Origin of the sequence: Microbacterium sp. SA39, assembly GCF_000967865.1 — a bacterium.
Classification (GTDB): domain Bacteria; phylum Actinomycetota; class Actinomycetes; order Actinomycetales; family Microbacteriaceae; genus Microbacterium.
The window spans coordinates 55,280-111,439 of record NZ_JXRU01000033.1 but is presented as its reverse complement, the minus strand read 5'-3'; the positions used below and the strand labels follow the sequence as shown (position 1 = coordinate 111,439).

The 56,160-nt window shown below is 68.6% G+C and carries 55 protein-coding genes (1 of these 55 running past the window's edge); 26 read left to right on the top strand and 29 right to left on the bottom strand.

Translation table 11 applies throughout. The annotated features are described in order from the left end of the window. Positions 1–37: 37 nt before the first annotated feature. From RS85_RS09400 to chvE, 9 genes are all read right to left on the bottom strand, one after another. On the bottom strand, positions 38–1,108 hold the full coding sequence (locus RS85_RS09400; RefSeq protein WP_046013186.1) for a M4 family metallopeptidase: 1,071 nt from the start codon (positions 1,106–1,108) through the stop codon (positions 38–40). A gap of 82 nt (positions 1,109–1,190) precedes the next feature. After that, positions 1,191–1,634 carry a hypothetical protein gene (locus RS85_RS09395; RefSeq protein WP_046013185.1) on the bottom strand — a complete coding sequence of 148 codons (444 nt, stop codon included), beginning with the start codon at positions 1,632–1,634 and terminating at the stop codon, positions 1,191–1,193. 22 nt (positions 1,635–1,656) lie between these two features. Next, the gene (locus tag RS85_RS09390) at positions 1,657–2,001 is read right to left on the bottom strand and encodes a UBP-type zinc finger domain-containing protein (protein WP_046013184.1); all 345 of its coding nucleotides are present in this window, start codon (positions 1,999–2,001) and stop codon (positions 1,657–1,659) included. A gap of 11 nt (positions 2,002–2,012) precedes the next feature. Further along, positions 2,013–3,668: an FAD-dependent oxidoreductase gene (locus RS85_RS09385; protein ID WP_235282393.1), complete on the bottom strand. Its 1,656-nt coding sequence runs from the start codon at positions 3,666–3,668 to the stop codon at positions 2,013–2,015. A 77-nt stretch (positions 3,669–3,745) separates the two neighbouring features. Continuing rightward, the gene (locus tag RS85_RS09380) at positions 3,746–4,516 is read right to left on the bottom strand and encodes an ATP-binding cassette domain-containing protein (RefSeq protein ID WP_046013183.1); all 771 of its coding nucleotides are present in this window, start codon (positions 4,514–4,516) and stop codon (positions 3,746–3,748) included. Beyond that, complete coding sequence (locus RS85_RS09375; protein ID WP_046013182.1) at positions 4,513–5,691, bottom strand: ROK family transcriptional regulator; 1,179 nt, start codon at positions 5,689–5,691, stop codon at positions 4,513–4,515. The genes RS85_RS09380 and RS85_RS09375 overlap by 4 nt, the downstream gene beginning before the upstream one ends. 37 nt (positions 5,692–5,728) lie before the next feature. Next, positions 5,729–6,907, bottom strand: coding sequence for a multiple monosaccharide ABC transporter permease (gene mmsB, locus RS85_RS09370; RefSeq protein WP_046013181.1), 1,179 nt, complete (start codon positions 6,905–6,907; stop codon positions 5,729–5,731). Further along, positions 6,904–8,445 (bottom strand): multiple monosaccharide ABC transporter ATP-binding protein, encoded by a 1,542-nt coding sequence (mmsA, locus tag RS85_RS09365; RefSeq protein WP_046013180.1) that lies wholly within the window; start codon positions 8,443–8,445, stop codon positions 6,904–6,906. The genes mmsB and mmsA overlap by 4 nt, the downstream gene beginning before the upstream one ends. 68 nt (positions 8,446–8,513) lie before the next feature. Beyond that, the gene (gene chvE, locus RS85_RS09360; RefSeq protein WP_046013276.1) at positions 8,514–9,668 is read right to left on the bottom strand and encodes a multiple monosaccharide ABC transporter substrate-binding protein; all 1,155 of its coding nucleotides are present in this window, start codon (positions 9,666–9,668) and stop codon (positions 8,514–8,516) included. A gap of 434 nt (positions 9,669–10,102) precedes the next feature. Here chvE and RS85_RS09355 point away from each other — a divergent pair, with 434 nt between their 5' ends. Next, positions 10,103–11,713 carry an SDR family NAD(P)-dependent oxidoreductase gene (locus tag RS85_RS09355; protein ID WP_235282392.1) on the top strand — a complete coding sequence of 537 codons (1,611 nt, stop codon included), beginning with the start codon at positions 10,103–10,105 and terminating at the stop codon, positions 11,711–11,713. 145 nt (positions 11,714–11,858) lie between these two features. Here the strand turns inward: RS85_RS09355 and RS85_RS09350 are convergent, their stop codons facing one another. Then, entirely contained in the window at positions 11,859–12,197 is a 339-nt protein-coding gene (locus tag RS85_RS09350; protein ID WP_046013179.1) for a winged helix-turn-helix transcriptional regulator, read from the bottom strand. A 75-nt stretch (positions 12,198–12,272) separates the two neighbouring features. Between RS85_RS09350 and RS85_RS09345 the strand changes: the two genes are divergently transcribed. Further along, on the top strand, positions 12,273–12,929 hold the full coding sequence (locus RS85_RS09345; RefSeq protein ID WP_046013178.1) for an FMN-dependent NADH-azoreductase: 657 nt from the start codon (positions 12,273–12,275) through the stop codon (positions 12,927–12,929). 290 nt (positions 12,930–13,219) lie between these two features. Here RS85_RS09345 and RS85_RS09340 read toward each other — a convergent pair whose 3' ends face one another. Both RS85_RS09340 and RS85_RS09335 read right to left on the bottom strand, forming a co-directional pair. After that, a complete protein-coding gene (locus RS85_RS09340) occupies positions 13,220–14,284 on the bottom strand; it encodes a sensor histidine kinase (RefSeq protein WP_046013177.1) in 1,065 nt (354 codons plus the stop codon). Positions 14,285–14,294: 10 nt separating this feature from the next. After that, a complete protein-coding gene (locus RS85_RS09335; RefSeq protein ID WP_046013176.1) occupies positions 14,295–14,966 on the bottom strand; it encodes a response regulator transcription factor in 672 nt (223 codons plus the stop codon). 117 nt (positions 14,967–15,083) lie between these two features. On the opposite strand from RS85_RS09335, the gene RS85_RS09330 reads away from it, so the two are divergent. The 6 genes from RS85_RS09330 to RS85_RS09305 all read left to right on the top strand — a co-directional run bounded on the left by RS85_RS09330 (position 15,084) and on the right by RS85_RS09305 (position 19,122). After that, entirely contained in the window at positions 15,084–15,749 is a 666-nt protein-coding gene (locus RS85_RS09330; protein ID WP_046013175.1) for a M15 family metallopeptidase, read from the top strand. Continuing rightward, the gene (gene alr, locus RS85_RS09325; RefSeq protein ID WP_046013174.1) at positions 15,746–16,870 is read left to right on the top strand and encodes an alanine racemase; all 1,125 of its coding nucleotides are present in this window, start codon (positions 15,746–15,748) and stop codon (positions 16,868–16,870) included. Before RS85_RS09330 ends, alr begins: the two co-directional genes overlap by 4 nt. After that, positions 16,870–17,832, top strand: a complete 963-nt coding sequence (locus RS85_RS09320; protein ID WP_046013173.1) for a D-alanine--D-alanine ligase family protein — start codon at positions 16,870–16,872, stop codon at positions 17,830–17,832. Before alr ends, RS85_RS09320 begins: the two co-directional genes overlap by 1 nt. A 20-nt stretch (positions 17,833–17,852) precedes the next feature. Next, positions 17,853–18,137, top strand: coding sequence for an ArsR/SmtB family transcription factor (locus RS85_RS09315; protein ID WP_046013172.1), 285 nt, complete (start codon positions 17,853–17,855; stop codon positions 18,135–18,137). Positions 18,138–18,257: 120 nt separating this feature from the next. Further along, positions 18,258–18,413, top strand: a complete 156-nt coding sequence (locus RS85_RS09310) for a hypothetical protein (RefSeq protein WP_046013274.1) — start codon at positions 18,258–18,260, stop codon at positions 18,411–18,413. Positions 18,414–18,492: 79 nt separating this feature from the next. Continuing rightward, positions 18,493–19,122 carry a GNAT family N-acetyltransferase gene (locus tag RS85_RS09305; RefSeq protein ID WP_082087563.1) on the top strand — a complete coding sequence of 210 codons (630 nt, stop codon included), beginning with the start codon at positions 18,493–18,495 and terminating at the stop codon, positions 19,120–19,122. On the opposite strand, the gene RS85_RS09300 is transcribed toward RS85_RS09305, so the two are convergent. After that, a complete protein-coding gene (locus RS85_RS09300; protein ID WP_046013171.1) occupies positions 19,053–19,751 on the bottom strand; it encodes a helix-turn-helix transcriptional regulator in 699 nt (232 codons plus the stop codon). The two genes, RS85_RS09305 and RS85_RS09300, sit on opposite strands and share 70 nt — an antisense overlap. Before the next feature lie 83 nt (positions 19,752–19,834). Here RS85_RS09300 and RS85_RS09295 point away from each other — a divergent pair, with 83 nt between their 5' ends. Then, positions 19,835–20,704 carry an NAD(P)H-binding protein gene (locus tag RS85_RS09295; protein ID WP_046013170.1) on the top strand — a complete coding sequence of 290 codons (870 nt, stop codon included), beginning with the start codon at positions 19,835–19,837 and terminating at the stop codon, positions 20,702–20,704. Between the two features lie 13 nt (positions 20,705–20,717). Here RS85_RS09295 and RS85_RS09290 read toward each other — a convergent pair whose 3' ends face one another. From RS85_RS09290 to RS85_RS09280, 3 genes are all read right to left on the bottom strand, one after another. Next, positions 20,718–23,267 carry a DEAD/DEAH box helicase gene (locus RS85_RS09290; protein ID WP_046013169.1) on the bottom strand — a complete coding sequence of 850 codons (2,550 nt, stop codon included), beginning with the start codon at positions 23,265–23,267 and terminating at the stop codon, positions 20,718–20,720. Positions 23,268–23,427: 160 nt separating this feature from the next. Continuing rightward, positions 23,428–24,141, bottom strand: a complete 714-nt coding sequence (deoD, locus tag RS85_RS09285) for a purine-nucleoside phosphorylase (protein ID WP_046013168.1) — start codon at positions 24,139–24,141, stop codon at positions 23,428–23,430. Between the two features lie 112 nt (positions 24,142–24,253). Further along, complete coding sequence (locus tag RS85_RS09280; protein ID WP_046013167.1) at positions 24,254–25,291, bottom strand: FUSC family protein; 1,038 nt, start codon at positions 25,289–25,291, stop codon at positions 24,254–24,256. A 265-nt stretch (positions 25,292–25,556) separates the two neighbouring features. Here RS85_RS09280 and RS85_RS09275 point away from each other — a divergent pair, with 265 nt between their 5' ends. From RS85_RS09275 to RS85_RS09235, 9 genes are all read left to right on the top strand, one after another. After that, positions 25,557–26,012 (top strand): SRPBCC family protein, encoded by a 456-nt coding sequence (locus RS85_RS09275; RefSeq protein WP_046013166.1) that lies wholly within the window; start codon positions 25,557–25,559, stop codon positions 26,010–26,012. A gap of 177 nt (positions 26,013–26,189) precedes the next feature. Next, positions 26,190–26,921, top strand: coding sequence for an AAA family ATPase (locus RS85_RS19870; protein WP_200894814.1), 732 nt, complete (start codon positions 26,190–26,192; stop codon positions 26,919–26,921). Positions 26,922–27,797: 876 nt separating this feature from the next. Continuing rightward, positions 27,798–28,241, top strand: a complete 444-nt coding sequence (locus RS85_RS20185; RefSeq protein WP_046013164.1) for a helix-turn-helix transcriptional regulator — start codon at positions 27,798–27,800, stop codon at positions 28,239–28,241. Between the two features lie 76 nt (positions 28,242–28,317). Next, positions 28,318–28,521, top strand: a complete 204-nt coding sequence (locus tag RS85_RS09260) for a cold-shock protein (protein WP_017831237.1) — start codon at positions 28,318–28,320, stop codon at positions 28,519–28,521. Between the two features lie 362 nt (positions 28,522–28,883). Beyond that, positions 28,884–29,909 carry an iron-siderophore ABC transporter substrate-binding protein gene (locus tag RS85_RS09255; RefSeq protein WP_046013163.1) on the top strand — a complete coding sequence of 342 codons (1,026 nt, stop codon included), beginning with the start codon at positions 28,884–28,886 and terminating at the stop codon, positions 29,907–29,909. Positions 29,910–29,941: 32 nt separating this feature from the next. After that, positions 29,942–30,985: a FecCD family ABC transporter permease gene (locus tag RS85_RS09250; RefSeq protein WP_046013162.1), complete on the top strand. Its 1,044-nt coding sequence runs from the start codon at positions 29,942–29,944 to the stop codon at positions 30,983–30,985. A 2-nt stretch (positions 30,986–30,987) separates the two neighbouring features. Further along, positions 30,988–32,055, top strand: coding sequence for a FecCD family ABC transporter permease (locus tag RS85_RS09245; RefSeq protein ID WP_046013161.1), 1,068 nt, complete (start codon positions 30,988–30,990; stop codon positions 32,053–32,055). After that, a complete protein-coding gene (locus tag RS85_RS09240) occupies positions 32,052–32,852 on the top strand; it encodes an ABC transporter ATP-binding protein (protein ID WP_046013160.1) in 801 nt (266 codons plus the stop codon). The genes RS85_RS09245 and RS85_RS09240 overlap by 4 nt, the downstream gene beginning before the upstream one ends. Continuing rightward, positions 32,842–33,801 carry a siderophore-interacting protein gene (locus tag RS85_RS09235; RefSeq protein ID WP_046013159.1) on the top strand — a complete coding sequence of 320 codons (960 nt, stop codon included), beginning with the start codon at positions 32,842–32,844 and terminating at the stop codon, positions 33,799–33,801. The genes RS85_RS09240 and RS85_RS09235 overlap by 11 nt, the downstream gene beginning before the upstream one ends. A 115-nt stretch (positions 33,802–33,916) precedes the next feature. Here RS85_RS09235 and RS85_RS09230 read toward each other — a convergent pair whose 3' ends face one another. Then, entirely contained in the window at positions 33,917–34,759 is an 843-nt protein-coding gene (locus RS85_RS09230; RefSeq protein ID WP_046013158.1) for an alpha/beta fold hydrolase, read from the bottom strand. A 97-nt stretch (positions 34,760–34,856) separates the two neighbouring features. Between RS85_RS09230 and RS85_RS09225 the strand changes: the two genes are divergently transcribed. Then, on the top strand, positions 34,857–35,423 hold the full coding sequence (locus RS85_RS09225) for a TetR/AcrR family transcriptional regulator (protein ID WP_046013157.1): 567 nt from the start codon (positions 34,857–34,859) through the stop codon (positions 35,421–35,423). A 49-nt stretch (positions 35,424–35,472) separates the two neighbouring features. Further along, a complete protein-coding gene (locus tag RS85_RS09220; RefSeq protein WP_046013156.1) occupies positions 35,473–36,267 on the top strand; it encodes a tryptophan-rich sensory protein in 795 nt (264 codons plus the stop codon). Between the two features lie 298 nt (positions 36,268–36,565). On the opposite strand, the gene RS85_RS09215 is transcribed toward RS85_RS09220, so the two are convergent. The 11 genes from RS85_RS09215 to RS85_RS09165 all read right to left on the bottom strand — a co-directional run bounded on the left by RS85_RS09215 (position 36,566) and on the right by RS85_RS09165 (position 49,947). Then, a complete protein-coding gene (locus RS85_RS09215) occupies positions 36,566–37,237 on the bottom strand; it encodes a response regulator (RefSeq protein WP_046013155.1) in 672 nt (223 codons plus the stop codon). Further along, positions 37,234–39,798, bottom strand: coding sequence for an ATP-binding protein (locus RS85_RS09210; RefSeq protein ID WP_046013154.1), 2,565 nt, complete (start codon positions 39,796–39,798; stop codon positions 37,234–37,236). Before RS85_RS09210 ends, RS85_RS09215 begins: the two co-directional genes overlap by 4 nt. Further along, on the bottom strand, positions 39,795–40,397 hold the full coding sequence (kdpC, locus tag RS85_RS09205) for a potassium-transporting ATPase subunit KdpC (protein ID WP_046013153.1): 603 nt from the start codon (positions 40,395–40,397) through the stop codon (positions 39,795–39,797). The genes RS85_RS09210 and kdpC overlap by 4 nt, the downstream gene beginning before the upstream one ends. A 21-nt stretch (positions 40,398–40,418) precedes the next feature. Continuing rightward, positions 40,419–42,737: a potassium-transporting ATPase subunit KdpB gene (kdpB, locus tag RS85_RS09200; protein ID WP_235282391.1), complete on the bottom strand. Its 2,319-nt coding sequence runs from the start codon at positions 42,735–42,737 to the stop codon at positions 40,419–40,421. 1 nt (position 42,738) lies between these two features. Continuing rightward, entirely contained in the window at positions 42,739–44,418 is a 1,680-nt protein-coding gene (kdpA, locus tag RS85_RS09195; protein ID WP_046013151.1) for a potassium-transporting ATPase subunit KdpA, read from the bottom strand. Further along, on the bottom strand, positions 44,418–44,507 hold the full coding sequence (locus RS85_RS09190) for a potassium-transporting ATPase subunit F (RefSeq protein WP_046013150.1): 90 nt from the start codon (positions 44,505–44,507) through the stop codon (positions 44,418–44,420). The genes kdpA and RS85_RS09190 overlap by 1 nt, the downstream gene beginning before the upstream one ends. A gap of 293 nt (positions 44,508–44,800) precedes the next feature. Beyond that, positions 44,801–45,073 (bottom strand): hypothetical protein, encoded by a 273-nt coding sequence (locus RS85_RS19700; RefSeq protein ID WP_046013149.1) that lies wholly within the window; start codon positions 45,071–45,073, stop codon positions 44,801–44,803. A gap of 69 nt (positions 45,074–45,142) precedes the next feature. Further along, on the bottom strand, positions 45,143–45,850 hold the full coding sequence (locus RS85_RS09180; protein WP_046013148.1) for a ThuA domain-containing protein: 708 nt from the start codon (positions 45,848–45,850) through the stop codon (positions 45,143–45,145). A gap of 49 nt (positions 45,851–45,899) precedes the next feature. Continuing rightward, positions 45,900–47,975, bottom strand: a complete 2,076-nt coding sequence (locus RS85_RS09175; protein ID WP_235282390.1) for an APC family permease — start codon at positions 47,973–47,975, stop codon at positions 45,900–45,902. Positions 47,976–48,072: 97 nt separating this feature from the next. After that, positions 48,073–49,281 carry a sensor histidine kinase gene (locus tag RS85_RS09170; RefSeq protein ID WP_046013146.1) on the bottom strand — a complete coding sequence of 403 codons (1,209 nt, stop codon included), beginning with the start codon at positions 49,279–49,281 and terminating at the stop codon, positions 48,073–48,075. Next, complete coding sequence (locus RS85_RS09165) at positions 49,282–49,947, bottom strand: response regulator transcription factor (RefSeq protein ID WP_046013145.1); 666 nt, start codon at positions 49,945–49,947, stop codon at positions 49,282–49,284. A 143-nt stretch (positions 49,948–50,090) separates the two neighbouring features. Here RS85_RS09165 and RS85_RS18980 point away from each other — a divergent pair, with 143 nt between their 5' ends. From RS85_RS18980 to RS85_RS09140, 5 genes are all read left to right on the top strand, one after another. Then, positions 50,091–50,621: a hypothetical protein gene (locus RS85_RS18980; protein ID WP_052703505.1), complete on the top strand. Its 531-nt coding sequence runs from the start codon at positions 50,091–50,093 to the stop codon at positions 50,619–50,621. Beyond that, positions 50,618–51,781 carry an efflux RND transporter periplasmic adaptor subunit gene (locus tag RS85_RS09155; RefSeq protein WP_052703504.1) on the top strand — a complete coding sequence of 388 codons (1,164 nt, stop codon included), beginning with the start codon at positions 50,618–50,620 and terminating at the stop codon, positions 51,779–51,781. Before RS85_RS18980 ends, RS85_RS09155 begins: the two co-directional genes overlap by 4 nt. Next, positions 51,778–52,503, top strand: a complete 726-nt coding sequence (locus RS85_RS09150; protein WP_046013144.1) for an ABC transporter ATP-binding protein — start codon at positions 51,778–51,780, stop codon at positions 52,501–52,503. The genes RS85_RS09155 and RS85_RS09150 overlap by 4 nt, the downstream gene beginning before the upstream one ends. Then, positions 52,500–53,690, top strand: coding sequence for an ABC transporter permease (locus RS85_RS09145; protein WP_046013143.1), 1,191 nt, complete (start codon positions 52,500–52,502; stop codon positions 53,688–53,690). Before RS85_RS09150 ends, RS85_RS09145 begins: the two co-directional genes overlap by 4 nt. 281 nt (positions 53,691–53,971) lie before the next feature. Then, on the top strand, positions 53,972–54,670 hold the full coding sequence (locus RS85_RS09140) for a GTP pyrophosphokinase (protein WP_046013142.1): 699 nt from the start codon (positions 53,972–53,974) through the stop codon (positions 54,668–54,670). A 31-nt stretch (positions 54,671–54,701) separates the two neighbouring features. On the opposite strand, the gene RS85_RS09135 is transcribed toward RS85_RS09140, so the two are convergent. Then, entirely contained in the window at positions 54,702–55,802 is a 1,101-nt protein-coding gene (locus RS85_RS09135) for a Fic family protein (protein WP_235282389.1), read from the bottom strand. A 226-nt stretch (positions 55,803–56,028) separates the two neighbouring features. On the opposite strand from RS85_RS09135, the gene RS85_RS09130 reads away from it, so the two are divergent. Beyond that, a protein-coding gene (locus tag RS85_RS09130) for an FdhF/YdeP family oxidoreductase (RefSeq protein ID WP_046013140.1) crosses the window boundary here: on the top strand, positions 56,029–56,160 show its start. Its footprint extends 2,304 nt past the window's final position; 132 of the gene's 2,436 nt are visible here — the first part of the coding sequence; the start codon lies at positions 56,029–56,031; its stop codon lies beyond the right edge, outside the window.

The window sequence follows — 56,160 nt, the reverse complement described above, 5'->3', positions numbered from 1 at the left end:
ATACAACGTCAGCCCGGCACAGGAGGGCCTCCTGGCGTCAGTCGGTGGAGGGGACCCGCTCGCTCTCGTAGACACCCACGGTGGTCCACGCGCGTCGAGCGGCTGCGGCCGTCTCGTCGTCGATCTCGGCGGCGGCTGCGAGGGTGGCGTCGGCGAATACGGTGAAGGTCGCGGTGCTCGAGAGCCCGCCGGTGAGCGTGCGGTACCAGACCGTGCCGGCGCGCTCCCAGGCGTTGCCGCCGAGCTCGATGGCGAACAGCGCGAACGCGCGGTTGGGGATGCCGGAGTTGATGTGCACCCCGCCGTTGTCTTCCGTCGTCCGGACGAAGTCGCTCATGTGGGCCGGCTGCGGATCCTTGCCCAGCTCGTCGTCGTCGTAGGCCGTGCCCGGTTCGATCATCGAGCGAAGCGCCTTGCCCTCGACGGCATCCGTGAAGATCTCGGCGCCGATGAGCCAGGTCGCCTGGTCGGCGGTCTGGCCGAGGGAGTACTGCTCGGTCAGAGCCCCGAAGACGTCGGCGATCGACTCGTTCAGTGCGCCGGGCTGACCCTGGTACTCGAGATTCGCGGTGTGCTGGATGACGCCATGCGCGAGCTCGTGCCCGATGACCGTGATGGAGCCGGTGAAGTCCTGGAACACCTCGCCGTCTCCGTCGCCGAAGACCATGCGCTCGCCGTCCCAGAACGCGTTGTCGTAATCGACGCCGTAGTGCACGGTCGCGTCGAGCGGGGCGCCCGCATCGTCGAGGGAGTTGCGGCCGAACGACGAGAGCAGCATCTCGAACGTCGCGCCGAGGCCGTCGAACGCCTCGTTCACGGCCGGGTCGTCGACCGGGCCGTCGTCTTCGGTGCGCACCACTGCGCCGGGCAGCTCCTGAGTGTTGCCGGCGTCGCTGATCGTGCGGTTCGGCGCATCGGAGAGCTGCGCCACGAGGGCGCCGTTCTCATCGATCGAGAGGTCGATGCGGGCGCGGAACGGCGGGCGGCCCGCGGTCAGGGTCTGCCGGGCGGCGGCTGCGGCCCGCGGGAAACGGCCCGACTCGGCCAGGCGCGCGAGGAGGTAGGAGGGGACGACCCCGGGACGCTCGAAGGATGCTGTGCTGCTCATGATGCGACCCTACGCCGAGGTGCCGACGTTCAGCATCGGACGTTCGGCCAGGACTGGCCCGCTGCGGCGAATGACCCGTTCGTCAGTCGTCCTCGATGCTCAGCACCGTCGTCCGCATGCCCTCGGACTCGTGCAGCACCGGCATCCCGGGGTGTGCGATGGAGAACCAGAAGACGCCGTCGTCGGTGTCGTAGCGGCGGCAGGTCAGCTCGCCGAGCGGCGAAGACAGCGACACCGTCGACACGCTCGTCGTCCCGGCATCGAACGCGGCATGACCCTGCAACTCCGCCCAGGTGACGCGATTCGACACGACGGACTTCGGGTCCGCGGCGGCCCAGCGGTCGAGAGTCGCGCCCTCGGCATCCGTCTCATGGAAGCGGTTCACATGCTCGCCGAGCGGGCCGTCCGGCCCCTCCAGAAGAAGGCGGATCACCTTCCGGGAACCGGTCGCATCTCGGATCTCGTCGGCCGTGAACGGGGTGGGAAGCAGTCCAGGGCCGAGCACATGCGGGTCGAGAGAATCCATGGACCCATTCTGCGCCCCCGCCTCAGGTGTGGATGAGATCCCGCCAGTTCGCCGGGACGCGACCCTTCGGGCCGGGCACGGGCTGATCGGCGGGATGGCTGGTCGGGGCGGCGAGCTCCGGACCCTCGAAGGTCGACTCGTCGACGTAGTCCCAGTACCATTCCTCGCCCGGCTCGAAGCTCTGGATGAGCCGGTGCCCGGTCTCGCGGAAGTGGGCGGTGGCATGCTGGCCTGGCGAGGTGTCGCAGCATCCGACGTGGCCGCACGCCGCGCAGCGGCGCAGGTGCACCCAGAAGCCGTCGTGGTCGTCGCACTCCTGGCATCCGTTTCCGGACGGCAGCGCATTCGTGTCGATGTCGGAACTCATCTCTTCCTCCTCTAGAAAGCCAGTGCGCGGTGGACGGATGCCACGGCGCTCGATCCTTCGCCGACGGCGGCCGCGACCCGTTTCATCGATCCGCGGCGTACGTCTCCGGCCGCGAACACCCGCGGCGCCGAGGTCTCGAACGGCAGCGGCTCGCGGCCGAGGCCCTGCCACAGCTCCAGGGTCTGCACCCCGACATCCGTTCCGGTGCGGATGAATCCCTCGGCGTCGCGGTCGAGCGTCGGCAGCCACGACGTCGCCGGCGTCGCACCGATGAAGCAGAACAGGCCGCGGGCATCGACCTCGCCGGCGGTGTCGATGCGCACCGATTCCAGCGTGCCGTTCCCCTCGAGGCCGATGACGTTCGACGAGGTGTGCACCTTCACCCGCGGATCGTCGGCGAGGCGGTCGGCCAGGTAGCTCGACATCCGCGTGCCCAGGTTCTCGCCGCGCACGACCAGATGCACCGGTGAGCCGTGGGCGGACAGGTAGAGCGCTGCCTGCCCGGCGGAGTTCGCGCCGCCGACCACGACGACGGGTTTGCCCTGCACCTGACGCAGCTCCAGCGGCGTCGCGGCGTAGTACACCCCTGACCGCTCGAAGTCCTCCCACCGGTCCAGGTCGAGCCGGCGGTAGGCCGCTCCCGAGGTGACGATCGCGCTGCGCGCGCGGATCAGTCGTCCGTCGGAGAGGGTGACGTCGAGCAGGTCGGGGCCGACTCGCGTCAGCCCCACGGCCTCGCACGGGGCGTACACGCGCACGCCGAACTTCAGCGCCTGCAGGATGGCCTGGCCGATCAGGTCGCCGCCGCTGACGCCGAAGGGGAACCCGAGGAAGTTCTCGATGCGCGACGTCGCGGCCGCCTGACCGCCCGGGGCGACGGCATCCAGCAGCACCGTGCTCAGCCCTTCCGAGGCGCCGTAGATCGCGGCCGCGAGGCCGGCCGGTCCGCCGCCGACCACGACGAGATCGACGACCTCGTCGGCATGCGCCTGATAGCTGAGGCCGAGCTGCTCGGCGACGGTTCCCGGCGTCGCGCGCAGCAGCGGCTCGCCCTGGATGTAGGCGACCGGGAGGTCGTCGACGGTGATGTCGTGCGTGCCGAGCGAGGCGAGATCATCCGGCGCGACCGTCACGGCCTTGTGCACCAGATCGAGGCGCTCGGCGAAGCGGCGAAGCGCCAGGAAGTCGTTCGACGACGAGGTCCCGACGAACTTCAGCGTCATGGCCGCGGGCCCGGTGCGGAGTGACTCGCGGCGCGCCCACAGCGCGTCCAGGATCAGGTCGCACAGCTCGTCGTCCTCGTTCATGAGGGTGCGGAGGGCCGCGCGCGTGACGCGGTACACGCGACCCGGCTTCGTCACGCGAGCCGTCAGGAACGCGCCCTGCCCGTTCAGCAGCCCCAGCTCGCCCGCGAACGTGCGCGGACCCATCGTGGTGATGACGATCTCGCCCATCCACCGCAGCGCATCGCGGACGATCTCGACCTCGCCGGACTCGATGGCGATGAGGTCGTAGCCGGACTCCCCGGTGCGGAAGACGTGATCGCCGACCACGACGTCGTGTGGAGTGCCGGCCGCGACGAGCCGCTCCCACTGCTCGTCGGTCAGTGTCGGCGACATGACCGGGTCCATCTCGACCTGCTCGACCTGCTCTTCGATCCCGCCCACCGCGTTCCCTTCGACCCTCGTCGCGTCCAAGGTAGTCGTTCCGAGGGCGTGCGATCCAGTGCTGCGCGTCGGGAGTTCTAGGCGCGGGGACGCGAACCGTGCGACGTTCCGATGATCGCCGCGATCAGGTCGGAGTGCTTCACGTCCTGCGCCGCGAACGACCCGTTGTTCCGGCCGTGACGCAGCACCTCGACACGATCGGACACGGCCTGGATGTCGCCGAGATTGTGGCTGATGAAGATCACGCCCAGACCCAGGTCGCGCAGTCGTTCGATGTGAGTGAGCACGTCGGCGGTCTGCGCCACGCTGAGCGAGGCGGTCGGCTCGTCCAGCACCACCAGCCGCGGCTGGCTGATGAGCGTGCGGGCGATCGCGACGGCCTGCCGCTGCCCGCCCGAGAGGGTGCTCAGCGGTACGCGGATCGACGGGATGCTGGCGCCGAGGTCGTCGATCGCCTGACGCGTCGCCGATTCCATGTCGGCCTCGCGCATCAGGCCCCTGGAAGTGCGGAGCTCCCGGCCGAGGAAGACGTTGGCGGTCACGTCGAGGTTCTCGCAGACCGCCAGATCCTGGAACACCGTGGCGATCCCGAGCGCGTGCGCGTCTGCGGGCGATCCGATCTCGACGCGTTCGCCGTTGATGTGGATCTCGCCCTCGGTCGGGTCCAGCGCCCCGGCGATGATCTTCGCGAGCGTGGATTTGCCGGCGGCGTTGTCGCCGATGAGGCCGACGACCTCGCGCGCATTCACGGTGAAGTCGACGTCGACGAGCGCCTCGACGGCGCCGAAGCGCTTGGTGATGCCGCGCATCGTGAGGAGGGGTTCCGCCTGGGAGGCGCTGATGTTCATGACCGGTCCTCGAGCAGCTGGGACGGATCGGTCGACTGCAGGATGTGGATGGTCGCACCCACCAGCACGGCATCCTTGCCGAAGGAGGTCGGGACGGGATCCCGGCGTGCAGCCCTGCTGTGCGGCGCGTGCTCCCGGACGGCCGAGGCGAACGGCAGCAGGAAGATCGGTCCGGCATCCACGAGTTCGCCGCCGACGGTGATGACCTCGGGGGCGACCGACTGGCAGACCCCGGCGACGACGCGACCGAGCAGCGTCGCGGCGTCGGCGATCACCCGCGCGCACCCGGGGTCGCCCGAGGCCGCCTGCGCGATCACGTCGCGGAAGGTGACCTGGCCGTACGTGGCGCGCAACGGCGCGGTGATCGCTTCGGCCCCGACAAGCGTCTCGAGGCAGCCGCGCTGCCCGCAGGTGCAGATCGAGCCCGACGGATCGACCTGCACGTGCCCGATCTCACCGGCGGTGCCGGAGCGTCCGCGGTAGAGACGCGAGCCCAGGACGATGCCGGCGCTGGTCGTGTAGGAGGCGTGCACGAAGAGGCTGTCCTCGACGTCGCGAGCCGTGCCCAGCGTGGCCTCGGCAAGAGCCGCGAGGTTGGCATCCTTCTCGACCAGCACCGGACAGCCGAGACGCTGCTGCACCACCTCGGCGACCGGCTGATCCTCCCAACGCCGCATCACGCCGCGGTAGGCGATGAGGCCGGAGTCCGGGTCGATCGGCGCGGGAACCGCGATGCACACGCCGACCAGGTCTTCGGCATCCGCCGCGATCATCGCGAGCATGTCGATGAGGAGCAGGGTGATGCGATCGAGCACGGTGTCTTCGGCGTGGTCGGCGGGGAGGGGCATCGAGCGATCGGCGAGCACGTCCTGTCCGACGTCGCTGAGCCGCACGCGCATGCTGCGGCTGCCGATCTGCACCGCCGCCACGAGACCCGCGCGGCGGGCGATCGTGACGAGCTGTGCTCGCCGTCCGCTCCGGGAGGTGGGGTGCGTCTCCACCAGACCGGTCAGCGAGAGCTCCTTCACGATCGCCGACACCGTGGCGGTCGACAGGCGCGTCGCTTCGGCGAGCTCGACCTGAGTGAGCCCGCCGAAGCGCTTGACCGCATCGACGATCTTCGCCGTGTTGGCCTCGCGCAGTCCCGACTGGGAACCGCCCGGCCATCTGCTCATAGCGGGAGCCTACCGCGCGGTGTCGTCGTCGCCGAGGTCAGCGTGCGGCACCGGCCCGACGCTTGTTCCAGACGTCGAACGCCACGGCGATCAGCAGCACCAGGCCCTTCACGACCTGCTGCGTCGCCTGGTCGAGACCCATCAGCTGCATGCCGTTGCTCATCACGGCCATGATGAGGCCGCCGATGATGGCTCCGCCCACGCGGCCCACGCCACCGGTCACCGCGGCACCGCCGATGAAGCAGGCGGCGATGGCATCCAGTTCGAACATGTTGCCGGCACCCGGCTGCGCACCGTTGGTGCGAGAGGAGAAGACGACACCGGCGATGCCCGCGAGCATGCCCATGTTGACGAAGATCCAGAAGTTGACCTTCCGCACGTTCACGCCGCTGAGCAGTGCCGCGTGCAGGTTGCCGCCGATGGCGTACACGTGACGACCGAACACGCTCTTCTGCGTGATGACGGAGTACGCGATGATCAACACCGCCAGGATGATCAGCACGAACGGCAGGCCGCGGCTGACCGAGAGCTGGTAGCCGAACCACATCACGACGGCGGCGACGAGCACGATCTTGACGATGAACCAGGGCAGTGCCTCGATCGTCTGCTGATGCGCGATCTTGGAGCGGCGCGAGCGCACCTGCCAGACCGCATACCCCACGACACCGAACGCGAAGATGGCGAGCGTGAACACATCGACGCCGTAGCCGCCGAAGATCCCGTTGATGAAGCCGTTCGCGATCTGGTAGTAGGTGCCGCCGAAGGGCGAGAGCGAGACGTTCTGGAGCACCAGGAACGTGAGGCCGCGGAAGAGCAGCATGCCGGCGAGCGTCACGATGAACGCCGGGATGCCGACGAAGGCGACCCAGAAGCCCTGCCACGCTCCGACGAGCAGACCGACGGCGATGGCCGCGATCACGCCGACCCACCACGGATACTGCCCGCGGATGACGACGACGGCGGCGACAGCGCCGGTGAGCGCCACGACCGACCCGACCGAGAGGTCGATGTGGCCGGCGATGATGATGATCACCATGCCGATCGCGAGGATCAGGATGTAGGAGTACTGCAGGATGATGTTCGTGATGTTGCCGGGCGACAGGAACGTCGGGTTCAGGATCGCGAAGAACGCGACGATCGCGACGAACGCGACGAGGATGCCGCTCTGACGCAGGTTGCGCGTCGCGAGGCTCATCAGATTGCTGACGCCGTTCATGATGCGGACGTCCTTTCGACGGTCATGAGGTGCATGAGGTTCTCCTGGGTTGCCTGGGCGATCGGCACTTCGCCGGTGATCCTGCCGAAGGCCAGTGTGTAGATGCGGTCGCAGATGCCGAGGAGCTCGGGCAGCTCGGACGAGATGACGAGGACGCCCTTTCCTTCGGCGACCAGTCGATTGATGATCGTGTAGATCTCATACTTCGCTCCGACATCGATCCCGCGGGTCGGCTCATCGAGGATGAGCACGTCGGGTCCGGTCTGGATCCATTTGCTGAGGACGACCTTCTGCTGGTTGCCCCCGGAGAGGTTTCCGACCATCTGCAGCACCGTGGGCGATTTGATGTTGAGCTCCGCCTTGTACCGCTCGGCGACCTTGAGCTCGCGATTCGCGTCGATCCAGCCGCCGGGGCTGATCATGCGCAGCGACGCCATCGTGATGTTGTGGCGGATGTCGTCGATGAGGTTCAGGCCGAACTTCTTCCGATCCTCCGTCGCGTACGCGATGCCGGCGCGGATCGCGGCGCTCGTGGTCGAGGTGTTGACCTCTTTGCCGCGGACGAAGACTTTTCCGCTGGCGTTCCGCCCGTACGTGCGGCCGAAGACGCTCATCGCGAGCTCGGTGCGCCCGGCTCCCATGAGGCCGGCGATGCCGACGACCTCGCCCGCGCGCACCGTCAGCGATGCGTCGTCGACCATGACGCGGCCGGGCTGCGTGGGGTGGTGCACGGTCCAGTTCTCGATGCGGAGGACCTCTTCGCCGACATCCGGCACCCGCTCGGGGTAGCGGTTGGCGAGGTCGCGCCCGACCATCGCGCGGATGATCGTCTCCTGGGTCGACTCCGGGTCGCTCATGTCGAGCGTCACGATCGTCTTGCCGTCGCGGATGACGGTGGTGCGATCGGCGATCGCGGCGATCTCGTTGAGCTTGTGGGAGATGATGATCGAGGTCATCCCTCCGTCGCGCAGGCGCCGGAGCAGGTCGAGCAGGTGTGCCGAGTCGGTGTCGTTCAGGGCGGCCGTCGGCTCGTCGAGGATGAGCAGCCGCACGTTCTTCGAGAGCGCCTTCGCGATCTCGATGAGCTGCTGCTTGCCGACGCCGAGCTGCGAGACGGGTGCGGTCGGGTCTTCGTCGAGTCCGACCTGAGCCATCAGCTGGGAGGCCTCGGAGTTGGCGCGGTCCCAGTCGATCAAGCCGCTCCGACCGCGGCGCTCATTGCCGAGGAAGATGTTCTCGGCGACGCTGAGGTGCGGGATGAGGGCGAGCTCCTGATGGATGATCACGATGCCGACGCTCTCGGAATCGTTGATGGAGCCGAAGGTCGCCTCCTCGCCCTCGTAGATGATCTGCCCCTCGTAGCTGCCGTGGGGGTAGACGCCGGAGAGGACCTTCATCAGCGTGGACTTGCCCGCGCCGTTCTCTCCGCAGATCGCGAGGATCTCGCCAGGCTTCACGTCGAGGTCGACGCCTTGGAGGGCCTTCACCCCCGGGAAGCTCTTCTCGATGCTGCGCATCTCCAGGATGGGTGTCGTCATGGACGGTGTCCTTCCGATCGAGCTGCGGGGCGCGGGGCCGTCTGGCCACGCGCCCCACGAGTCAGGGACTATTCGGCGACGCCCGAGTCGACCTCGGCCTGGGTCCAGTAGCCGGAGTCGACGAGGAGCGGCGTGATGTTGTCCTTGTAGACGATGTCCGACTGGAGCAGGTACGACGGCACGACCTTCACGCCGTTGTCGTAGGTCTCGGTGTCGTTCGCCTCGGGCTCGTCGCCGGCGAGCATCGCCTCGGCGACGACGACCGACTGCTCGGCGAGCTTGCGCGTGTCCTTGAAGATCGTCGCGAACTGCACGCCCTGGTTGATCAGGCTGACCGAGCCGATCTCGGCATCCTGGCCGGTCACGATCGGGAGCCCGGCCTCGATGTTCGCGCCCAGACCGCCGGTGCCCTGCAGCGCGGTGATGATGCCGCGCGAGAGGCCGTCGTACGGCGAGAGCACGCCGTCGAGCTTGGTGCCGCTGCCGTACGTCGAGGTCAGCAGATCCTCCATGCGCTTCTGCGCCGTCTCCTGCTGCCAGCGCAGGATCGCGGCCTGCTCGATGTCGGTCTGCCCGGACGGCACCGTCAGCACGCCGTCGTCCATGAAGGGCTTCAGGGTGTCCATCGCGCCCTCCCAGAAGAAGTGCGCGTTGTTGTCGTCGAGCGATCCGGCGAAGAGCTCGATGTTGAACGGACCCTTCACGTCGGTCTCGTTGCCTTCGGCGTCGAGCACGCCGAGCCCCACGAGCAGCGACGTGGCCTGCTGCACGCCGACCTTGTAGTTGTCGAAGGTGACGTAGAAGTCGACGTTCTCGCTGTCGCGGATCAGGCGGTCGTACGAGATGACCGGGATGTTCGCGGCGGCCGCGGCATCGAGCTGCGAGGAGAGCGCCGTGCCGTCGATCGCGGCGATGATCAGGAGATCTGCGCCCTTGGTGATCATCTGGTCGATCTGCTGGCCCTGGGTGGGGATGTCGTCGCCGGCGTACTGCAGGTCGACCTGGTAGCCGGATTCCTCGAGGCCCGCCTCGACCGCGCTGCCGTCGGCGATCCATCGCTCGGACGTCTGCGTCGGCATCGAGACGCCGATCAGCAGGTCGCCCGGGTCGGTCGAGCCTGCGCCGTCTCCGCCGCCTGCTGAGCCCGCGCCGCCGCCACCGCAGCCCGCGAGGGCGAGTGCTCCGACGAGGCCGAGGGCGGCCAGTGCATACTTCTTCTTCATTCCGAGCTCCTTCGCTGTGAACGGCGGCGTCTCTTCGACGCCGGAGCGGAGTCCGTCGTCCACGACGGTTCCGCTGGAGCTACTTTCTTGAGTTCGAGACTCGAAGTCAAGAAGCCGTGATGGTTTCGTTATTTCACGTCAAGTGCGCACTTTGGCGCTGACCCGGTGTCGATCGGGCTGGCGCTGGGTTCGAGATACGCAGTCAGCGTGGAAGCCGAGCCGTCACTTCGACGGAGTGGCTGCTCGAAGTGTTGTCGAAGATGCCCTGCGTTCACAATTCAGCAAGAACTCTGTGGCGCCCGCCTCGATCATGCTGAATCGTACCTCTCGGTGCCGTCCTTGCTGAATTGTGCACGGCCGACCGGCGCCGCACGATGAGCTCCTGCATATCGACGCGCACCGAACCCCCAGCCCGCTCGCGTAAAATCGGCACAATGACCAATGCGCCTGGACCCTTCGACGAGCTCGGAGACCCGGGAAGCGGATCCGAGAACGCTGCGCAGGTGCTCGCAGACCCCGTGGACGACGCCGCGGCGAGTGACGAACTGCGCGATGTGCTCGGCACCGGCGTCGATCCCGACGACCTCGCGACCACGCTTCGCGTGCTCTCGCAGCTGCACGAGATCGACAACGAGCATCCGGATTTCATCGCCGTGCGCCACGCCACAGCCGCGATGTTCAAGGCCGTCAAGCGCGTGCGCCGCAAGGAGATCCGCGATGCGATCGCCGAGGCCGACAAGGCCGTCGTCGCCCGCACCGCCACCGGCGCCCCGGACCGCATCGACGACGAGACCCGCGGGGCCGATCTTGCCACCAGCGTCGTCGACGCCCCGATCGCGGGAGAGCTCCTCAAGCCCCGCAACTGCTACATCTGCAAGCAGCCGTACACCGTGGTCGATGCGTTCTACCATCAGCTCTGCCCGGACTGCGCGCGCTTCAGCCACGGCAAGCGCAACGCCCGCACCGACCTGACCGGCAAGCGCGCGCTGCTCACCGGCGGTCGCGCCAAGATCGGCATGCACATCGCGCTGCGGCTGCTCCGCGACGGCGCGCACACCACGATCACGACGCGCTTCCCGCGCGACGCGGTGCGCCGGTTCTCGGCCCTCCCCGACTCGGCCGACTGGCTGCACCGGCTGCGGGTCGTCGGCATCGACCTGCGCGACCCGGCGCAGGTGATAGGACTCGCCGATTCGGTGGCCGCGCAGGGTCCGCTCGACATCCTCATCAACAACGCCGCGCAGACCGTGCGGCGCTCGCCCGGTTCATACTCGCTGCTGGCGGATGCCGAGCTGCAGCCGCTTCCCGACGGGCCGCTGCCCGAGATGGAGACCTTCGGGCACACAGCCGACCCGCACCCGCAGGCGCTGCAGGCCTCGGTCGACGCGCATCCGCTGCTGTCGGTCGCAGCGCTCGGCGGCACGGTCGCCGAGCAGGGCGGTCAGGCGCTAACAGCGGAGGACCTCGCACGTCTCGCCATGGCCCCGGGGTCGTCTTCGCTCGAGAAGCACGCCGACGGCACCGCGATCGACGCGGGCGGACTGGTCCCGGACGTCAACCGCACGAACAGCTGGGTGCAGTCGATCGATCAGGTCGATCCGCTCGAGATGCTCGAGGTGCAGCTCGCCAACACCACGGCGCCGTTCCTGCTGATCAGCCGGCTGCGCGCGTCGATGGCGGCATCCGATTCCCACCGCAAATACGTCGTGAACGTCTCGGCGATGGAGGGGCAGTTCTCCCGCCGGTACAAGGGCCCGGGGCATCCGCACACGAACATGGCGAAGGCCGCGCTCAACATGCTCACGCGCACGAGCGCCGGCGAGATGCTCGAGACCGACGGCATCCTGATGACGGCCGTCGACACCGGCTGGATCACCGACGAGCGGCCGCACTACACGAAGGTGCGCTTGGCCGAAGAGGGTTTCCACGCTCCGCTCGACCTGGTCGACGGCGCCGCGCGCGTGTACGACCCGATCGTGCGCGGCGAGGCGGGCGAAGACATCCACGGCGTGTTCCTGAAGGACTACGAGCCCAGTCCCTGGTGAGGCCGTCTGCCTCTGCGGGACAGATGTCGGTCGAGATCACACGTGCAGGTCGGAATCCGCGATTCCGACCTGCAGCTGTCATTCGGACCTGCAGATCGATCGACGGATGCCGGGACGCTGGATGCCGTGAACCGGATGCCGCGCGTCAGGCCTCGCGACGCTCCAGGTTCGCCGAGGCCCAGGTGCCGAGCTGATCGAGGATCGGCAGCAGTCCCTCGCCGCTCGCGGTCAGCGCGTACGACACCGTGACGGGTGGTCCGGCCTCTACCGTGCGGGAGACGAGCCCCACTTCGGCGAGCTCCGCCAGCCGGTCCGAGAGAACCGTGTCGCTGATTCCGGCCACGGCACGGCGCAGCGCGACGAACGTCGAGGGCCCTCCGCCGAGCGAGGAGACGATCATGCCGTTCCACCGTTTGCCGAGCACGCTGAAGGCGAGTGTGACAGCGGCGTCGCACACATGCAGCTCGTCCTCGACCTCGGGCATGCCCCCATCCTACCCGTGCTACGTTAACCAGTGCCGCTAAGAAAAACCTAGCAGCTACGAAAACGAGAGGTAGTCATGTCCCTGTTCCGCCTGGATGCCAGCATCCTTCCCGCGTCGTCCGCCAGCCGCGCACTCGCCGACCTCGTCGAGGCCGAGTGGACGGCATCCCACCCCGACTCGACCGTCACGCGACGCGACCTCGCCGCCGACCCCGTGCCTGCAACGGCGTGGGCGGATGCCGTCACCGGCGGCTTCGTCGACGAAACGCAGCGCACTCCGGCGCAGAACGACGCGCGCGCCCTCGCGACCTCGTTCGCGGACGAGCTGATCGGCGCCGACGCGCTGCTGTTCGCCGTGCCGCTGTACAACTACGGCGTCTCGCAGCACTTCAAGACCTGGTTCGACCTTGCCTACACCGACCCGCGCATCGACCCGAGCGGCACCGCTCTTCGCGGCAAGCCCGCGACACTGGTCACCGTGCTCGGCGGCAACTACGCGCCCGGCTCGCCCAAGGAGGGCTGGGACCACTCGACCGGCTGGCTCCGACGCGTGCTGGCGGACGTCTGGGGTCTCGACCTCCGCGTCGTGCAGCGTCCGTTCACCCTCGTGGGTGTGAACCCGGCGCTCGACGCCTTCGCCGATGCTGCGCAGGAGCTCAAGGAAGCCGCCGAGACGGATGCCGTCGCCTACGGCCGCGAGATCGCCGCGCTTCGGGGTTCGCAGGTCGCCTGAGCTGCTTTCGCGGCCGCAACTTCTGCGGCCATTCACAACTTCTGCGGCCTCGATCGGGGGATCGGGCCGCACAAGTTGGAGGTGGCCGCAGAACGTGCCGGTGAGACGGATGCCGGGACAAGAGGCTTGCCGCTCGGCATCCGCCCGGCATCCGCCCGGCATCCGCCCGGCATCCGCCCGGCATCCGCCATCCGCCCGGTACATCTGTCGGGAGAAAACACGGATGCAGGGTCGGAACACGCATTCCGTCCCTGCAAACGTGAGATCTCCCGACAGATGTACCGCGCCCGTCAGGCCAGCGGCGCGGGATACGGATGCGGCAGCCACACCGTCACGATCAAGCCGCCCTCCGCGCGCCGGGTGAGCACGAGGGTTCCGCCGTGGGCCTGCGTGATGCGCTCCGCGATGGCGAGACCGAGCCCGACGCCGGGGTGATCGTCGCCGCGGGTGCGCTCGGCGCCGCGCTGGAACGGCTCGGTCAAGGTCGCCACGCGGTAGGCGGGAAGCACCTCGCCGGTGTTCTCGATGACCACCGCGACCGCGTCCGGCTGCAGGTGCGTCCGCACCGCCACGGCCCCACCCGAGGGCAGGTTGTGCACGACCGCGTTGAGCACGAGGTTCGTGACGAGCTGCTGGAGCAGAGTGGATGATCCGAGCACGGGAGCCGCGACTCCGCCCACCTCGATCACGACACCGCGCCGGTCCGCGAGCGGCAGCAGGGCCTCGACCGCCTCCTCCGCCAGCAGCGACAGGTCGACGACCTCGCGGGTGAACGAGCGTCGCTCGGCACGGCTGAGCATCAGAAGAGCCTCCGTGAGCTCGATCGCCCGCGCGTTGACTTCGTACAGCCGGGCGATCAGAGCGTCGACGTCGCGGTCGGGATCAGTGCCGGCGACCTCGAGCAGCGTCTGCGAGATCGCCAGCGGTGTGCGCAGTTCGTGCGAGGCATTCGCGGCGAACCGCTGCTGCTCGGCGACCTGTGCCTCGAGCTGTTCGAGCATCGAGTCGAAGATGTCGGCGAGGTCGCGGAACTCGTCCCGCGGCCCTTCGAGCGCGACCCGGTGGGACAGCGAGCCCTGGGCGGCGAGCTGCGCGGCGCGGCCGATGCGGTCGAGCGGTGCCAGCATCCGCCCGGCGAGGAGCCAGCCGCCTGCCAGGCCCAGGACGAACAGCACCAGCATGACGATGATCGCGGCGGGGACGAACGCGCGGATGAGGTCGGAGCGGTTGGGGAAGACGTCGACGGTGTCCGGAACATACCGCAGCAGGTATACGGCGACCGCCGCGAGCAGCAAAATCCCCGAGACCACCACGATCCCCGCGTAGCTCAGCGTGAGCTTGAGCCGCGCGCTCATTCCGCGGCGCCTAGGCATCGGCATCCGTCTCGATGCGGTATCCGACGCCCGGCACGGTGAGGATCAGCCACGGCTCGCCCAGACGTTTGCGCAGCGACGACACCGTGATGCGCACGGCATTCGTGAACGGATCGGCATTCTCGTCCCATGCGCGCTCGAGCAGCTCCTCGGCGCTCACGACCCCGCCGCCGGCGTCGACCAGCACCTCGAGCACGGCGAACTGCTTGCGGGTGAGGGCGACGTAGCGTCCGTCGCGGAACACCTCGCGGCGGAAGGGGTCGAGGCGGAGTCCGGCGAGCTCGAGCACGGGCGGGCGGGCACGCTGCCGGCGTCGATCGAGTGCCCGGAGCCGCAGCACGAGCTCGCGCAGCTCGAACGGCTTGGTGAGGTAGTCGTCGGCGCCGATCTCGAACCCCGTCGCCTTGTCGTCGAGGCGGTCGGCGGCGGTGAGCATGAGGATCGGGATGCCGCTGCCCGAGGCCACGATCCAGCGGGCGATGTCGTCGCCGGAGGGGCCGGGAACGTCCCGGTCGAGCACGGCGAGGTCGTAGGCGTTGATGGTCAACAGCTCGAGCGCGGTGTCCCCGTCGCCCGCGATGTCGGCGGCGATCGCCTCCAGACGCAACCCGTCGCGAACCGCCTCGGCGAGGTACGGCTCGTCCTCGACGATCAGCACACGCACGGCTCAGCTCCCATGTGCTCGTTTCTCATGTGCTCAGATCCTACGCACCCCGGTATATCGCGAGCGTATGGAAAAGCGCATACGCCCGGGCAACGGACGCCTCCCTTCACTGGAGACATGAACACTCGCACTGTCCCCGTCCGCCGTCGTCGAAGAATCCTCGTCGGGGCCACGGCCCTTCTCGGAGCCGTGGTCCTCGCGTTCGCCGTGCAGCAGTCGCTCAACGCGGCATCCGCTTCCGTCGCGAACGAGGCGCCGACGGCCGAGACCGCTGCCCCGCCCGCCCCGCCGCAGAACGATGCCGCCGGCTCCGTCATCGCGCCGAGCGAGGCCGACGGCGTGATCCGCGACGGCGATCAGCCCACCGTGTTCGACACCGGCCGCGTCGCTATCAGCAACCTCGACCCGGCACTACTCGAGGCGCTGCAGCGCGCGGCGCAGGATGCGGCCGCGGACGGCCTGGAATTCCGCGTGAACAGCGGCTGGCGGTCGGCCGCGCTGCAGGAGCGGATGCTGCAGGACGCGGTCATCCACTACGGCTCGGAGGCGGAAGCCGCCCGCTGGGTCGCCACCCCCGAGACGTCGGCGCATGTCTCCGGAAGGGCCGTCGACCTGGGTCCCCTCCCGACGCTCGACTGGCTCGCCCAGCACGGCTCGGACTACGGCCTCTGCCAGACCTACGCGAACGAGCCGTGGCACTGGGAACTCCGAGCGGATGCCGCCACCGACGGCTGCCCCGAGATGTACACCGACCCCACCGACGACCCGAGGATGCAGCCGTGACGGCTCTGCTCGCAGCGAGGCGCACCGCGCTCTTGACCGCTCCCACCCTTCAGACCCTGCCGGCCGCCGTAGCCGCGAACGTGCGCCGGGTGCGTGCCGCGACCGACGCCCGCATCATGGCGGTGGTCAAGGCCGACGGCTATGGGCACGGCGCGATCACGGTCGCGCGGGCCGCGGTCGAGGCGGGGGCCACCTGGCTGGGTGTCACCGATCTCGCCGAGGCGGTCGCGTTGCGAGAGGCCGGTTTCGCGGAGCCGATCCTGTCGTGGCTCAACCCCGCGGGCGTCGACGCGTCAGTCGCGGCGGCGTACCGAGTGGACATCGCCGTCGGCTCGGTGGGCGAACTGCGTGGACTCGTCGCGGATGCGGATGCAGAATCCCCCGTGCGGGTGCACCTGCACATGGACACCGGGATGTCACGAGGAGGGTGCCCGCTGGGGGAGTGGCACGAGCTGCTGCAGGTGGCGCGGCAGGCCCGGGGGCGGGTCGAGGTCGTGGGTGTGATGGGGCACCTTCCCCGTGCGGACGAGGGAGATCCCCGCGCGAACGAGGCGGCGGTCCTGCGGATGCGGCAGGCGCGCGATGCGGTGCTGCGAGCGGGGTTCGGGCCCTTGCTCGTGCATCTCGCCGCGACCGCGGGCGCTCTGACCGATCCGTGGACGCACTTCGGCATGGTGCGCGTCGGGGCCGGGCTCGTCGGCATCGATCCCTCGGAGACCGTGGCGCTGGTGGGGGCGTCGCGGTTCACGGCATCCGTGGTGCACAGCGCGCAGGTGCCCGCTGGGACACCGATCGGATACGGAGGGATGCATGTGACGACCCGGCCGACGAACCTCAGCATCGTGGGGGTGGGGTATGCCGACGGCATCCCGCGGGAACTCGCGCCGGGTGCGTCGGTGGAGATATGCGGAGAACGGCATCCGCTCGTGGGGAGGGTGTCGATGGATCAGATCGTCGTCGACACGGGGGATGCCGCGGTCGAGCGCGGTGCGGCGGTCACGGTGTTCGGACCGGAGGGTGGGGCCGTGCCGTCGGTGCAGGAGTGGGCCCGTTGGGCGGGCACGATCCCGCACGCGATCGTCACCGGAATCGGCTCACGCGTGCAGCGGAGCATCGCGTGATGCCGCGGGTGCTGGTGATCGGCGGTGGGCAGAATCCCGAGCACGAGGTGTCGCTCGCATCGGCCGCTGCCGTGGCCGCGGCGCTGCGCATCACCGGCCACGCCGTGACCACGGTGACGATCGACCGCGCCGGCATCTGGCGTGCGAACGGCATCCCTCCCTGCACGACCCCGGCCGAGTCGCTCGGCCTGGCCCTCCCCTTGATCGCCGACGCCGACGTCATATTCCCCGCCGTGCATGGAACCCTCGGCGAAGACGGCGCGCTCGCCGCTCTGGCCGCGCTCGCCGGCGTCGGGGTGGTGGGTTCCGACCTGCGCACAGGAGCGATCGGCATGGACAAGTGGGCGACAAAGCTGGTGGCGGATGCCGTCGGCATCCGCACGGCACGAGGGAGGCTCATCTCGGCCGATGACATCGGCGACGCGGAGTTCGAGGAGGCGGTCGTCGTGAAGCCGGTCTCCGCCGGATCGAGCTATGGCGTCAGCCTCGTGACAAAGGCGGGCGACCTGCTCGGAGCTCTTCACGCGGCGGCGCAGTACGACCGGCGGATCCTCGTCGAGGAGGTCGTGCGCGCGCGAGAGATCGACGTGGCGGTGCTGCGCGAGTCCGGAGGGGTGCGCTGGGCGGCGCCGCCTCTGGAGATCCACGCGCCCGGCCTGTTCGACACCGCGACGAAGTACGACGGGAGTGCCCGCTTCACGGTTCCCGCGCACCTCGACCCGGCGCAGACATCGGCGCTGAAGCGCGCCGCGATCGCGATGTTCGACGCGCTCGGCTGCGCGGGGGTCGCCCGGATGGACTTCTTCCTCACGGACGACGGCCCGATCCTGAACGAGGTGAACACGATGCCGGGGCTGACGGCTGCATCGCAGGTGCCGCGGATGTTCGCCGCGGCAGGAGTCGAGTACACCGACCTCGTCACCCGAATGGTGCGGGCTGCCCTGCCGAGCCGGGAAGGATAAACGTCTGCTTATATGGAGAGATGGATGAGAGTCTCGGAGCCGTCGCTGAGCTCTTCAAGGCGCTCTCGTCGGAGTCCCGACTGGCACTGCTGCGGATCCTCGCGGGCGGCCCCTCGACCGTGACTCACCTCGCGGAGGAGAGCGGGCTGTCGCAGCCGCTGGTGTCGCAGCACCTGCGCACTCTGCGCGCGGCCGGTCTCGTCTCCGTGACGCGCTCGGGTCGCGAGGCCCACTACGAGATCGCCGACGATCACGTGACGCACATCGTCGAAGATGCGGTGAAGCACGCCGCGGAGCCGTCCTGAGAACCGCTGTCGATTACACCTATATATTGCAATGCATTTATACGTGTGTTGGACTCGATGAGTTCCGACCGCGGCGTTCTTCCTTCGCTGCGGCAGACGTCAGAGAGAGCGGGAGACACCATGAGCACCACCGAGACCCACGCAGAGCACACCGTCGCCGAGCACGAGCACGGCACGGACTGTGGCCATGAGACGGTCACGCACGACGACCACGTGGACTACCTCCACGACGGCCACAAGCACGCCGCGCACGAAGACCACTACGACGAGCACTGAGCGCGAACGCGATCGCGGAGCTGACCCGCTCCGCGATCGCGGCGGTCTCCTTCGCCTGCGCGGATGAGACCATAGGCGCATGGAGAGTCAGTCCACTCCGCAGATCAGCTGGCGTCCCGTCGTCGAAGACGACTTCGCCCTGCTCGCGGACTGGCTCTCGCGCCCGCACGTGCACCGCTATTGGCACCACGACTTCTCGCCCGAGGGCGTCGCGCGGGACTTCGGTCCCGGCATCCGCGGTGAGGAGGCGGGGGAAGATCTGCTGGTCTCGGTCGACGGCGTGCCGACGGCGCTCGTGCAGCGCTCGCGCATCGCGGACTACGCCGAGGATTTCGAAGAGCTCGCGGCGATCGTCGAGGTGCCCGACGAGGCCGTGACGATCGACTACCTCATCGCGGATGCCGGGAGCACCGGTCGCGGGCTCGGCACGGCCATCATCCGCGCCGTCGTCGCCGACACGTGGAACGCGTATCCGCTCGCTCCGGCGATCATCGTGCCGGTCGTCGCCGGCAACATCGCCTCGTGGCGCGCGCTCGAGAAGGCGGGATTCCGCCGCGTGGCCGAGGGCGACATGGAGCCAGACAACCCGGTCGACGGGCCGCTGCACGTGGTGTCGCGGATCGATCGGCCTCCCCGCGCTCAGGCACGGCCGAAGTCGGACTCCAGCCAGGTCTCGACCGACTCGGACGGGAACTCCCGCGGCGCATAAGACCCGGCGATCGCGAGGACCTCCCTCACCCGGTCGAGCCGGAACAGCCGCCAATCCGCTCGGTCGACGTCGTAGCCGATGAGGTACCAGCGCCGATCGCGCAGGACGTGCCGGTAGGGCTGAACCACCCGCGCGGAGTCACGGCCGCGCTGATCCCGGTAGTCGAAGCGCACGCGAGCCCCCGTCGCGACAGCATCCGCGAGAATGCCGAGGATCGACCAGTCGATGTCCGCCGACTTCTGCCCGAGGACCTGCGTCGACATCGCCGTCGCGGCGGCGCGGCGGCGGAGGCCCACCGGAAGCAGCTGTTCGAGCTTCCCGCGTGCGGCGCTGACGGCCGGATCGCCGGGCGTCCACGCTTCGAGCACGAGGAGGCTCGTGACGATCGTCGAGACTTCGTCGGGCGTGAGCAGGAGGGGCGGAATCCGCATGCTTGGCAGCAGACGATAGCCGGCCCCGGGCCCCGGGCGGGATCGCACGTCGTAGCCCAGGTCGCGCAGACGGCTGGCGTCGCGGCGGACGGTGCGTTCGCTGGCGTCGAGCTGCGCGGCCAGCTCAGCGACGGTCCACTCGCCACCGTTCTGCAGAAGGGTCAGGAGGCGAAGCGACCGACTCGAAGGGCTGTCCATCGTTCCATGATCGCGCGAGATGCGGCCAGTATCCGGCCGTATCTGATCGTAACGTGGTGCATCCACTCGACGAAAGGAACCCCATGCGCATCGCCGTCACCACTCCCGACGGGAACGTCGGCCACCACCTGGCACGGATGCTGGTGCGAGCCGGCATCCGTCCTCTTCTGCTCACGCGGCATCCGGAGAACACTCCTCCGGATCTCTCGGAGCTCGTGGATCCGGTCCACGCGGATTCACGCGAACCGGAGGAAGTCGTTGCCGCCACCCGGGGCGTCGACGCCCTGTACTGGGTCGACCCTCCCGCGCAGTCCACCGACCCGCTCGCCGACTACGCCCGGGCCACCGACGCCGTCATCGCGGCGGTCACGCGCAACGAGATCGGCCGGGTCGTGTTCCAGAGCAGCGTCGGCGCCGAGAAGCGGCGCGGTGCTGGCGAGATCGACGGACTCGCCGCGACCGAGCTCGCGCTCGACGCGATCGGCGTAGACGTCACCCACCTGCGCTGCGGCTACTTCTTCATCAACCTGCTGTTCGACCTCGAGTCGATCAGGGGCGGGGTGATCCGCACGGTCTTGCCGCCGGACGCCCCGATGAGCTGGGTCGCTCCGCGGGACATCGCCGAGGTCGCTGCCATGACTCTCCTCAACGGCGACTGGAACGGCCGACGCGTGCAGGCCGTACACGGCCCGGAGGATCTGTCCTGGTCACAGGTCGCCGCGATTCTGTCGGAAGAGCTGGGACGCGAGATCGTCGTCGAGCGGATCGCCGACGAGGTGACGCGCGGCCAGTACCTCGATGCGGGGATGCCGCCGGCGATGGCGGATGCCGTGCTCGGCATGTCGACGGGACTGCGTGACGACTTCATCCCCGAGCAGCCGCGATCGCTCGTGAGCACCACGCCGACGACACTGCGAAGTTGGGCGCGGGAGGAGCTGCGCCCGGCGCTCTGACGAGGGGCGGCGCTCAGAGCCGGTCGACGCCCGTCACCGTGACCACGGCCTCGCCGGCCTCATCGGATGCCGCGAGGTCGACGGTCGCGGAGATGCCCCAGTCGTGGTCGCCGGCGGGATCGTCGAAGATCTGGCGGGCGGTCCACTGTGTCGCGCCCTGCTCGAGGATGAGGAGCTTCGAACTGCGGGCATCCGCGCCGGTGAGGATCTCGTCGTGCTCGGCGAAGTAGCCGTCGAGAGCGGCGTCCCAGGCCTCCGCTCCGAATTCCTGATCGAGTTCAGCCAGGGCATCCACGTCTTCGCGCGCCGCCAGCTGCACCCGCCGGAACAGTTCGTTGCGCACGAGGATGCGGAAGGCGCGCACGTTGCTCGTGAGGCGTTTGGGCGCGGGCGGCACGATCGGCTGATCGCCCTTCGACAGGCTCAGGGACCCCTTGTCGAAGCGGCCGTTGTCGATACCCGCGCGAAGTTCTTCCCACTCGTCGAGCAGACTTGAGTCGACCTGCCGCACGAGCTCTCCGAGCCACTCGATGAGGTCGCGGAGGTCTTCGTTCTTCGCCTCCTCCGGGATGGTCTGCGAGGCCGCGCGGTACGCGTCGGAGAGGTAGCGGAGGACCACGCCCTCCGACCGTGCGATCTTGTAGTACGCGACATATTCCCCGAACGACATGGCCCGCTCGTACATGTCGCGGACGACCGACTTCGGATGCAACTCGAAGTCTCGGATCCAGGGCTGCGCGGCGCTGAACGTCTCGAACGCTGCCGTGAGCAGCTCATCGAGCGGCTTCGCGTAGGTGATCTGCTCGAGCAGCTCCATCCGCTCGTCGTACTCGATGCCCTCCGACTTCATCGCCGCGACCGCTTCGCCGCGTGCGAGGAACTCCTGCTGGCTCAGCACCGCACGCGGGTCGTCGAGAGTCGACTCCACGATGGAGATCATGTCCAGCGCGTAGTTCCCCGTTCCCACCCCGCTCTGGGTCGCTGAGCTCGTCGAAGCGTCGGGGTCGAGCAGGTCGAACGCCGCCAGGGCGAACGGCGACAGCGGCTGGTTGAGCGCGAAGTTCGGCTGCAGGTCGACGGTGAGACGGATCTCACCGGCATCCGTCCGTTCGACGATCCCCGATTCCCGCAGCGTGCGGTAGATCCCGATGGCGCGGATGGCCAGTTCCCGCTGTCGTGCACGGGGCTCGTGATTGTCGTATACCAGGGAGCGCATATTCGCGAACACGTCGCCGCCGCGGGCGATGACGTTGAGCATCATGGCGCTCGTGATCTGCATGTGAGACGTCAGCGTCTCGGGCGTCGCGGCGATGAGCTTGCGGAACGACGGCTCGCCCCAGGAGACGAAGCCGTCGGGCGCCTTCTTGCGCACGATCTTCCGTTTCTTCTTCGGATCGTCGCCCGCCTTCTTCACCGCGGCCGCGTTGTCGCTCTCGTGCTCGGGTGCCTGGGCAACGACCGTGCCGGCGGTGTCGTAGCCCGCTCGCCCGGCGCGACCCGCGATCTGATGGAACTCGCGGGCGTTCAGCTGCCGCATCCGGGTGCCGTCGAACTTCGTCAACGCCGTGAGGAGCACGGTCCGGATCGGCACGTTGATGCCGACGCCGAGAGTGTCGGTGCCGCAGATGACCCGCAGCAGACCGCGTTGAGCGAGCTGCTCGACGAGACGGCGGTACTTCGGCAGCATGCCCGCGTGATGCACGCCGATGCCGGCGCGGAGGAAGCGCGAGAGGGTCTTGCCGAACGCGGTGGTGAACCGGAACTCTCCGATGAGGTCGGCGATCTGATCGCGCTGCTCACGCGTCGCGACCTTGGTGCTCGACAGTGCCTGCGCGCGCTCCATCGCGGCGGCCTGCGAGAAGTGCACGACGTAGACGGGGGCCTGTCCCGTGCTCAGCAGGTCGTCGATCGTCTCGTGGATCGGCGTCGTCTCGTAGAAGAAGTGCAGCGGCACGGGACGCTCGACGCCGGTGACCGAGGCAGTCTCACGGCCGGTGCGGCGCGTGAGGTCCTCGGCGAGCGTGGTCACATCGCCGAGGGTCGCCGACATCAGGATGAACTGCGCCTGCGGCAGCTCGAGCAGCGGCACCTGCCACGCCCACCCGCGTTCGGGGTCGGCGTAGAAATGGAACTCGTCCATGACGACCTGGCCGACGTTCATCTCGGTGCCCTGGCGGAGGGCAAGGTTCGCGAGGATCTCGGCGGTGCAGCAGATGATCGGAGCATCCGCGTTCACCGACGAGTCACCGGTGATCATGCCGACGTTCTCCGCCCCGAACACGTCGACCAGCGCGAAGAACTTCTCGCTCACGAGAGCTTTGATCGGTGCCGTGTAGAAGCTGCGGCGGCCCGACACGAGGGCGGCGAAGTGCGCGCCGACGGCGACCAGCGACTTGCCGGTGCCGGTCGGCGTCGACAGGATCAGGTGGTTGCCCGAGACGATCTCGATGACCGCCTCGTCCTGCGCGGGGTAGAGCCGGATGCCGGTCGACTCCGCCCATTCGACGAACGCCAGGTAGACGGCATCCGGGTCGGAGCCGTCGGGGAGTTCGTCGAGGAGCATCCTTCGATCATCCCACCCCGGCCGGTACCGACCTGCGGGCGTTCACAACTCAGCAAGAACGCGGCGCATGGGGCTGTGAACCCGGATTCCGAAGAGATGCGGAGGATTCTTGCTGAATTGTGAACACGTCGGCGGCGGCACCACCCGCGCCAGACGCCGATCAGCCCGCGGTCGCCGCCCGCAGCGCAATGCGGATCATGTCGCCGAACGTCTGCTCGCGCTCCAGTGCGGTCGTCTCCTCACCGGTGATGATGTGATCGGACACGGTGCAGATGCTGAGGGCCCGGCGTCCGTGGTACGCGGCGAGCGTGTAGAGGCTGCTGGTCTCCATCTCGACGCCCAGCACCCCGTGCTGCACGAACGGCCCGTTCAGCTCGGGCCGGGTGCTGTAGAACTGATCGCTCGAGAGCAGCAAGCCCACGCGAACAGCGGATGCCGGTGGCTCGGCCTCACTCGCCTCGACGGCTGCTCTCAGCAGGGAGAAGTCGGCGACCGGCGCGTAGTCGAGCCCGTGGAAACGCACCCGGTTCATCCCCGAGTCGGTGCAGGCGCCGTTCGCGATGATGATGTCGCGCACCGCGAGCTTCTCGGTCAGCGCGCCGCACGACCCGACGCGCACGATGGTCTCGACGCCGTAGGAGTCGAACAGCTCGTTCGCGTAGATCGCCATCGAGGGCTGGCCCATGCCCGAGCCCTGCACCGAAACGCGGTGTCCTTCCCAGGTGCCGGTGAATCCCAGCATCCCGCGGGTCTCGCTGTAGAGCTCGGCGTCGTCGAGGAAGGTCTCCGCGATCCACTTCGCCCGCAACGGGTCGCCGGGGAAAAGGACGACGGGGGCGATCTGACCGGGCTCTGCGGCGATGTGGGTGCTCATGGACGTCAGCGTAACCCTGCCGATCGGCCCCTCTTTGTGCGAGCCACCCCGCTGCGAACGTTCACAGAGGGGCCGCTCGCGCACGAGGGGGCCGCTCGGCAGGCAGGAAAGCTCACTCCTCGTCGAGCAGCCCGGCATGGATGCGGCGAAGGTCCTCGAGCAGCGAGCCGATCAGGATCCAGTGCTGCGACGACGGCGGGCGCACGACCAGGGGAGCCGTGAGCGCCGGTATCGCCGACGTCAGCGGCTCCGGCTCGGGGGTGACATCCGCGATCTGCACCGCGAGCCGCACGTCGTGTCCGGCGCGGCGGAGCTGTTCCGCGATCGCGGCCACGGCGGGCTCTTCTCCGATCGAGTCGTCGTAGCGGTCGAAGTAGGCACGCGTCATGCCGATCGTCTGCGTCACGATCGGTGTCAGACGATCCAGCAGCTGCCGCATCTCTCGCAGTTCCGCCCGATGCGTGGAGCGGCGCGGGTTCAACGTGAGCGACTCCTCGCCGGCGGCGATGGATGCCGCGGCGGCATCCTTCATCGGCCGGAGCAGCCGCACCTCGAGCATCAGCTCCTGCAGTCTGGCGGGAGTCTGCGGCTCGGGCAGCGCGTCGGCCAGTCGGTCGAGGCTCGCGGCGAGTTCCCTTCCGAGCAGCCCGAGGTCGCGCCGCGCGGGGGCGACGAGCACCGGCGGCACGATGAGCGCGTTGACGACGATGCCGATCGCGACCCCGATGAGCGTCTCGACGATGCGGGCGAACGCGTACTCGGGGCTGGACGACCCCAGCGCCAGCACGAGCATCGCTGAGATCGCGATCTGGTTGCCCGTGCCGGGGGACGTGCGGAAGATCCAGGCGACGAGCATCGCCACGACGATGGCGAGCAGCACGACCCAGCTCGGCGACCCGAACAGCAGGCCGAGACCGACGGCGATCAGCACGCCGACGATCACTCCCATGCTGCGCTCGAGCGCCTTCGACAGCGACTGGTTCACGCTCGGCTGCACCACCAGCAGCGCGGCGATCGCGGCGAACACCGGCAGCTGCGCAGGGAACACCCAGCCCGCGACGAGCCAGGCCGCGATCGTCGCCGCCGCCGACTTCGCCACCTGCAGCAGCGAGGAGCGCTGCGAGGAGCGGATGGCGGCAGGGATGCGCATGTCGACAACGGTAGTCGTGCGGATGCCGCGGCAGGGGGTGGGCGTTCCGGTCGCAGTTGCTGCCGCCACGCTCGCTTCCGGTCGCAGTTCGCGCCGCCTCACACGGTTCCGAACGGCAGAAAGTGCGACCGGAACCGCGGCGACGGAAGAAGCTTCCCGATCCGGTGAGCGACTGCCCCGGCCACCGCTGTCAACCCCTTCGCCCTTCCTCGTCGAAGCCTGCTGAATGGAGACACACGAACGACGAACAAGTGAGGAGCATCACATGGTGCAGATCATCGAGACCATCGACGTGGACGTTCCCGTCAACACCGCCTACAACCAGTGGACCCAGTTCGAGAGCTTCCCGAAGTTCCTCGACGAGGTCGAGTCGATCACGCAGATCGACGACACCCACACGCGCTGGAAGGTGAAGGTCGGCGGCGCGGAGCGCGAGTTCGACGCCGAGATCACCGAGCAGCACCCTGACGAGCGCGTCGCCTGGACCAGCACCGGCGGCGAGACCGAGCACGCGGGCGCCGTGACCTTCCACAAGCTCACCGAGACGTCGACGCGCGTCACGGTCCAGATCGACTGGGAGCCCGAGGGCCTGCTCGAGAAGCTCGGTTCCCTCGTCGGAGCCGGCTCTCACGCGGTCAAGAAGGACCTCCAGAACTTCAAGGAGTTCATCGAGAGCCGCGGCGCCGAGACCGGCGCCTGGCGCGGTGACGTCCCGGCCTGACCGGCATCCGGAGTTCGAGGGCCCGGACGCAGCTTCCCGCTGCGTCCGGGCCCTTCTTGTGTGCGCGGAGGAATGCGCGTCTAGGCACCGGCATCCGGAAGATAGGGCATCCGTCCGATGTCGGCGGGGTACCTCAGAGCGGAGTGTAGGGATACAGCAATCCGTCGAGGAGAAGTCATGTACGAGCACCCCTGCATCAGCCACCAGGTCACCCGCTTCGAGCAGGAGCAGATCGAGCGTGCCGCCGAGCGGCGTCGCTTCCTGCGGGAGCACGCCGATCAGATCGTCCCGCGTCCGGCAGGACCGATCCGGCGGATGCTGCGCCGGATCGTCGGCGGAGGAGCGGATGCCGCGCCGCGCGAGGTGCTGACGGCGGCGCCACGCGCGGCGCAGTCGGTCCGCCCGAGCCCGCGGTCGGGAAGCGCGCGGCCCGCTGCGGCGCGCCATCGACGACTGCGTCGGGGTCGGATGCGGGCCCGTGGGCGCGACGGCCCGGTGAGTATCGCCCCACCTCTGCCGCCAGCGGAGTCGACCCCGGATGTCCGTGGGGAGTGGGACGATGTCTCCATGCCCTCGTTCGCACCGAGCTTCGCGATGGTCGGTCGCGATGCCGAGCTCGGCGTGGTGCGCCGTCTGCTCGACGGCGCGCGAGAGGGCGTGCCCGCCGCGCTCCTCGTCGAGGGCGAAGCGGGCATCGGCAAGTCCCGCCTGCTGCGGGAGTTCACCGCCGAGATCGCGTCGAAGCCGATGTGCATGTCGGCTGGTGCCTCGATCTCGGGGCGTCGCGCACGCCGTACGGTCCGCTCACCGGCATCCTCCGCTCGATCGTCACGCGCCTCGGGGTCGAGCGCGTCCGCGAGTCGCTCGGCGACCGCCCGGCCGACGACCGGCTCCGCGCGACCATCCTGAACACGCTCGCCAGCCGGCACATGATCGCCGGGCGTCTCGAGCAGAGTCTCGCCCTGGGGATCGAGGCCGGCGAACTCGCGCTCCGCGCCGGATCCGACGATGAAGCCTCGATCGCGGCGAACGTGCGCGCGGCGTCTCATTCGCACTCGGGGCGCCTCGAGGACGGCTTCCGCGAGTACGAGCTCGCGCGGCGTCTCGGGCGAGGCTCGACGGCCGAGCTGAAGTACCGGGTGAACTTCTCCGATCTGCTCACGCTGCTCGGCCGCTATCGCGAGGCCGTCGAGCTCGCCGAAGAGGGCCTCGCGCGGTCGCGCACGTATGGCGTCGAACGCACCTCGGGCTCCGTGATGACGCAGAACATGGCGGTGCCGCTGCTCGAACTCGGCGAGACCGAGCGCGTCGAGGAGATGCTCGCGCGCGAGCTGGCGCAGAGCACGCTGCGAGTGTTCCGCATGTACACGACCATGACGCGCGTACGTCTGCTGTCCTGGCGCGGACGGCACGAGGAGGCGGCGGAGATCCTGCGCGAATCCCTCCCCGCCTTCCGCGAGACCGGGACGGTCGAGAGGCAGATCTGGTACGACACCGTCGTGATGGAGGTCTCTGTCGCCGAGAGCGCCGGCGATCCCCAGGGCGCTCTCGATGCGATCCTCGCGATGCTGGCCGACGAGGGCCCGGTGCTGCTCCACCAGCGTCGCCTCCTCCTCCAGTCGGGTTGGATCATCGCCGACCTGCGCGCCGCCGGACGAGACGTCGACGCCGGGCGCGACGATCCGCGCGGCATGGGAGGCGCAGAGTGATGAGCTACGCGTCTCGGCGTGGTCGGATATCCTCGACGCCCTCCTGGCGCCCACGAGCCACGGCCTCGCGAGAGCCATGGCGATCGCCGACGGCGACGACGCGCCAGTGACGTTCCGCGCTGCCACGCGTCTCGAGCTGGCCCGGCTCCGGGTTCGCGAGGGGGATCGCTCCTCCGCGGCTCTGCTGCTCGCCGAAGACGCAGACATCGCCGAACGCCTCGGACACGCCCAGCTGCAGCGATCGGCCGCCGTGTTCGCCGACGCGGCGGGGCTCAGCACAACCGCGTCGGCCTCCGAGGCCGACGCTCTCACCGCCCGCGAGCGGCAGGTGCTCGAGCTGATCTCCGAGGGCCTGAGCAACCGTCAGATCGGCGAGCGACTCTTCATCAGCGTCAAGACCGTGAGCGTGCACGTGTCCGCGGTGCTGCGCAAGCTGGGCGTCGGCACGCGCACCGAGGCAGCTCTCTTTCAACAGAATTCGACGTTCTCTGCGCAACGCCAGCCAGCCGTGGTACCGTGAGCAAGCGCGCGTATCGGATGTTCCGATTCCGCGTAGGCCGTGCAAACGGCTAAGTCAAACAGAAAGTAGAAAACACATGGCCACTGGCACTGTGAAATGGTTCAACGCTGAAAAGGGCTTCGGCTTCATCGCTCCCGATGACGGCTCGGACGACCTTTTCGCCCACTACTCGGCTATCGCCGGCTCCGGTTTCAAGGAGCTCCGCGAGAACCAGAAGGTCGAATTCGACGCTGAGCGTGGCCCCAAGGGCATGCAGGCGGCGAACATCCGCGCTCTCTGAGCGCGCGCTGACTTCCTGAACCGGCCGGACCCCTCGGGGTCCGGCCGGTTTTTCGTGCGTCCGGGGTTGAGCGGTCGGCAGCTTCTGCGGCCACTCGGAACTTCTGCGGCCAAAACTGGCCCTAGAGGCCGCAGAAGTTTGAGTTGGCCGCAGAAGTTGGAGCGGCGGCAGTCCCGAGAGGCCGCAGAAGTTTGAGGATGGCCGCAGAAGTTGGAGCGGCGGTCTCGCCGAGACGGACGATCGGCCTGTGACGGCCGCGACTGAGGCATACCTAACCATCTGTTAGATTAGGGCAGGCTTACCAAAGCCTCGGGCGCGGATCTCGCGCCGACACCTCACACCCGAACCCGAAGGGAACGCCTGTGCGCACCTCCCGATTTCTCGCCATCGGCGCCGCGGCTGCGCTCGTCGTCGGCCTGGTCGCCTGCTCATCCAACGCCCCGGAGTCCACTGCCTCCGCCGGCGGCAATCCGGCATCCGACGATGCCTTCCCCGTCACCATCGAGCACGTATACGGCGAGACCACCATCGAGAAGAAGCCCGAGCGCGTCGCCACGGTCGCCTGGGCCAATCACGAGGTGCCGCTGGCCCTGGGCATCGTCCCGGTCGGCATGAGCAAGGCCACCTGGGGCGACGACGACGACAACGGCATCCTCCCCTGGGTCGAGGAGAAGCTCGAAGAGCTCGGCGGCGAAGAGCCCGTGCTCTTCGACGAGACCGACGGCATCGACTACGAGGCCGTCGCCGACACCGCACCCGACGTGATCCTCGCCTCCTACTCCGGCCTCACACAGGAGGAGTACGACACGCTCTCCAAGATCGCTCCGGTCGTCGCGTACCCCGAGGTCGCCTGGGGAACCCCGGTCGACCAGATGATCGAGCTGAACGCGAAGGCTCTCGGGCTCGAGGAAGAGGGCGACGCCCTCATCGAAGACCTGCAGGCCGATGCGGATGCCGCGCTCGAGGCGAACAGCGCGCTCAAGGACAAGAAGGTCCTGTTCTCGTACATCGACCCGGCCGACCTGAGCCAGATCGGGTACTACACCGCGATCGACACACGCCCCGGGTACATCAACGAGCTCGGTCTGCCGTTCCCGTCGATCGTCGAGGAGAACGCCGACAGCAAGGAGTTCTACCTCACCGTCAGCTCCGAGGAGGCCGCGAAGTTCGACGACGTCGACCTGTTCATCACCTACGGCGACGACTCGATCATCCCGCTGCTGCAGGCCGACCCGCTGCTGTCGAAGATCCCGGCCATCGCCGACGGCCGCATCGCCGTCCTTCCGGATGCCTCGCCGATCGCGGCATCCGCCAACCCCTCGCCGCTGTCGATCCCGTGGGGCCTCAGCGATTACCTCGCCATCCTGGCGGCTCCGCTCGCTCCGTAATCCCACGTCCGCACACGCGGAGTGAGTACTCAGTGATCTCAGCAACAATCACCGCGCCGGGCGCCGCAGATCTGCGGCGCCCGGCAGTGGTGCGCACGGTCTGGCTGCTGGTGGGCGTCGCACTCCTGGTCGTCCTCAGCATCCTGTCGATCTCGTTCGGCGTGCGCGCCGTCGCGTTCGACGATGTCGTCGCCGCTCTCAGCGGCCAGACCGACACCATCGAACAGGCTGCGATCGTCAAGCGCATCCCCCGCACGGTGCTGGCGCTCCTCGTGGGCGCGGCGCTCGCGCTCTCGGGGGCGACCATGCAGGCCGTCACGCGCAACCCGGTGGCGGATCCCGGCATCCTCGGCGTCTCGAACGGCGCCTCGCTCGCGGTCGTGGTGGGCCTCGCGCTCTTCGGTCTCAGCGACCCCTTCGGCCAGATGGCCTTCGCGATCGTCGGCGCCGCGCTGGCCGCGACCTTCGTCTATACGGTGGGCTCGCTCGGCCGCGGCGGTGCGACGCCGCTGAAGCTCGCGCTCGCGGGGGCCGCGACCTCGGCCGCGTTCGCTTCGCTCGTCACCGCCCTCATGCTGCCGCGCGTCGACCTGTTGCAGTCGTTCCAGTCCTGGCAGGTCGGCGGGGTCGGCGGTGCCGAGTGGCCCCGTATCGCGCTCACCGCTCCGGTCCTCGCGCTCGGCGCCCTCATCTGCTTCCTCTCTTCGCGGGGGATGAACTCCCTCGCTCTCGGCGACGACATGGCCAAGGGGCTCGGCGAGCACGTCTTCCGCACGCGGATGCTGTCGGCTCTCGGGGCCGTGATCCTCGCCGGGGCGGCGACCGCCATCGCCGGCCCGATCGGCTTCGTCGGCCTCGTCGTTCCGCACGTCTGCCGGATGCTGATCGGCACCGACCACCGCTGGCTGCTGCCGTTCTCGGCCATCCTCGGCGCCGCACTGCTGACCGCGAGCGACATCGTCGGCCGCGTGATCGCCCCGTCGTCCGAGGAGATCCAGGTGGGCATCATCACCGCGATCATCGGGGCCCCGTTCTTCATCTGGATCGTCCGACGTCAGAAGGTGCGCGAGCTGTGACCATGACCGAGCACACCCTTCACCGCTCCGAGGAGTCGGCGACCGACCGCGTGGCGCGCGTCATCGCGGGTCGCCGTGCGCGCCATCGCCGCCACGCCGTCGCGACCATCGTCCTCGCCGTCGTGCTCTTCGTGCTCTTCGCCGTGTCGCTCATGGTCGGCAACACGTTCTACACGCCCGACCAGGTCATCCGGGTGATCCTCGGAGAGACGGTGCCGGGAGCATCCTTCACCGTCGGCGATCTTCGTCTGCCGCGTTCGATCCTCGCGATCCTCACCGGGATCGGCTTCGGCATCGCCGGCGTCGCCTTCCAGACGCTGCTACGCAATCCGCTCGCGTCTCCCGACATCATCGGCATCTCGAACGGGGCCAGTGCTGCAGCGGTCTTCGGCATCATCGTGCTCTCCGTCAACGGCCCGGTGGTCTCGCTGCTGGCGCTCGTGGGTGCCATCGTCACCGCGCTCGCCATCTACCTGCTGTCGATCAAGGGCGGCTTCGCCGGCACGCGCCTCATCCTGATCGGCATCGGCGTCTCGATGATGCTGCAGAGCGTCATCTCTTACCTGCTGTCGCGTGCGCCGAACTGGGACATCCAGGTCGCGATGCAGTGGCTCACCGGCAGTCTGAACAGCGCCTCGTGGGAGCGCGTCGCGCCGATGGCGATCGCGGCCGCCGTGATCGTGCCCATCCTCCTGCTGCAGGGGCGTTCGCTCGGCGCCCTGCAGCTGGGCGACGACTCAGCCGCGGGTCTCGGCGTGCGCGTGAACGCCACGCGGCTGCTGTTCATCCTCAGCGCCGTCGCGCTGCTCGCCTTCGCGACCGCGGCCACCGGGCCGATCGCCTTCGTATCGTTCATGGCCGGGCCCATCACCGCCCGTCTGACCGGACCGGGCGCGAACCTGCTGGTGCCGAGCGCCTTCGTCGGCGCGGTCCTCGTCCTCGGCAGCGACCTGATCGCGCAGTTCGTGCTGGGGACGCGATTCCCGGTCGGCGTCGTGACCGGCGTGCTGGGCGCGCCGTACCTGATCTACCTTCTCGTCCGCACCAACCGCTCCGGGGGTTCGCTATGACCGTGTCGCACACGCTGTCCGCCGAGGGGGTGACGCTCGCCTACGGCGATCGCATCATCATCGACGGACTCGACCTTCAGATCGCGCCCGGGCGGATCACGACGATCGTCGGCGCGAACGGATGCGGCAAATCGACGCTGCTCCGCTCTCTTGCACGGCTGCTGTCGCCCAGCGAGGGACAGATCGTGCTCGACGGCAAGTCGGTGCACGCCCGCCCGACGAAGGAGGTCGCCCGCATCCTCGGGCTGCTCCCGCAGTCGCCGATCGCGCCGGAGGGCATCGCGGTCGCCGACCTCGTCGGCCGTGGACGGCACCCGCATCAGAAGGCGCTCGCCCGGTGGAGTGCGCACGACTACGAGGTCGTCGCCGATGCGCTCGACGCGACCGGGGTCACCGACCTGGCCGACCGCAGCGTCGACGAGCTGTCGGGCGGACAGCGTCAGCGCGTGTGGATCGCGATGGCGCTCGCGCAGGAGACCGACATCCTGCTGCTCGACGAGCCCACGACGTTCCTCGACGTGGCGCACCAGATCGAGGTGCTCGACCTGCTCACCGATCTGAGCGTGTCCCGCGGCACGACGATCGTCATGGTGCTGCACGACCTCAACATGGCCGCCCGCTACGCCGACGAGCTCGTCGCGATGAAGGAGGGCCGCGTGCACGCGACCGGCTCCCCGCAGGACGTCATCACCGCAGACATCGTCCGAGAGGTCTTCGGACTCGCCAATCAGATCACCACCGACCCGGTTTCCGGCAAGCCGATGGTCACACCAATCGGGAGGCATCATGTCCGCTGAGACGACCACGACCGAGCGCCCCACCTACATCCTCACCCGCGTCGAGGTCCGCGCCGTCGACCGGGTCTCGCCCTCCTTCGTGCGCGTGACCTTCGGCGGCGACGAGTTGGATGACTTCGGCACGCCGGGCGAGGTGTTCGACTCGCGCATCAAGCTCGTCTTCCCGCCGGCATCCGGCATCCTTCCGGAGATCGACCGGTCCTCCGACAACTGGTGGCAGGCGTTCCTCGCCGTGCCGGAGGCGGAGCGCGGCTCGATGCGCACCTACTCGGTGCGCGAGCTGCGGGTGACGGATGCCGGCACCGAGGTCGTCGTCGACTTCGTCCTGCATCTCGAGCCGGGGCTCACGGGCCCGGCGTCGCTGTGGGCCAGCCGGTCCGCGGTCGGCCAGGAGCTGTACCTCGTCGGCCCCCGCCGCGGGGTGGATGTCGGTGCGCACGGCGGTGCGGAGTACGAGTCGGGCAGCGCCCGCTCGGTCGTGCTGGTCGGAGATGAGACCGCGGCTCCGGCGATCGCCCGCATCCTGGAAGACGCTCCCCGCGACCTGCGTGGCGTCGCATTCATCGAGGTGCCTTCCCCCGCCGACATCCTGCGGATCGACGTGCCGACGGGTGTCGAGGTGCACTGGCTGCCGCGCGATGCCGGAGAGCTGCACGGGCTCACGCTCATCCCCGCCGTGCTCGAGTACCTCGGCGATGCGGATGCGGACGAGGAGATCCGCGTGACCGACATCGACAGCGAGGATCTGGTGTGGGAGACGCCCGATTACTCGGGTCTCGGCGAGGCGATCGCCGCCGTGGATGCCGCCCCCGAGCGCTACTTCTGGATCGCCGGCGAGAGCGGTGTCGTCACGACGCTGCGCCGCCACCTCGTGAAGGACCTCGGGATCGACCGCGGGCAGGTGGCCTTCATGGGCTACTGGCGCCGCGGCGTCGCGATGCGCGGCTGACGCTTTTCGTCTCGGGCAACTTCTGCGGCCCTACACAACTTCTGCGGCCACATCGCTCGGATGTGGCCGCAGAAGTTGGAGATGGCCGCAGAACTCCGCGGCCGGCGGACGGCCCTTACTTCGCGAGGAAGTCCTTCAGCGCGGCGTTGACCTCGTCGGCGTGCGTCCAGAGCAGGCCGTGCGGGGCGCCCTCGACCTCGACGTAGTCGGCATCCGGCACTGCCTGGTGGAAGCGGCGCGCGGTCGCGTCGATCGGGAGGATGTTGTCCTTCGTGCCGTGCAGGATCAACGTGGGCTTGGCGGCGGCGCGCACGGCCTCGACATCGCCGCGGAAGTCCTCGATCCACGCGGAGACGACGGCGTAGGCGGCGACGGGCGCGCTGCCGATCGCGACGTTCCAGCTGCCGGTGACGGCCTGCTCGCTGATGCGCGAGCCGAGGTTCTCGTCGAGGTTGTAGAAGTTCTTGTAGAAGTCGGTGAACCAGGCGAAGCGGTCGCCCTTGGCGGCGGCGTGGATGCCGTCGAAGACCTCCTGCGGCACGCCCTCGGGGTTGTCGTCGCGCTGCACCAGGAAGGGCTCGAGCGAGGCGAGGAAGGCGAGCTTGGCGACGCGGTCGTGGCCGTATGTGGCGACGTAGCGGGCGAGCTCTCCGGTGCCCATCGAGAAGCCCACGAGCACGACGTCGCGCAGGTCGAGGGTCTCGAGCACGGTGTTGAGGTCGGCGGCGAACGTGTCGTAGTCGTAGCCGGAGTTCACCTTGGACGACTGGCCGAAGCCGCGACGGTCGTACGTGATCACGCGGTAGCCCTGGGTGAGGAGTTCGCGGGTCTGACGCTCCCAGCTGTGGCCGTCGAGCGGGTAGCCGTGGATCAGGACGACGGGCTGACCGGAGCCCTGGTCTTCGTAGTACAGCTCGATGGGGGTGCTGTTCTCGTTGCCGACGGTGATGTAGCCCATGATCCTGATCCTTTTCAGTCCCGGTGAGAACGGTCGTTCTCGCTCGATATGAACAATCTAGAGAACGTTCGTTCTCATGTCAAGTAAACTCTTGGACATGACCGAAGACGAGGCACGCGAACGCATCCTCTCCGCCGCCGAGGAGCTCTACTACCGCAAGGGCTACGCGGCCGTCGGCATGGACGAGCTGCGCGCGGCGGCCGGCGTGTCGCTGCGCCGCCTCTACGGTCTCTTCCCTGCGAAGAACGACATCGTCGCCGCGGTTCTGGCGCGCAAGCACGCCGAGTGGGAGTCCGGCCTGACGGCCGCCGTGACGGATGCCGGAGCTGACGCGCGCACGCGCCTGCTCGCCGTCTACGGGTACCTCGAGGACTGGTTCTGCACCGACGACTTCCGCGGCTGCGCCTTCATCAACGCCTTCGGCGAGCTCGGCGGGACGAACCCCGAGGTCGCCGAGATCGTCCGCACCCACAAAGCCTCGTTCCAGGAGTACATGGCGGGGCTCGTGGCGGACACCGGGGCGTCTCCGCTTCTCGCGGCGCAGCTGTCGATCCTCGCGGAGGGGGCGCAGAGCACGGCCGCGATCTCGGCGGATTCGCAGGTCGCGGTGCAGGCGCGCGGCGCGGCCGAGGTGCTCATCGACGCCGCGGTCCGTGCCCACTAACCAAGCAAGTCACTAACCAAGTTAGCGATTCGATGGTAAAGTCCCTGCCATGGAATCCCGGACTCAGGACATCATCCGCCAGACCGTGATCATCGCCGCGGCATCCTTCATGCTGATCGCGGCCGCCGTCGGCTCCGGTGCCTTCGGTGGCACCTCGGTGAGCGAGCTGCAGGACGGCGCTCTCTCGGCGCAGGGGTCGTACCTCGCTCCGGCCGGACCCGCCTTCTCGATCTGGTCCCTGATCTACGTCGGACTGATCGCGTACACGGTGTGGCAGGCGCTGCCGCCGCAGCGTGCGGACGAGCGCCAGCGCGCGGTCGGCGGATGGATCGCGGCGACGATGGTGCTGAACGGGCTGTGGCTCGTGACGGCGCAGTTCCTGACGCTGGTCCTCACCTGGATCGTCATCGCTGTGCTTCTCGGCGTGATCGGCCGCGTGATCGTGCTGCTCGGACGCTTCCCCGCGAAGAACCTCGCCGACCGCGCTCTCACCGACGGGGCGAACGGCCTGCACTTCGGCTGGGTCACGATCGCCACCGTCGCCAACATCACCGCGTGGCTCACCCAGACGGTTCCTTCGAGCTGGGGCGAGCAGGCCGAGGTCTGGGCCGTCGCCGTGCTCGTTGTCGTGCTCGTGATCGGCGCGGCATCCGCGTGGTTCACCGGACGAATCGCCCCGGCGCTCGCGACCGCGTGGGGTCTCGCATGGCTCGCCGTCGGGCGCCTCTCGGGTGTGCCGCAGAGCACCACGATCGCGATCACCGCGATCATCGTGGCCGTGCTGCTCGTCATCGCGGGGGGTGTCGCGGTGCTGCGGGCTCGCCGCGCGGCTTCGGCGGCCTAGTGCCGGCGGCTGGCCGTTCACAATTCAGTCAAAATCTGCGCCCGGGCCCCCGAATCGGGCTACCAGGCCGGCGGCCCGGCATTTTTGACTGAATCAAGAACAGGTGAACGACGAGACCGGGTTCCCGGGCGTCGCCGTCGCCCGCCGTCGCGGTGGCGCAGTCGGGACGGTTGGCTGTTCACAATTCAGCAAGAATCTGCGCCGAAGGCCCGTCTGGCCGCCTCAGGCTGCCAGTGCCCAAGTTCTGGCTGAATTGTGAACGCCCCCAACGTCTGCCGAAGCAGCCGCTCACGAGCCGTCAGAGCACGAGCCGGTAGCCCATTCCCGACTCGGTCAGCAGGTGCGCGGGCGCGCCGGGCTCACGCTCGAGCTTCTTGCGCAGCTGCGACATGTACAGCCGCAGATAGCCCGAGTCGGACACCTGCTCGCTGCCCCAGATCTCCTTCAGCAGATCCTGGCGGGTGACGAGAGCACCCGGATGCCGGGACAGATGCTCGAGCATCCGCCACTCGGTCGGTGTGAGGTGTACTCGTGAACCACCGCGTGTGACCGTCTTGGTGGAGAGGTCGACGACCACATCGGCGAAGGACACCACCGACTCACCGCTCGCCGGCGCCGACCGCCGCGACAGCGCCCGCAGCCGGGCGAGCAGCTCGTCGACCTGGAACGGCTTGGTCACGAAGTCGTCGGCGCCGGCATCCAGCGCCTCGACCTTGTCGGCGGAACCGGTGCGTCCGGACACCACGATGATCGGCACGTTCGTCCAGCCTCGCAGTGCCTGGATCACCTCGATGCCGTCGAGCCGCGGCATCCCGAGGTCGAGCATGATGAGGTCGGGGTGGGTCTGTGCGGCGGCGGCGATCGCGGCGGCGCCGTCGGGGGCGACGACGACCTCGTAGCCGTGGGCTGCCAGGGTGATCCGCAGCGCCCGCACCATCTGCGGGTCGTCGTCGGCGATGAGGAGCTTCACTCCGTGTCCTCCGTCATATGCGATTCCTGAGCTTGTCGAAGGGTGGGGGACGTGGCGGCCAGCGGCAGGGAGATGACCATCGTGAGGCCTCCGCCGGGGGTGTCCTCGGGTGTCAGGGTACCGCCCATGCCCTCGGTGAATCCGCGCGACAGCGCGAGTCCGAGACCGAGTCCGGTGGTGTTGTCGGTGTCGCCGAAGCGCTGGAACGGCTGGAAGATGCTGTCGCGACGTTCGGGCGCGACGCCGGCGCCGCGGTCGATGATGCGGATCTCTGCGCGCTCTCCGAGGGCGCTCGTCGATACGAGCACGCGTGAACCGGACGGCGCGTGCCGGTGCGCGTTGGCGAGCACGTTCACCAGCACCCGCTGCAGCAGTACGGGGTCGGCGTGCAGGGCAGGAAGAGCCGAGTCGAGGGCGAGTTCGACGTCGGACGGTCCGAGGCCGAGCTCATCGACCGCGGCGAGGACCGGAGCCGTGGCATCCAGTCGTGTGGCCGAGACCGCGAGCACCCCGGCCTGCACGCGGCTCACGTCGAGCAGATCGGTGACGAGCGCCGACAGCGTCGCGAGGCTCTCGTCGGCAGTGGCCAGCAACTCGGCGCGATCGGATGCCGACAGCTCGTGCGCCCCGCGCAGACCGCCGATCGCGGCGACGGCCGATGCCAGGGGGCGACGGATGTCGTGACTCACTGCCGACAGCAGGGCGCTGCGCACCTGGTCGGTCTCGGCGAGGGCCTCGGCCTCGAGGGCGGTCGCCCGCAGATCGGTGTGCTCGATCGCGGCCGACAGCTGCGCCACGATCGCGTCGAGCAGCCGACGCTCGGGGCCGGCCAGCGGTTGACCGTGGAGTTCGAGCGTCGCGCGTGGCGAACCGTTCGCACCGACGCCGACCGGGACGGTGGTGGAACGTCCGTCGGCCACGGGCTCCCCGTCGCTCGCGAGCACGTCGCCGTCGGGCGAGAGCAGTCGCACGCCGCTGAGGCCGAACGCCTCGCGGGTGCGGCTCACCATCGCGAGCACGGCGTTGTCTCCGCGCAGCACGTTGCCGGCGACCGCGGCGAGCAGCTCGGCTTCGGCGGCGGCGCGCTGCGCGGTGCGCGCGCGCCGAGCGGCCTGGTCGACGATGATGCTCACCAGGATCGCGATGACGACGTACAGCGCGAGGGCGAGCACGTGCAGCGGATGCGCGACGGTGATCGTGAACAACGGCGCCACGAAGAGGAAGTCGAGCGTGATGCCCGAGAGCACGGCAGCGAAGACCGCGGGACGGATGCCGCCGATCAGGGCGACCACCACGACGAGCAGCTGGTACGCAAGCACTTCGGCGGTGATCGACTCGGGGCTGCGGAAGGCGAACATCACCCAGGAGAGCAGCGGTCCGAAGACGAGCGCGACCGCGAAGCCGAGCACCTGTCGCCGCCAGCCGAGTGCTCCGCCGGTCATCCGCGGGAGTGCGAGACGTCCGCCGGCTGCGGCGTGCGTGACGATGTGCACGTCGATGTCGCCCGAGCGCCGAATGACCTCGGAGCCGATCCCGGGCCCGGTGAGCGCGGCGGCGAGGCGGCCGCGACGGCTGACGCCGATGACGAGCTGCGTGGCATCGGCGCCCTGCGCGAACTCGACGAGGGTCGCCGGGATGTCGTCGCCGACGACCTGGTGATAGCTGCCGCCGAGCGATTCCACGAGCGTGCGCTGGGCGGCGAGGGCGCCGGGTGTCTCGTCCCGCAGCCCGTCTTGGGCCGAGACGTGCACCGCGAGCAGCTCGCCGCCGGCGGAGCGGGCCGCGATCCTCGCGCCACGGCGCAGCAGCGTCTCGCCCTCCGGCCCACCGGTCAGCGCGACGACGACGCGCTCGCGGGCCTGCCAGGTGCCCTCGATGCCCTGCTCGGCACGGTAGGTGCGCAGCGCGCTGTCGACCTCGTCGGCGAGCCAGAGAAGAGCGAGCTCGCGAAGGGCCGTGAGGTTCCCGAGACGGAAGTAGTTCGACAGAGCCGCGTCGATGCGCTCGGCCGGGTAGACGAGACCTGCGGAGAGACGGTCGCGCAGCGACTGCGGTGCGAGGTCGACGACCTCGATCTCATCGGCGGCGCGCACGACGGCATCCGGAATCGTCTCCTGCTGGGCGACGCCGGTGATCTTCTCGACGACGGCGTTCAGGGATTCGACGTGCTGCACGTTCACGGTCGTGATGACGTCGATCCCGGCAGCGAGCAGCTCGTCGACGTCCTGCCAGCGCTTCGGATGCCGCGAGCCGGGGCTGTTGGTGTGCGCGAGTTCGTCGACCAGGGCGATCTCGGGCGCGCGGGAGAGCACGGCGTCGAGGTCGAGCTCGGTCAGCGGCACGCCGCGGTGATCGTCGATGCGGCGCGGCACCTCTTCGAGGCCGACGGTCTGCGCCTGCGTCGCGGCGCGCTCGTGGGTCTCGACGATCGCGATCACGACGTCGTGTCCTTCGTCGCGCAGACGCCGGCCCTCGGCGAGCATCTCGAAGGTCTTCCCGACGCCGGGTGCGGCGCCGAGGAGCACGCGGAGGCGACCGCGGCGCGAGTGCTCTCGGCTCATGCGCCCTCCCCGTCATCCAGCGCGAGGTTGAGTTCCGCGACGTTGATGCGTACTTCGCCGAGGAATCCCAGATCCCGCCCTTGAATCCTAGACTCCACGAGGTCGCGCACGGCCTGCTCGCCGAGTCCTCGTTCCGCCGCCACGCGCGGCACCTGCAGCAGCGCGTAGGCGACGCTGATGTGCGGGTCGAGACCGGAACCGGATGCCGTCACGGCATCCGCCGGTACCTCTGCGGGGGAGACGCCCTCGCGGTCCGCGATCGCGGCCTTCCGCTCCTCGATCGCCGCGACGAGGTCGGGATTCTCCGGTCCGAGGTTGCTGCCGCTCGACGCGGTGCCGTCGTAGCCGTCGCCGGCCGCGGAGGGGCGGGACTGGAAGTACTGCGGCAGGGCCTCGCCATCGGCATCCGTCGCGGACTGGCCGATCAGGGCGCTGCCCCTGTCGTCGGGCAGCGGGGAACCGTTCGCCTGGTACGGCAGCGCCAGCTGCCCGATGCCGGTGACCAGCAGGGTGTAGCCGACGCCGAGCACGAGGGAGAGGACGAGCATCGCGCGGACGGCCACGCCGAGTGTGCGGACGGTGGTGCGGGTGGAAGACATGTGCGGAACCTTTCGGGAGCGTCAGAAGCCGGGGATGAGGCTCACGACGAGGTCGATGAGCTTGATGCCGATGAACGGCGCGATGACTCCGCCGAGGCCGTAGATCAGCAGGTTGCGCTGCAGGATCTGCGACGCGCTCGCCGGGCGATACTTCACTCCGCGGAGCGCGAGCGGGATGAGGAAGACGATCACGATCGCGTTGAAGATGATCGCGCTGGTGACGGCGGATGCCGGTGAGTGCAGCTGCATCACGTTGAGCACGGCGAGCCCAGGGAAGACGCCCATGAACATCGCCGGGATGATGGCGAAGTACTTCGCGACGTCGTTGGCCAGCGAGAAGGTCGTGAGGGCTCCGCGGGTGATCAGCAGCTGCTTGCCGATGCGGACGATGTCGATCAGCTTCGTCGGATCCGAGTCGAGGTCCACCATGTTGCCGGCCTCTTTCGCGGCGGAGGTTCCGGTGTTCATCGCGACCCCGACATCGGCCTGCGCGAGGGCCGGGGCGTCGTTCGTGCCGTCGCCGGTCATCGCGACGAGCCGGCCGCCCTCCTGCTCGCGCCGGATGAGCTCGAGCTTCTGCTCGGGCGTCGCCTCGGCGAGGAAGTCGTCGACCCCCGCCTCCTTCGCGATCGCTGCGGCGGTCAGCGGGTTGTCACCCGTGATCATGACGGTGCGGATGCCCATGCTGCGCAGCTCGTCGAACCGTTCGCGCAGGCCGTCCTTGACGATGTCCTTGAGGTGCACGACCCCGAGGATTCTGCTCTCGGCGTCGCGTTTGGGCTCGGTCGCTGGCGCTCCCTCGCTCAACGACCGGGTGCTTTCGGTCGTTGAGCGAGCGGGGCGAGACGAAACGTCTGCAGGCGCCTTCACCGCGACCACGAGCGGAGTGCCGCCGCTCTGCGCGACACCGTCGGTGAGGGCCGTCAGCTCCGCATCATCGCCGGCCAGCCCCAGCCACGCCCGCACCGCGGAGCCGGCGCCCTTGCGGATCTGCGTGCCGTCGGCGAGGTCCAGCCCGCTCATGCGCGTCTGCGCGGTGAACGGCACGATGACGGCATCCGCCGGCTGCTCGACCCGGATGCCGCGGCTCGCGGCCAATTCGACGATCGAGGCTCCCTCGGGGGTCGGGTCGGCGAGCGACGACAACGCCGCGATCCGCAGCAGCTCGTCTTCGGCGATTCCGCCCAGGCGCAGCACTTCGTGAGCCCGGCGGTTGCCGTAGGTGATGGTGCCGGTCTTGTCGAGCAGCAACGTCGTCACGTCTCCGGCCGCCTCGACCGCGCGACCCGACATCGCCAGCACGTTTCGCTGGACGAGGCGGTCCATGCCGGCGATCCCGATGGCCGACAACAGGGCGCCGATGGTCGTGGGGATCAGGCAGACGAGCAGGGCGATCAGCACCGGGATGCTGACCGGCGAGGCCGCGTACGAGGCGATCGGGTTGAGCGCGAGCACCACGATCACGAACACGATCGACAGGCTCGCGAGCAGGATGTTCAGGGCGATCTCGTTCGGGGTGCGCTGCCGGCTCGCGCCTTCGACGAGGGCGATCATCCGGTCGACGAACGTCTCGCCCGACTTCGAGGTGATGCGCACGATGATGCGGTCGGACAGCACGCGGGTGCCGCCGGTGACGGCGCTGCGGTCGCCACCCGACTCGCGGATGACCGGAGCGCTCTCGCCGGTGATCGCCGATTCGTCGACGGTCGCGATGCCCGCGATGATGTCGCCGTCGCCGGGGATGAGGTCGCCCGCCTCGACGATCACGACGTCGTCCCGCTGGAGCTCAGCCGACGAGACCTCGACGATGTCGGCGCGTCGGGCGTCGGCATCCGTCCCGTCGTAACGCACCACACGCCGAGCCATCGTGCTCGTACGGGTCTTACGCAGGGTCGCGGCCTGCGCCTTGCCGCGCCCCTCGGCCACCGACTCGGCGACGTTCGCGAACAGGACGGTGAGCCAGAGCCACACCGCGATGCCCCAGGTGAACGGCGCAGGCACCGGGGTTCCGCCGGAGTCGGCCGGTCCGCCCAGGAACGGCTCGGCGATCGCGAGCACCGTGGTGAACGCGGCGCCGACCCAGACCAGCAGCATGACGGGGTTGCGGAAAAGCGAGGCCGGGTTGAGCTTCTTCAGTGCTCCGGGGAGCGCCTCGACGAGCTGCGCCCATCCGAATGCGCGCACCCCGGTCGTTGAGCGAGCGGAGCGAGACGAAACGTCTTCCACCTCCCCGGTCGTTGAGCGAGCGGGCGTCCCCTCCCCGGTCGTTGAGCGAGCGGGCGTCCCCTCCCCGGTCGTTGAGCGAGCGGAGCGAGACGAAACGTCAGGAGTGGTGGCCATGTCAGACGAGTCCTTCAGCGAGGGGTCCCAGTGCGAGCACGGGGAAGTAGGTGAGCGCGGTGACGATGACCGTCACGGCGAGGAGCAGGCCGACGAACTGCGGCCGGTGGGTGGGGAGAGTGCCCGACGTGGCGGGGATGCGCTCCTGCGCTGCGAACGAGCCGGCCAGCGCCAGGACGAGCACGATCGGGAGGAAGCGTCCGAGCAGCATCGCGACACCCAGGGCCGTGTTGAACCACGGGGTGTTCGCGGTGAGCCCGGCGAAGGCTGAGCCGTTGTTGTTCGCGGCGGAGGTGAACGCATAGAGCACCTCGCCCATGCCGTGCACGCCCGGGTTCAGGATGCTGGTCGCCTCGACGTCTGCCCGGATGCCGGGGATCGCGAAGCTCAGCGCCGTGCCGCCCAGTACGAGCGCCGGCACGACGAGGATGTACAGGCTCGCGAGCTTGATCTCCCGCGGACCGATCCGTTTGCCGAGGTACTCGGGGGTGCGGCCGACCAGCAGCCCGCCGACGAAGACCGCGATGATCGCGAGCACCAGCATTCCGTAGAGTCCCGAGCCCACGCCGCCGGGGGCGACCTCGCCGAGCATCATGTTCAGCATCGGCATCATGCCGCCGAGAGCCGTGTACGAGTCGTGCATCGAGTTGACCGCGCCGGTCGACGTGAGGGTGCTGGCGCTGCCGAACAGTGTGGAGCTCAGGATGCCGAAGCGCACCTCCTTTCCCTCCATCGCGGCGCCGGCGAGTTCCGGAGCGCTGCCGCGCCCGGCGAGCTCGAGTGCCGAGAGGGCGAAGGTCGAGACGAGGAAGATCGTGCTCATGACGGCGGCGATCGCGTATCCCTGGCGGTGGTCGCCGATCATGCGGCCGAACGTGCGGGGGAGGGAGAACGGGATCACGAGGATCAGCAGGATCTGCACCAGGTTCGTGAACGCGGTCGGGTTCTCGAACGGGTGCGCCGAATTGGCATTGAAGAACCCGCCGCCGTTCGTGCCGAGCAGCTTGATCGCCTCCTGCGAGGCGACCGGTCCGCCGGGGATGGTCTGCGTACCGCCCGAGACGGTGGTGACGTCGGTGAATCCGGCGAAGTTCTGGATGACACCGCCCGCGAGCAGCACGACCGCGCCGATCAGCGCGAGCGGCAGGAGCAGGCGCCCGAGACCGCGGGTCAGGTCGACCCAGAAGTTGCCGATCGTCGACGAGCCCCGGCGCGCGAGGCCGCGGATGAGCGCGATCGCGATCGTGAGGCCGACGGCCGCCGACACGAAGTTCTGCACGGTGAGTCCGGCGAGCTGCACGACGTAGCCCATGGTCTGCTCGGGGGAGTACGACTGCCAGTTCGTGTTGGTCACGAAGGATGCCGCGGTGTTGAACGCGAGTCCCTCCGGCACCGCGGGCAGGCCGAGAGACTGCGGGAGGAACGCCTGGAGTCGCTGCATCCCGTAGACGAGGACGACGCCGACGACCGAGAATGCGAGCACGCTCCGGGCATACGCACGCCAGGTCTGCTCGGAGCGGGAATCGACGCCGATGAGCCGGTAGAGACCGCGCTCGACGCGCAGGTCGCGCGGCGCCGAGTAGACGTGGGCGATGTAGTCGCCGAGGGGGCGATAGAGCATCACGAGCACGACGACGACGGCCGCGACCTGCAGGATGCCGAACCAGATCGAGGCGTCCATCAGAACCTCTCCGGCGCGACGAGGGCGACCACGAGGTAGATGACCGCGGCGACCGCGAGGGCGGCGGCGGCGATCTCGAAGACGATCACAGCTTCTCCACCGCCGCAGCGATCGAGGAGACCAGGGCGAACAGCGCGAGAGTCAGCGCGAGGTAGATGATGTCGAGCACGAAGTCGATACAACTCCGGTGCGGCGCAGCATCCGGCGATCCTCACGGTTCCCCTACGGGTTCCCGCCCGACGCATGCGCGACGCTCACAGTCGGTCGGTGCTCCGGTCGCAGGTGCTGCCGCCTCCGCCGCCACCGGGCGGCGCGAACTGCAACCGGAGCGGCGGGCAGCGGCTGGGTGCCCGTCCCGGAGCAGCTCCTCAGCCGAGGCTGATCACGGCGACGTCGATCGCGTCGATGTCGAGTCGGTGAGGCGGAGCACGAAGTCGATCGCCCTCTTCATCGCGGAGGGGTGCGGGGTCCCGTAGCGCGAGCGATCAGCATCCGCTTCTCGATCTCCTCTCCCGGCCGCACCCGTCGCCATGAGCCGGTGGGAGTCGCTCCGGCTGGCCTGCAGGTCGGTGTAGAGCCAGGTGAGATCGACCTGGATGGTCTGGGGGAGCGCGACCGCTGCGGGGTCGACGGCGTGCGTGTCGTGAATGGTCATACCGGTTATTGCCCGATCCCGGGAGAAGAGTTCACGCGAGTTTCGAAGGACTCCCCGTGTCGGGTGCCGTCATGCCGATCCCCTGCGACTCGCCCACAGCAATCCGCGCTCGACGATCGTGCGCACGTTCGCGTCGCGGAGCACCTCCGTGTCGTGACCTGGGGTGGCGACGAAGACACGGCCGGCACCCCAGGAGCGGGTCCAGACCGCCGGCGAGGTGATCGGTCGGTGCCAGGGCTGATCCGGTCGCGCCGGATGCGTCGTCGTCGCCAGCACATCGTTGAGGTCGTCGTGCAGCACCCAGTACTGCTCGGTCGTGAGCGCGAAGTTCGCGATGCCCCGGGTGATCTCGTGGTCGCGGCCGAGCTCGGTGATGTCGATCGTGTGGGGGAGGAAGCTGTCGGCGCCGTCGCCGCGAATCTCCTCCGGAGCCTTGGACGGATGCTTGACGAACTGTCCGCCCACGAGCTGCAGGTAGTCCGAGTTGATCCGGTAGGAGTCGACGATGCCGCCGTGCCACCCGGCGAAGCCGGTCCCCGCGATCACGGCTTCGCGCAGCCCCTTGATCGCGGCCGAGGAGATCTCCGACATCGAGACGGCCTGCACGATCAGGTCGGTCCGCGCCATGACGTGGGCATCCGCGTAGATCTCGCTGGACTCCTCGATCCGGATGTCGAAGCCGTTGTCGCCGAGGAACGGGCGGAAGAGGTCCGTCGTCTCCACGGGCTGGTGGCCCGGCCAGCCGCCGCGCACGATGAGGGCTCTGCGTGAGTTCATCGCCCCAGCCTAGGGATGCCGGTGGCATTCCACAGGATGCCGTCGCGCGTCAGTTCTGTGGAGGTCCCGCCGGCCGATGCGCCCGGCGCCCCGACACGACCACCGGCCGCCCGGCCCGCTCCTGGCCGGGAAGCGGGCGCGACCGTCGACCGTAGATGAGCTCGGACGAGTCGAGCAGCCACGGTACGAGGGTGATGGACACCCCGTGCACGAGCATCAGCTGGTTGGCGAGGCGTCGAGCGCGACGGTTGTGCAGGAACGACTCCCACCAGTGGCCGACGATGTATTGCGGCAGGTACACGGTGATGACCGACGAGCCGTGCTTCGCGCGGTACTGCTTGATGAACTGGGTCACCGGCTGCGCGAACGAGCGGTACGGCGACTCGAGGATCACGAGCGGGATCGGCATCAGATGGTCGGCCCATTGCTGCTGCAGCTCGGTGGCGGCATCCGCATCGACGGCGACATGCACCGCGATCGTCTTGCCGTGCTTCGCGGCGACCGCGTAGTCGACCGCCTTAGCGACCGGCTTCTGCAGCTTGCTGACCATGACGATGGCCACGTCGCCCGTGGCGCCGAAGCGCGTGATGTCGTCGATCGCGATCTCGTGTTCGACGTCACGGTAGTAGCGCTTCACCCCCAGCATCAGGAACGCGAGGATCGGGATCGCGAAGAACACCAGATACGCGCCGTGCGTGAACTTCGTGATGGTCACGATCAGCAGCACCGCCACCGTCATGGCCGCCCCGACGGAGTTGATGGCCAGGCCGACCCTCGCGGAGCGGCGGTCGGATGCCGAGACGGAAGACCCGCGCAGTATGCGCTTCCAGTGCCGGACCATGCCGATCTGACCGAGCGAGAACGACACGAAGACTCCGATGATGTACAGCTGGATCAGCGTCGTCAGCTTCGCCTGGAAGACCACGAGCACGATCATCGCCCCGATGCCGAGCAGGATCATGCCGTTCGAGAACACGAGGCGGTCACCGCGCGTGTTCAGCGACTTCGGGGCGTAGCCGTCGCGGGCCAGCACAGAGCCGAGCAACGGGAATCCGTTGAACGCCGTGTTCGCCGCGAGCAGCAGCACGCAGGCGGTCGCCGCCTGCACGATGAAGAACAGGATGCTGCCGCCGCCGAACGTCGCGCTCGCGATCTGCGCCATCAGGCTGGGCTGCGGATTCGTGCAGTCGAAGCCGATGAGGTCGCACGGGTTCTCGGCGTAGTGCACACCGGTGATCAGGGCGAGCGCCGTGAGGCCGGCGAACAGACAGGCCGCGATCGAGCCCATCAGCACGAGGGTCGACTGCGCGTTGCGCACCTTCGGGGTCCGGAAGGCGGGCACGCCGTTCGAGACGGCCTCGACGCCCGTGAGGGCGGAGCATCCGCTCGAGAACGCGCGCAGAATGAGGAGGATGACGGCGGCCTGGCTGAGGTTCTCCGCCTGCACCGAGAACTCGGCGCTCGACGCGATCGGCGCATCGCCGAGGAACGTGCGCACGAGTCCCGTCACGATCATGAAGGCGACCGAGGCGATGAAGACGTAGGTCGGGATCGCGAACACGAGGGAGGCCTCGCGCACCCCGCGCAGGTTCACGATGATGATCAGGATGACGAAGCCCACGGCCAGTTCCACTCGCAGCGGGTCGAGCCCGGGCACGGCCGAGATGATGTTGTCGACACCCGAGGCGACCGACACGGCAACGGTCAGCACGTAGTCGACGAGGAGCGCCGCGGCGACGATCACGCCGGGGATCTCGCCGAGATTCTTCGAGGCGACCTCGTAGTCGCCACCGCCGGAGGGGTAGGCCTTGATGAGCTGCCGATAGCTGAGCACGACGACGATGAGCAGCAGCACGACCGCGGCCGCGACCATCGGAGTGAACGACAGGAACGTGAGTCCGCCGATCAGCAGGATCATCACGAGCTCCTGCGGCGCGTACGCCACGGAACTCAGTGCATCCGAGGCGAAGATCGGCAGCGCCATCTTCTTCGGGAGCAGCTGATCCTCGACCTGCGCACTCGTCAGCGGGTCACCGATCAGGATCCGCTTGGCGCGCGGCGGGCCTTCTACGCTGTCTCTGATTTCGTCTGACACGTCCGGCGACACTACGCCTGCAGACGGCATCCTCACGCCATCCTCACGAAATCCCTACGGGTGTGTGGATGACCCTCACGGAATCCTCACGGTGTCGTGGACGGCTTCGTCGCGGGGTGGCGGTCACTCATTCCGGAGCGCGAGGGAAAGTGACGACGGTGACGAGCCCGCCTTCACTCCTCGCCTCGAACTCGAGGGTCGCGCCATGCCGGTCGGCGATGGCCTTCACGATCGACAGACCGAGCCCGCGGCCTCGCGAGGTGGAGTCCGCCGAGCGGCCGCGTGCCCGGAAGAACGGGTCGGTGAGCGTCTCCAGGTCGGCCTCCGAAACGAGCGCTCCCGAGTTCGCGACGCGCAGTTCCGCTCCGTGCCCCGGACGCTGGGACGTCGTCACCGTCAGCCAACCGCCGACGTGGTTGTGACGGATGCCGTTCAGGACGAGATTCGACACAAGGTGTCTGAGCAGTGCCCCGTCTCCCGCGACGGCTGCGGCGGACAGCCGATAGTCGATTCGTACTCCGGCGTCGTCCGCCTCGGGCGCGGCATCCGTCAGCACATACGTGGCCACCTGCTCGAGCGCGACGATCCCGTGCTCGGTCGTCGAGGCCTCGACCTCGGAAAGGTCCAGCAGCGCCTCGACGGTGTCGATGCTCCGTTCGTTCGTCTCGCGCAGTCTCTCCAGCAGCGGACGCTCTCCCGGATCCGCACCGGCCAGCGCGACATCCAGCATCGCCCGTGTCGTGGCGAGAGGCGTGCGCAGCTCGTGCGACGCATTGGCCGCGAATCGCCGATACGTGCCGAACGAGCGCTCAAGACCGTCGAGCATCTCATCGAAGGTGTCCGCCAGATCGGTGAGCTCGTCTCGAGGGCCGGTCAACACGATCCGATGGTCGAGGTGCCCGCGCGCCGCCCGATGTGCTGCGGCGTTGACCTCCTGCAGCGGTCGGAGCATCCGACCGGCCAGCGTCCACCCGGCCCATCCTCCGCCGCAGGCGAGCAGTACCAGGAGAATGACCGCGATCACCAGGATCAACGTCTGCACGTCACTGCTGGACGTGAGCACGAAACCGGGCACGGCGGCCGTCGAATCGATGCCGACCTCGGACTGCCGTGTGATCTCGGACGTGGGCGTGACAGCTGTCGCCGGTGTGGAGAACGCGTAGGTGGGGAGGAAGCCGACGACGATGTAGACCACGAGCATCATCAGGGCTCCGGCTAGCGTGAGAAGCCCGGCATAGGTGAGGGCGAGGCGAGTGCGGAGCGTGAGCCGGAATCCTTCGACGGTGATCCGGGGGCGGTCCGCGGGTGAGGCGTCGTGTGCAGATGCGGTCGACATCTAGCCCATCCGTCCGATCACGTAGCCGGCGCCGGACAGGGTCTCGATCACGCCCGGTTCCCCCAGCTTCCGTCGCAGCGTGCTGATGGTCACCTTGACGGAGTTCGTGAACGGATTGGCGTTCTCGTCCCAGGCCTTCTCGAGCAGGCGTTCCGCGCTCACCACGACGCCCGGTTCGCGCATCAGGACCTCGAGGACGGCGAACTCCTTGCGGGTGAGCGTCACGAAGTGGCCGGAACGCGTCACCTCTCGACGCATCGGGTCGAGGCGCAGATCACCGACCTCCAGAGCGGGCGGAAGGGCACTGAACCGGCGACGGCTCAGCGCGCGCAGACGCGCGATCAACTCGGGGAACTCGAACGGCTTCGCCAGATAGTCGTCGGCGCCCAGCGTCAGCCCGTCGACCTTGTCGTTCAGCATCCGTGCCGCCGTCAGCATGAGGATCGCAGGTCGGTCGCCGTGCTGAGCCAGCTGCCGGCAGACCTCGTCTCCGTGGACGAGGGGGATGTCGCGATCGAGGAGGACCACGTCGTACTCGGTGTGGGCGACGGATTCGAGCGCCGAGGCGCCGTCGCCCACGATGTCCGCGGAGATCGCCTCCTGTGCCAGCCGGGCGTGGATCGCCTCCGCCAGGTACCTCTCGTCTTCTACAACCAGGACTCGCATCTCGAGCTCTCCTCACCCTCAGCCCTCATGCAATCACTATGCAGGTTCGCGGAATGTAAAGGGATCCCTTTACCCTCCTGCGACCGCGGCTCTCGTGAACTGGTCACACCCCTCAGCGCGAGGGAACACCGAAAGGACACCTGATGCGAATCACACGCAACCGCGGCCTGATCTTCCTCGCCGGCCTGGCGCTCGTAGGCGGACTCGCCGCCTGCGCCCCCACGCCCGATGCCGCAGACAAGACCCCCGAGCTCGACAGCGCCAGCCAGGACCAGGCCTTCGAGGACTGGCAGCTCGACTGGGAGACGTGCATGAAAGACGAGGGAGTCGATCTCTCCAAGTTCATGGCCAAGGCCGGCGAAACCGGCGGCGGGGAAGAAGAGACGGCGCCGGAACCTCCCAGCGACGCCGACATCGCTGCGATGGACGACGCGCGCGAAGTGTGCGACGAGAAGCTCGGCGATCCGCCGACCCGCGACGACATGCCGTCGGATGAGGAGATGAACGAGATGATGCTCGTCTTCGCGAAGTGCATGCGCGATGCCGGATACGACTTCCCGGACCCCGAGCCCGGCCCTCCGGGAACGGCCCCCGGCATGCCCCAAGGAGACTACGACCCGGCCGATATGGACGCGTGCTTCGTCGAGGCTGATTTCGCCGGAGCCGAGGGATGAAACCCTCATTCCGCATCCTGAGGAAGAAGGATGCCGACGCAGATGACCCGGACACGGTTCTCGGGCCGACGGACGACATCGTCGACGAGGACCAGGGCATCTCGTCGGGCCGCGGCCGACGCGGATGGGTCATCGCGGCGACGGCCCTTGTGCTCGTGGTCGCCGTCGCCGCGACCATCCTGTTGACACGTCCCCCCGCCGACGCCAGTGAAGAGCAGAAGAAGCCGCCGACGGAGACCGCGACGGTGAGTGTGGGCGATCTGACCGAGCAGGTTCGTGCGACGGGAAAGCTCGAGTTCCGGAACCTCCGCGACCTCGGGTCACCCCTCGCGGGCACTGTCACGGGCGTTCCGGCGCCGGGTACCGTCGTCGGGCGCGGCCAAGAACTCTTCCGCGTCGACGACACCCCTGTCCTGCTGATGCTCGGAGAACTGCCGGTGTGGCGCGAGTTCGCGGAGGGCATGGCAGATGGCGAGGACATCCGCCAGCTCGAGACCAACCTCCAGGCCCTCGGGTTCTTCGACCGGGCTCCGGACGATGAGTTCCGATGGTCGACGATCGTCGCGATCAGGAAGTGGCAGAAGTCGCTCGGTCTCGAGGAGTCGGGTCGCATCGAGCTGGGGCGGATCGTGTTCTCCCCGGCGGACGTTCGGGTTCACGACGCTGTCGCCAACGTCGGCAGCCCCGCCGGCGGAGTGGTCCTCAAGGTCTCCGACGGAACCAAGGAGGCCGCCGTCGACATCGATCCGGACCTGGCGGCCAACGCCCCCGTCGGTGCCAAGGTCGATGTGCGGCTTCCAGACGGCACCGTCGCAGTCGGCACCGTGACCGCTGTCGGAGCGCCCGTGGAACGGGACACCGACAACGGTGGCAAGACGCTCAAGCTCCCGCTCACGATCGTGCTCGATGACCCCGCCGTCGCGGCGGCTTTCGACACCGTCAGCGTCAGCGTGACGCTGGTGAACGTCATCGCCGAGAGCGTGCTGCTCGTGCCCGTCACCGCGCTGCTCGCGCAGCCGGGCGGCGAATCGGCGGTCGAGCGCGTCGTGGACGGTAAGACCGAGATCGTCACGGTCGAGCTCGGCAAGTTCGCGGATGGCATGGTGGAGATCGTCGGAGGCGACCTCGCCGAGGGCGACACCGTGGCGGTGGCGAAATGACCGCCGTGATCGAGCTGACGGGGGTGACCCGTTCCTACGGGTCGCCCCCCACGCTGGCGCTGCGCGGGGTGGATCTCCGGATAGATCGGGGCGAGATGGTGGCGATCGTCGGCCCCAGCGGGTCGGGTAAGTCGACCCTCCTCAACCTCATGGGCACCCTCGACAGGGCGAGTTCCGGCCGAACCCGGATCGCGGGATACGACGTCGCCGACCTGGGGGATTCCCAGCTGTCGGCGCTCCGCGCGCACACCATCGGATTCGTCTTCCAGCAGTTCCATCTCTCCGACGGCGTGACCGCCATCGACAACGTCGCGACCGGACTCCTGTACACAGGCACGGCTCCGGCTGCGCGCCGCAGGCGTGCGGCGGTGGCTCTGGAGCGAGTGGGGTTGGGGCACCGCCTTCGCCATCAGCCGCGTCAGCTCTCCGGCGGCGAGCGGCAGCGCGTCGCCATCGCGCGCGCGGTCGTCGGAGAGCCTGCGCTCCTGCTCGCGGATGAACCGACGGGCAGCCTGGACAGCAGGTCGGGCGCCGCGGTCGTCGAGATCTTGAAAGAGCTCAATCGGGCCGGCACCACGGTCGTCGTCATCACCCACGATCAGGAGCTCGCCGACCGGATGCCGCGGCAGATCCGTATCCGCGACGGGGAGATCGTCGATGACTCGGGTCGCCCGTCCGGTTTCGTCGGGGCACCCGCGCCCGAAGTCGAGGTGACAGCGTGAGCGCCCGCCTTCAGGCGACTCTTCGCCCCTCGGATCTGCTCGGGCTCGGTTTTCACGGGCTGCGGGCGCATCCTCTCCGGGCGGTGCTGTCGGCGCTCGGCATCGCGATCGGCATTGCCGCGATGATCGCGGTGATCGGGATATCCACGTCGAGCGAGGCACTCGTGAAACAGCGTCTCTCTTCTCTGGGCACCAATCTCCTGACAGTGACAGCCGGCAGTGACGTGTTCGGCGGGGACACCAAGCTCCCACCCGACGCGATCACGCGAGTACGCAACCTCCCGGGCGTCGAGACCGCGACCTGGACGTCGACCCTCACCGACGTGCACGTCTACCGGAGCGCGTCGATCGACAAGGGCGAGACGGCGGGGCTGACCGTCGCTGCTGCCGGCGATGACCTCCTCGAAGCGACGGGTTCCGGCCTTCAGGTGGGCGCTTGGCTGAATAAGGTCACGGATGGGCTTCCGACCACCGTGCTCGGGTACAAGACGGCTCAGCGGCTCGGTATCAGCGAGATCGGAAGTCAGGTCTGGCTGGGCGGACGGTACTTCACCGTCGTGGGGACCCTCGAACAGGCGCCCCTCGCGCCGGAACTCGACACCTCGGCGCTGATCGGCGGAGACATCGCGGAAGAGCTCTTCGCGTTCGACGGCTCGCCGACGACGATCTACGAGCGATCTGGGGACGACGCCGTGGATGAGGCGCGTGACCTCCTGCCGCGGACGGTGAATCCCGAAGCTCCCAACGAGGTCAAGGTGAGTCGGCCGTCTGACGCGCTCGCCGCGAAGAACACGATCGATCAAGCCTTCACCGGGCTGCTCGTCGGGGTGGGGTCCATCGCGCTTCTGGTCGGCGGCATCGGCGTCGCGAACACCATGGTCATCACCGTCTTGGAACGGCGCCGCGAGATCGGCCTCCGCAGGGCCATCGGTGCGACGCGGGGTCACATCCGGTCGCAGTTCCTCGTGGAAGCCGTGCTGCTCGCCTCACTGGGCGGGCTGGGCGGATCGCTGATCGGGTGGCTGATCACCTGGATCGTCGCGACGGGCAACGGCTGGCTCGTGTCGATCCCCCCGATGGTCCTCGTCGCCGGAGTGGTCGTCACCATGTTCGTGGGGGCGATCGCGGGTTCCATACCCGCCATCCGTGCCGCACGGACGTCGCCGACGGCTGCGCTCAGCGCATGAGAGACGGGTCGCTCCTCCATAGGGCGGGGGTGACCCGTCTCGGTCATCAAGGCCCGCGTAGGGCCAGGCGGAGTGCGCGCGCGACAGCGGCGATGCTCTCGGCCTGTCGGTACGGGCATGGGGCGATCACACCGTCGTCGGCGCTCTGCTGATGACCGGCCAGAACCCGCAGTCCTCGGCATCCGTCGCTCAGGCGCTGCTCGCAGCGCTCGCCGCATGGGTTCCGTGGAGACCACGGGATCCACAGCCCATTCCGATCACGAACCCGTAACGTCGGGAGCATGACGACCCTTCAGGTCACCGAAGACTCCATCCGCAAGACGCGCGAACTGCGTGACGAGTTCCAGCGTTTCCTGCGCGAATACGAGTTCGGGATGCGGGAGGTGGAGACGAAGATCTCGATCCTCCGCGACGAGTTCACCCATGACCACGCGTACAACCCGATCGAGCACGTGAAGAGCCGGCTGAAGACGCCGGACAGCATCGTCGAGAAGATCGCCCGGAAGGGCATCGACGAGCCGGACTTCGAGCGCATCCGCGCCGAGATCACCGACATCGCCGGCGTGCGGGTGACGTGCAGCTTCGTCGCCGACGTGTACCAGCTGTTCGATCTGCTCACCCAGCAGGACGACGTCACCGTGCGCGTGGTCAAGGACTACATCGCCCAGCCGAAGGAAAATGGCTACAAGAGCCTGCACGCCATCATCGAGGTGCCGGTCTTCCTCTCGACCGGCGCGCTGTCCGTGCCGGTCGAGGTGCAGTTCCGCACCATCGCGATGGACTTCTGGGCCAGCCTCGAGCACAAGATCTACTACAAGTTCTCGAATCAGGTGCCCTCGCACCTCGTCGACAGTCTGACGGATGCCGCGACAGCCGCGGCCGAACTCGACACGCGCATGGAGCGCCTGCACCGCGAGGCTCACGGAGTGCCGCGGCGGCAGCTCGCCCCGCCGCCGCCTCCGCGCATCGTCGGGGTCTGACCACCGGTATCACCCCGATTGATCGTGGGGTTCAGGCGTTCATCTCGGCCTGGATGCGGCGGTCCAGATCACCGAGTTCCGCGAGCAGTTCGGCAGCGGCCCAGACGCGGTCGCGTTTGCGACCGGTGATCTCCTGGATGAATCCTGCGTCGACGAGTCGCGCGATGGCTCGATAGGTCTGCGGCTCGGACGATCCCGACCGTTGCTCGATCTCGGTCGCCGCCATGACGGGATGATCGTAGAAGGCGGGGACGAGAGCAGCGACAGCGGATCCCGCGCGGGGCCGCAGCTCGGTCGCCCATTCCTCGGGCAGAGCCTTGATGCGAGCGATCGACTCGCGTGAGCACACGGCTGCCGCGCGTACCGACCGCGCGAACAGGTCGATGAGAGGGGTGGGGTCGCCGCGCCGGTAGTCGCCGAGAGCAGCGAAGTAGTCCTCCCGTTCGGCGAGGAGGCCGCTGGCGAGCGGGACGACAGCGTTGCGGGTGATGCCGCGACGGCGAAGCACCGCCGACACCAGAGCACGGCCGATGCGACCGTTGCCGTCCGTGAAGGGGTGGATGGATTCGAACTGTGCGTGTCCGATCGCCGCCTGCACCATCACTGGGATGCCGTCTCGGTTGAGATAGGCCAGCAGGTCTTTCATCAAGCCAGGGACGCGCTCCGGCGCCGGAGGGACGTGGAGTGCATCACGCGGGGAGTGGTCACTTCCCCCGATCCAGTTCTGCATGTCGCGGAAGCGACCGGCGTAGTTGGCTTCGCCAGGATCGTCCTGCCTGAGCGCTCGGTGAGCATCCAGCAGATCGTCCATCGAGAATTCGCCGCGATCACCGACGCGCGAGACGAGGTCGTGGAGTGCTGTGCTGGCCGCCACCATGCTCGTGGCAGAGGCGTTGGAGCGATTGCCGGCGATCGCCTTGGCGAAATCCGTGGCTGTCGCTGTGATGCGTTCGATCCTGGAAGAGGCCATCGACTCGGTGCGCATCATGAAACGGCTCAGCGCTGCGGAATGCCCCTCTGCATCCGTATCGGCCTGAGCGACGGCGAACAAGGCTGCTTCGCAGGCGACGGTCGTCGTCATCGGAGGGTCGAAGTCGAGTTCCGCGATCGATGGTGGGATCGAAGCATCCACCGATGTCACCATCCGGTCTGCCCGCGTACCGCCTCGGATCTGCTGGCGCCACGGAAGACTCTCCGCTGAATGCGCGGGCCAGCGAACGTCTGCGGATCGTGACATCACAAACCCGAGTATCTTATCCGTTACTAAGGTTTAGCTACCATAAACACAAGTCACGATCGGGATACTCGTGCTTACAGCGCGCAGGCCCCTCCTCGGCAACCTGGCCTAACATGGCGCCATGGCGACGAAGGCACCGAAGTCCGACATCGACGAGACCGGTGTGACCGTCTCGAAGCCGAAGAAGGTCGCCGTCGGCGTTCCGGCCGTGCTCCACGCGCTGAAGATCGCGAACGAGCAGATGGGTGTGGGG

What these genes read in the sequence shown, in the direction of transcription:
- RS85_RS09350 (WP_046013179.1), bottom strand. Translation starts at nt 12,197, where the DNA reads ATGCCCGAGGTCGAGGACGAGCTGCATGTGTGCGACGCCGCTGTCACA.
- RS85_RS09295 (WP_046013170.1), top strand. Translation starts at nt 19,835, where the DNA reads ATGCGCATCGCCGTCACCACTCCCGACGGGAACGTCGGCCACCACCTG.
- RS85_RS09380 (WP_046013183.1), bottom strand. Translation starts at nt 4,516, where the DNA reads ATGAACATCAGCGCCTCCCAGGCGGAACCCCTCCTCACGATGCGCGGC.
- RS85_RS09260 (WP_017831237.1), top strand. Translation starts at nt 28,318, where the DNA reads ATGGCCACTGGCACTGTGAAATGGTTCAACGCTGAAAAGGGCTTCGGC.
- mmsA (WP_046013180.1), bottom strand. Translation starts at nt 8,445, where the DNA reads ATGACGACACCCATCCTGGAGATGCGCAGCATCGAGAAGAGCTTCCCG.
- RS85_RS09290 (WP_046013169.1), bottom strand. Translation starts at nt 23,267, where the DNA reads ATGCTCCTCGACGAACTCCCCGACGGCTCCGACCCGGATGCCGTCTAC.
- RS85_RS09175 (WP_235282390.1), bottom strand. Translation starts at nt 47,975, where the DNA reads ATGCCGTCTGCAGGCGTAGTGTCGCCGGACGTGTCAGACGAAATCAGA.
- RS85_RS09225 (WP_046013157.1), top strand. Translation starts at nt 34,857, where the DNA reads ATGACCGAAGACGAGGCACGCGAACGCATCCTCTCCGCCGCCGAGGAG.
- RS85_RS09275 (WP_046013166.1), top strand. Translation starts at nt 25,557, where the DNA reads ATGGTGCAGATCATCGAGACCATCGACGTGGACGTTCCCGTCAACACC.
- RS85_RS18980 (WP_052703505.1), top strand. Translation starts at nt 50,091, where the DNA reads ATGCGAATCACACGCAACCGCGGCCTGATCTTCCTCGCCGGCCTGGCG.
- RS85_RS09150 (WP_046013144.1), top strand. Translation starts at nt 51,778, where the DNA reads ATGACCGCCGTGATCGAGCTGACGGGGGTGACCCGTTCCTACGGGTCG.
- kdpA (WP_046013151.1), bottom strand. Translation starts at nt 44,418, where the DNA reads ATGGACGCCTCGATCTGGTTCGGCATCCTGCAGGTCGCGGCCGTCGTC.
- RS85_RS09245 (WP_046013161.1), top strand. Translation starts at nt 30,988, where the DNA reads ATGACCGAGCACACCCTTCACCGCTCCGAGGAGTCGGCGACCGACCGC.
- RS85_RS09235 (WP_046013159.1), top strand. Translation starts at nt 32,842, where the DNA reads ATGTCCGCTGAGACGACCACGACCGAGCGCCCCACCTACATCCTCACC.
- RS85_RS19870 (WP_200894814.1), top strand. Translation starts at nt 26,190, where the DNA reads ATGTACGAGCACCCCTGCATCAGCCACCAGGTCACCCGCTTCGAGCAG.
- RS85_RS09305 (WP_082087563.1), top strand. Translation starts at nt 18,493, where the DNA reads ATGGAGAGTCAGTCCACTCCGCAGATCAGCTGGCGTCCCGTCGTCGAA.
- RS85_RS09355 (WP_235282392.1), top strand. Translation starts at nt 10,103, where the DNA reads ATGACCAATGCGCCTGGACCCTTCGACGAGCTCGGAGACCCGGGAAGC.
- RS85_RS09155 (WP_052703504.1), top strand. Translation starts at nt 50,618, where the DNA reads ATGAAACCCTCATTCCGCATCCTGAGGAAGAAGGATGCCGACGCAGAT.
- RS85_RS09210 (WP_046013154.1), bottom strand. Translation starts at nt 39,798, where the DNA reads ATGAGCCGAGAGCACTCGCGCCGCGGTCGCCTCCGCGTGCTCCTCGGC.
- kdpC (WP_046013153.1), bottom strand. Translation starts at nt 40,397, where the DNA reads ATGTCTTCCACCCGCACCACCGTCCGCACACTCGGCGTGGCCGTCCGC.
- RS85_RS09240 (WP_046013160.1), top strand. Translation starts at nt 32,052, where the DNA reads ATGACCGTGTCGCACACGCTGTCCGCCGAGGGGGTGACGCTCGCCTAC.
- RS85_RS09310 (WP_046013274.1), top strand. Translation starts at nt 18,258, where the DNA reads ATGAGCACCACCGAGACCCACGCAGAGCACACCGTCGCCGAGCACGAG.
- RS85_RS09375 (WP_046013182.1), bottom strand. Translation starts at nt 5,691, where the DNA reads ATGAGCAGATGGCCGGGCGGTTCCCAGTCGGGACTGCGCGAGGCCAAC.
- RS85_RS09330 (WP_046013175.1), top strand. Translation starts at nt 15,084, where the DNA reads ATGAACACTCGCACTGTCCCCGTCCGCCGTCGTCGAAGAATCCTCGTC.
- RS85_RS09300 (WP_046013171.1), bottom strand. Translation starts at nt 19,751, where the DNA reads ATGGACAGCCCTTCGAGTCGGTCGCTTCGCCTCCTGACCCTTCTGCAG.
- RS85_RS19700 (WP_046013149.1), bottom strand. Translation starts at nt 45,073, where the DNA reads ATGACCATTCACGACACGCACGCCGTCGACCCCGCAGCGGTCGCGCTC.
- RS85_RS09230 (WP_046013158.1), bottom strand. Translation starts at nt 34,759, where the DNA reads ATGGGCTACATCACCGTCGGCAACGAGAACAGCACCCCCATCGAGCTG.
- RS85_RS09320 (WP_046013173.1), top strand. Translation starts at nt 16,870, where the DNA reads ATGCCGCGGGTGCTGGTGATCGGCGGTGGGCAGAATCCCGAGCACGAG.
- RS85_RS09170 (WP_046013146.1), bottom strand. Translation starts at nt 49,281, where the DNA reads ATGTCGACCGCATCTGCACACGACGCCTCACCCGCGGACCGCCCCCGG.
- RS85_RS09140 (WP_046013142.1), top strand. Translation starts at nt 53,972, where the DNA reads ATGACGACCCTTCAGGTCACCGAAGACTCCATCCGCAAGACGCGCGAA.
- kdpB (WP_235282391.1), bottom strand. Translation starts at nt 42,737, where the DNA reads ATGGCCACCACTCCTGACGTTTCGTCTCGCTCCGCTCGCTCAACGACC.
- RS85_RS09220 (WP_046013156.1), top strand. Translation starts at nt 35,473, where the DNA reads ATGGAATCCCGGACTCAGGACATCATCCGCCAGACCGTGATCATCGCC.
- RS85_RS09390 (WP_046013184.1), bottom strand. Translation starts at nt 2,001, where the DNA reads ATGAGTTCCGACATCGACACGAATGCGCTGCCGTCCGGAAACGGATGC.
- RS85_RS09315 (WP_046013172.1), top strand. Translation starts at nt 17,853, where the DNA reads ATGGATGAGAGTCTCGGAGCCGTCGCTGAGCTCTTCAAGGCGCTCTCG.
- RS85_RS09345 (WP_046013178.1), top strand. Translation starts at nt 12,273, where the DNA reads ATGTCCCTGTTCCGCCTGGATGCCAGCATCCTTCCCGCGTCGTCCGCC.
- chvE (WP_046013276.1), bottom strand. Translation starts at nt 9,668, where the DNA reads ATGAAGAAGAAGTATGCACTGGCCGCCCTCGGCCTCGTCGGAGCACTC.
- deoD (WP_046013168.1), bottom strand. Translation starts at nt 24,141, where the DNA reads ATGAGCACCCACATCGCCGCAGAGCCCGGTCAGATCGCCCCCGTCGTC.
- mmsB (WP_046013181.1), bottom strand. Translation starts at nt 6,907, where the DNA reads ATGAACGGCGTCAGCAATCTGATGAGCCTCGCGACGCGCAACCTGCGT.
- RS85_RS09400 (WP_046013186.1), bottom strand. Translation starts at nt 1,108, where the DNA reads ATGAGCAGCACAGCATCCTTCGAGCGTCCCGGGGTCGTCCCCTCCTAC.
- RS85_RS09180 (WP_046013148.1), bottom strand. Translation starts at nt 45,850, where the DNA reads ATGAACTCACGCAGAGCCCTCATCGTGCGCGGCGGCTGGCCGGGCCAC.
- RS85_RS20185 (WP_046013164.1), top strand. Translation starts at nt 27,798, where the DNA reads ATGGCGATCGCCGACGGCGACGACGCGCCAGTGACGTTCCGCGCTGCC.
- RS85_RS09340 (WP_046013177.1), bottom strand. Translation starts at nt 14,284, where the DNA reads ATGAGCGCGCGGCTCAAGCTCACGCTGAGCTACGCGGGGATCGTGGTG.
- RS85_RS09280 (WP_046013167.1), bottom strand. Translation starts at nt 25,291, where the DNA reads ATGCGCATCCCTGCCGCCATCCGCTCCTCGCAGCGCTCCTCGCTGCTG.
- RS85_RS09165 (WP_046013145.1), bottom strand. Translation starts at nt 49,947, where the DNA reads ATGCGAGTCCTGGTTGTAGAAGACGAGAGGTACCTGGCGGAGGCGATC.
- RS85_RS09395 (WP_046013185.1), bottom strand. Translation starts at nt 1,634, where the DNA reads ATGGATTCTCTCGACCCGCATGTGCTCGGCCCTGGACTGCTTCCCACC.